The organism is Vibrio sp. 99-8-1, from assembly GCF_013114595.1.
In the GTDB taxonomy this organism is placed as follows: Bacteria; Pseudomonadota; Gammaproteobacteria; order Enterobacterales; family Vibrionaceae; genus Vibrio.
In genome coordinates this window covers 1-57,671 of sequence record NZ_VTXE01000030.1, presented here as the reverse complement: position 1 = coordinate 57,671, position 57,671 = coordinate 1, and the positions used below count along the sequence as shown (strand labels likewise).

Here is a 57,671-nt window from a genome sequence, read left to right as displayed (position 1 = left end):
CTTTCTTATGAATGTGACCCGGCATGATGCCAATTTTACATTCATCAGGAGTAATAACACCTGGGCAGTTAGGACCAATCATGACCACACCAGCTTCATCAAGACGTACTTTAACATCCAGTAAGTCTAATGTTGGAATGCCTTCGGTAATAGTTACGATAAGCTTAATGCCTGCATCGATAGCTTCAAGAATGGCATCTTTGCAGAACGGTGCTGGTACATAAATGACCGATGCTGTAGCACCTGTCTCTTCAACGGCATCACGTACCGTATTGAAAACAGGTAGTCCTAAGTGAGTTTGACCGCCTTTACCCGGAGATACACCACCCACCATTTGTGTTCCGTAGTCAATCGCTTGCTCTGAGTGGAACGTACCCTGTCCACCAGTGAAACCTTGGCAGATAACTTTAGTATTTTTATCAATTAATACAGACATTATTTGCCCTCCGCTGCAGCAACTACTTTTTCTGCGGCTTCTTTTAGGGAATTCGCAGCAATGATGTTCAATCCACTTTCGGCTAATTTCTTCGAGCCTAATGGGGCATTGTTACCTTCTAATCGAACAACAACAGGGACTTTTACACCAACCTCTTCTACTGCACCGATAATACCGTCTGCGATAAGATCACAGCGAACAATTCCGCCGAAGATATTCACTAGAACGGCTTTTACATTATCGTCAGACAGGATGATCTTAAATGCTTCGGTCACGCGCTCTTTCGTCGCGCCGCCGCCCACATCTAGGAAGTTTGCAGGCTGGCCACCATGCAAGTTAACGATATCCATCGTACCCATCGCTAGGCCGGCACCGTTAACCATACAACCAATGCTGCCATCAAGTGCAACATAGTTCAGCTCCCACTGTGCGGCATGAGCTTCACGCTCATCTTCTTGTGAAGGATCGTGCATTTCACGAAGTTTAGGCTGACGATACATAGCATTGGAATCAATGTTAATCTTGCCATCAAGACATAGTAGATTGCCTTCACCAGTGATCACCAATGGGTTGATTTCTAGCAGAGCTAAATCATATTGAGCAAACATGTTGCCCAGACCCATGAAGATCTTAGTAAACTGCTTAATTTGATCCCCTTCAAGACCCAACTTAAACGCCAACTCTCTACCTTGGTACGCTTGTGGGCCAACCAACGGATCAATTGCCGCTTTATGGATTAGCTCTGGAGTCTCTTCAGCTACTTTTTCAATCTCAACGCCACCTTCAGTCGAGGCCATAAAGACGATGCGACGGCTAGAACGATCGACTACAGCACCAAGATAGAGCTCATTGGCGATGTTAGATGCTTCTTCAACCAAAATCTTTGTAACAGGCTGTCCATTGGCATCTGTTTGATAAGTCACTAAGTTCTTACCTAGCCACTTTTGAGCAAAGGCTTTAACACCATCTTTAGTGTCGTGCAGTTCAACACCACCAGCTTTACCACGTCCACCTGCGTGCACTTGGCATTTAACGACTTTTTTCTCGGTACTTATGCGGCCAGCTGCTTCAAATGCTTCTTGTGGAGTATCACAAGCAAAGCCTTCTGGGACAGGCAAACCGAACTCAGCAAACAGCTGTTTGGCTTGATATTCATGCAAATTCATTACGCTATTCCGTATGTTTATCCCTTGGGGGAATTATTATTTCCATTAAGGTTCACCTAATTCATTTAGGGACCTTTACCTTTTGAGGTACTTTTAACTAGCCGTTATTGGATAACTAGTTAGGGTATCAGAGTGGCTCTCCCCTGATACCCAGTGAATAGGACTAAAAGCCCAACTCAATTTTTTATCTATACATTCAGCAATAGTCTTGCTGGATCTTCTAGCAGTTCTTTGATGGTCACCAAGAAACCAACCGACTCGCGTCCATCGATTAATCTGTGATCATAAGAGAGTGCCAGATACATCATTGGCAAGATTTCTACTTTTCCATCAACCGCCATTGGACGGTCTTGAATTTTATGCATACCAAGTATTGCCGCTTGAGGCGGGTTGATAATTGGTGTCGACATTAATGAACCAAATACACCACCATTGGTGATGGTGAAGTTTCCACCAATAAGTTCGTCGACAGTGAGTTTTCCATCACGACCTTTAATAGCAAGCTCTTTGATGCCTTTCTCAATATCAGCCATACCCAATGAATCACAATCTTTTAGTACAGGAGTCACCAACCCACGAGGAGTAGATACTGCCATGCTAATATCAAAGTAATTGTGATAAACAATATCAGTACCATCAATTGACGCGTTCACTTCAGGGTAGCGTTTTAGCGCTTCTGTCACTGCTTTTACATAGAAGGACATAAAGCCAAGACGCACGCCGTGGCGCTCTTCAAATTGGTCTTTATACTGCTTACGAAGATCCATAATCGGTTTCATGTTCACTTCGTTAAACGTGGTCAGCATCGCGGTGCTATTTTTCGCTTCTAGCAGTCGGTTTGCCACTGTTTTACGTAGACGAGTCATAGGAACACGTTTTTGACTACGTGCTGCCGCTGGAACCTCAACCGCTGGCTCTTGCTCTTTTTTCTCAACTTGAGCAGGCTTGTTAGCAAGGTAAGCTTCTACGTCTTCACGAGTGATACGCCCACCAACACCAGTGCCTTTTACTTGGCTAGCTTCTAGTCCATGCTCGCCAAGTAGGCGACGAACTGCTGGGCTTAACCAGTCATTACTCTCTTCATCCAGAGAGGCTTTATGGCGCTTATCTGGCGATGCCTCTGTTGATTCAGTGGTATCTGAAGTCGGTTGGCCTGCGACTGCTCCCGGCTTTAACCTAGCAATCAATTGTTTAGACAGTACTGTGGCACCCTCTTCTTCAATGATCGCTTCTAACACACCCGCTTCTGGTGCAGGAACTTCCAGCACCACTTTGTCGGTTTCTATATCAACAATAACTTCATCACGAGCTATCGCTTCTCCAGGTTGCTTATGCCATGTCGCAACAGTGGCGTCAGCAACGGATTCAGGCAAATCTGGAACCAGAATTTCAATTGTCATAATCTCTTCTTCCTTAACTTCTAGAACTTTTAAAAGTCTAGATTTAAAGCATCATCAACTAACGCTTTCTGTTGTTTCATGTGTACGGACATATATCCTACGGCAGGTGAAGCAGAGGCTGGACGACCAGCGTATTTCAATGTCGCTCCCTGTATAGCATTGAGGAAATTGTGCTGGCTACAATACCAAGCGCCTTGGTTTTGAGGCTCTTCTTGGCACCAGACAAAATCTTGCACATTTTCGTAGGCGGCAATAATGTCGCGAACTTCAAATAGTGGGAATGGATAAAGCTGTTCAATACGGACAATAGCAACATCGTCCTGCTCATTCTTACGTCTCTGCTCAAGTAAGTCGTAATAAACTTTACCGGAACAGAATACAACTCGCTTCACTTTGCTGGCGTCTAAACTATCCACCTCTGGAATTGCAGGTTGGAAAGTACCATCAGAAAGCTCTTCTAGCGTTGATGTACATAACGGGTGTCGTAGTAGCGATTTAGGCGACATCACAATAAGCGGTCGACGCATAGGTCGAACAACTTGGCGACGTAACATATGGTATACCTGCGCCGGAGTCGACGGGACAACGACCTGTATATTTTGCTCCGCACACAACTGTAGATAACGTTCAAGACGCGCAGATGAGTGCTCTGGGCCCTGACCTTCATAGCCGTGTGGCAATAGCATCGTTAGTCCACACAAGCGTCCCCATTTCTGTTCACCAGAAGAGATAAACTGGTCAATAACCACTTGGGCACCATTAGCAAAGTCACCAAACTGTGCTTCCCAAATCGTTAATCCACCAGGTTCAGCCGTTGCATAGCCATATTCAAAAGCTAACACCGCTTCTTCAGACAATACCGAATCAAAGACTTCAAATGGCCCCTGCTTATTGTGTACATTTTGTAGAGGTACAAAGGTACTCGCGTCATCCTGATTATGTAGAACAGAGTGACGATGGAAGAAGGTGCCACGGCCAGAGTCCTGACCAGATAGTCGAATACGTCGGCTATCATCAACAAGCGTACCGTATGCCAAGATTTCAGCCATACCCCAATCTAATGGTTTTTCACCATTAAGCATGGAACGTCTATCGTTATAAATCTTGTTCACACGACTTTGCAGTTTATGACTTTCTGGATGCTGACACAGTTTTTCACCAAGCTTTTTAAGACGCTCAAATTCAAACTTGCTGTCCCATTCAATATTCCAGTCATGACCTAAGTAAGGGTTCCAGTCTACCGAGTGCATCTCCATTGGACGCCACTCTTTAACCACAACTTCTCCATGGTCAAGCGCATCACGGTACCCATTTACCAGCTCAGTTGCCGTTTCAATATCAAACTCACCACGATCAATTAACACGTCTGCATATAGCTTACGAGGTGTTGGGTGCTTTTTGATTTTTTGATACATCAAAGGCTGAGTCGCATTTGGTTCGTCTGCTTCATTATGGCCATGTCGGCGATAACAGACTAAGTCGATAACCACGTCACGCTTAAAGGTGTTGCGGTAGTCCAATGCAATGCGTGTGATGAAAGCAACCGCTTCTGGATCATCGGCATTAACATGGAAAATAGGTGCCTGAACCATCTTAGCGATGTCAGTACAGTACATAGTTGAACGCGTATCTTGTGGGTTAGATGTAGTAAAGCCAACTTGGTTATTGACTACGATACGTACTGTACCGCCTACTTGGAAACCACGAGTTCGAGACATGTTGAAGGTTTCTTGAACCACCCCTTGTCCCGCAATAGCTGAGTCACCATGGATGGTAATAGGTAATACTTTGCTCCCATCATCATCACCAAGTCTATCTTGACGAGCTCTTACAGACCCCATCACTACTGGGTTGACTATCTCTAAGTGAGAAGGGTTAAACGCCAAAGCTAGGTGAACATCGCCACCTGGAGTCGCAAAGTCGGCTGAAAAACCTTGGTGATATTTCACGTCACCGGTTCCCCAACTTTCACCATGTTTACCTGCAAACTCATCGAATAGATCTTGTGGTTTCTTACCCAATACATTAACCAACATATTGAGACGACCACGGTGAGCCATTCCTATAACGACTTCGCGCATTTCCGATTTACCTGCATGACGAATTAACTCTTTCATCATGGGTATTAGGGCATCACCACCTTCTAAAGAAAATCGTTTTGCTCCAGGGAACTTAGCACCTAAATATCGTTCCAAACCTTCCGCTGCGGTAAGCTCTTCTAAAAACGTCTTCTTCTCGTCAGCAGTAAATGATGGCTGGCCTAATACTGATTCCAAACGTTGTTGAACCCAACGTTTCTGCTCAGTATTGATCATATGCATATATTCTGCGCCGATAGAACCACAATAGGTTTTCTTTAATGCACCATAGAGATCTTTTAGTTGCATGGTCTCTTGCGAAACCGCAAAGGAACCTACGTTAAACGTCTCTTCAAAGTCGTCTTCAGTAAGATTATGGAAGGCAGGGTCAAGATCAGGACCGGGGTCTCTTTGCCAGATTCCCAGTGGATCTAAATTGGCAGCTTGATGCCCTCGGAAACGATAGGCATTAATTAACTGCAGTACTTTTACTTGTTTTGCATCGACATCAGGATCACTAACTTGGACATTGTAATGCTTTGTCTCTTGAGCGAGTCGCCGGAAGTAATCTCGAACTCGTGAATGAGACTGCTCTGCAATCTCAGATGTCTGCATAGGCAGCTCATCAAATACACGTTTCCACTCATCACTTACTAAATCGGGGTCACTTAGATACAGTTCGTAGAGTTCCTCTACATAAGTTGCATTGGCACCAGCCAAGTGTGAAGACTCGAGCCATGCCTTCATCACGCCGTTGTGCATATTTTCCCTTAAACAGTAGGTTATATTAATCCAACATTCCGTTGGCCTGTTTTAGCCGGCTATCTAAAAAAGAAGCCGGCAATACTTATATGTTAAACCGATTTATTCACCAGCATGGTCTTAATGTGACCAATGGCTTTGGTCGGATTTAATCCTTTAGGACATACACTTACACAATTCATGATGCCATGACAACGAAAAACACTGAAAGCATCATCAAGATCGGATAGGCGTTCGTCCCTAGCTGTATCACGACTGTCTATCAACCAACGATAAGCAGCTAGTAATCCCGCAGGGCCAATAAATTTGTCCGGATTCCACCAGAAGGATGGGCAGGATGTGGTACAGCAAGCACACATAATACATTCGTAAAGACCATCAAGATGAGCACGATCTTCAGGGGCTTGAAGATGTTCTCTCGAAGGTGGTAGGGCACCATCCGATATTAAATATGGTTTTACCTTTGCATAATTATCATAAAACTGCGTCATGTCCACTATTAAATCACGAACAACAGGTAATCCTGGTAATGGCCTAATTACAATAGGATTCTTCTCCATTAAGTCGGATAATGGAGTGATACATGCTAGACCATTTTTGCCATTCATGTTTAGGCCATCAGAGCCACACACACCTTCGCGGCAAGAACGTCTAAACGAGATCGAGGAATCTTGCTCTTTTAATAGAATAAGAGCATCCAAAACCATCATATCGGAGCCCTCTTCCACTTCAAGAGTGTACTCCTTCATGTGTGGTTTGTTATCCACATCAGGATTATAACGGTAAAGAGAGAAAGTTAGTTTCATCATTGTTTTAGTCTCCCTTTAGTATGTACGTACTTTTGGAGGAAACGCTTCACGATGAACCGGCTCCATGTTTACATCACGCTTAGACATCTCTTCTGTTTCCGGATTAAAGATTGAGTGGCATAGCCATTGCTCATCATCACGGTCAGGATAATCAAAACGAGCATGCGCACCGCGACTTTCTGTGCGGTAATTTGCCGCGACTGCGGTAGCAAATGCGGTTTCCATTAAGTTGTCTAATTCCAAACATTCGATACGTTGGGTATTGAACTCTGATGACTTGTCAGAAAGGTGGGCATTTTGTAAACGCTCACGAATCACTTTCAACTCATTAAGTCCATTCGCCATAGCATCTCCTTCACGGAATACAGAGAAACTATTTTGCATACAAGATTGCAGATCTTTGCGAATCTGAACTGGATCTTCACCAGTGCTGCTATTTTCCCATCGCATTGTACGAGCCAATGACTCTTCAATGTCTGACTCAGTTGCAGGGCGAGCTTCAGCTTGCGCTTGTAATGTTTCACCAAGGTGTAAGCCTGTTGCACGACCAAATACCACCAAATCAAGCAGTGAGTTACCGCCTAATCGGTTCGCACCATGTACTGATACAGATGCAATTTCACCACAAGCAAACAGGCCTTGTACTTCTACATCATTACCGCTGCCATCAAGCTTAATGGCTTGACCAGAAACCTGAGTAGGTACACCACCCATCATGTAGTGACACGTTGGAATAACAGGGATTGGCTCTTTAACAGGATCGACGTGAGCGAATGTTCTCGACAGCTCACAAATACCCGGTAAACGAGACTCAAGAACATCTTTACCAAGATGATCAAGCTTAAGCTTAATATGAGGTCCCCATGGGCCATCGCAACCACGACCTTCACGGATTTCTATCATCATAGAACGAGCGACAACGTCACGACCTGCAAGGTCTTTCGCATTTGGAGCGTAACGCTCCATGAATCTTTCGCCATCTTTATTGAGGAGATAACCACCTTCACCACGACAACCTTCTGTTACCAATACCCCGGCACCAGCGATTCCCGTTGGGTGGAACTGCCACATTTCAATATCTTGCATTGGTACGCCAGCACGCAACGCCATACCAACACCATCACCAGTATTAATATGAGCATTAGTGGTCGAGGCGTAAATACGTCCTGCGCCACCGGTGGCTAAAATAGTTGCTTTAGATTTGAAGTAACAAATCTCACCACTTTCCATACAGATAGCAGTACAGCCCATGATTGCGCCGTCTTGGTTCTTCACTAAGTCCAACGCATACCACTCAGAGAAGATGGTGGTTTTATGCTTAATATTTTGTTGATACAGAGTATGCAGCAATGCGTGACCTGTACGGTCTGCCGCCGCCGCTGTACGTGCTGCTTGCTCGCCACCAAACTCTTTTGATTGACCACCAAACGGACGTTGATATATTGAACCATCTTCAAAACGAGAGAACGGTAAACCCATTTTCTCTAGTTCAATCACAGACTCTGGACCGTTCTTACACATATATTCAATGGCATTCTGGTCACCGATATAATCGGAACCTTTTACTGTGTCATACATATGCCACTGCCAATTGTCTTGGTGAGAGTTACCAAGCGCAACCGTAATACCGCCTTGAGCAGATACAGTGTGAGAACGGGTTGGAAATACTTTTGATAACAAGGCACAACTTAGGCCCTGCTCTGAAATTTGTAATGCGGCACGCATACCTGCGCCACCGGCACCGATTACAACGGCATCGAATTCACGAACTGGAATAGTCACTTACGCACCCCACAGAATAAATAGGCCAGAGAAGAAATAGACGAACAGTACTGCTACAAATGCGAATTGAAGCAAACCGCGTACTAAATTTGGCTTGATATAGTCAGTTAACACTTGCCAGATACCAATCCATGCATGGATCAATATAGAGGTCAGTGCCAACATGGAAAACGCTTTGGTAAAGGTTCCACCAAAAAAAGCTGTCCATGTGTGGTAAGTGATTTCGCCACCAAAAGCACAAAACCCAACAATGTATATGGTATACAAAGTCAGGATAATAGCTGTGGCACGAATCAGTAGGAAGTCGTGGATACCATTACGACCAAACGATGATACATGCTTTACCATACCAAAATTCCTCCAAGTAACGACAATACTGCAGTAGCAGCAAAAGTAACCTTGGCCGTCATTGTGCCGGATTCAAAATCTTCATAATGACCTAAGTCCATTATAAGATGACGAATACCACCAACAATATGGTAGGCAAGTGCAGTTAAGATTCCCCACAAGATAAACTTCACTAAAAAGCTATCGACTAGATCAGCGGCTTGCATAAAGCCTTGTGGTGAGGAGAGGGATAATGACAACAACCAAAGCAAAATACCGACAGCTACAAATGTAATCACACCTGACACGCGATGGACGATGGACGCGATTGCAGTAATCGGAAAATGAATGGTCTGTAAATCGAGATTAACAGGTCTTGGCTTTCTTTCTTTCACGGGCTTGCTCACTCAGCTCCTTTGAGCATTTATTGTTATGATCAATTTAAGATGTCAACCCCGCAAAACTTAACTTTAATTTAACATTTATAGCCGTTAAGCGGGACTTTAAATGTAAATTTTTTGTTAAATGACTAGTGAAATTTTAATGACGTTATTTCTTTCTAGCCTTGAATTTATAAGGAGTTAACAACAAAATTCTTGGTCACTATACGGCTGGCAACATATTAATACAATTGTCTTAACAAAAACTGCTACACAGAACATGTTTTTTCAACGAAAAATGATGAAAATCTTAACAAGTGCACACAAAAAGTTAGAAAAATTGACTTTAGTTATGATCATGAGTACAAATTGTCACACTAATAAAGTCCTGGATGGATAAAATTATAATCAAAGGAGATTGTTATGGCAGATAAGAATGCGACCCTTCATATTGAAGGTAAAGCACCAATTGAACTGCCGATTATGGATGGTACTTTAGGCCCTGAGGTAATCGATGTTCGTAAGCTAGGCTCAAATGGCTACTTTACTTTTGACCCTGGTTTTCTTGCCACTGCATCTTGTGAGTCCCAAATCACTTTTATTGATGGTGGAAAAGGTGTACTTCTACACCGAGGCTACCCAATTGATCAGCTTGCTAACAATGCAGATTACCTGGAAGTCTGCTACATACTGCTATACGGCGAAGCCCCTAATCGTAAGGAATATGAAGAGTTTAAGAAAATCGTAACCAAGCACACTATGGTTCACGAACAGATCGCAAGCTTCTTCCACGGTTTCCGACGTGATGCTCACCCAATGGCAATAATGGTAGGCGTAGTAGGTGCTCTAGCGGCCTTCTATCATGACTCATTAGATATTAATAACGACACACACCGTGAAATTGCGGCATACCGTCTACTATCTAAAATGCCGACTTTGGCGTCAATGTGTTACAAGTACTCTATTGGCCAGCCATTTATTTACCCAAGAAACGATTTAAGCTACGCAGAGAACTTCTTACATATGATGTTCGCAAACCCATGCGAAGATTATAATGTAAACCCTGTTGTTGCTCGTGCAATGGACAAAATCTTAACCTTGCATGCAGACCACGAACAGAACGCATCAACGTCAACTGTGCGTTTAGCGGGTTCTTCTGGTGCTAACCCATTTGCATGTATTGCGGCGGGTATTGCGTCATTATGGGGTCCTGCTCATGGTGGTGCTAACGAAGCATGTCTTCGTATGCTAGAAGAAATTGGTTCAGTGGATAACATCCCAACTTACGTGAAGAAAGCCAAGGATAAAGATGACCCATTCCGTCTAATGGGCTTCGGTCACCGTGTTTATAAGAACTATGACCCACGTGCAACGGTTATGCGTGAAGCATGTCACGAAGTACTAAAAGAGCTTAACATTGAAGATCCATTGTTAGATGTTGCTATGGAGCTTGAGAAAATTGCACTGTCTGATGAATACTTCGTTGAGAAGAAACTGTACCCGAACGTAGATTTCTACTCAGGTATTATCCTCAAAGCGATCGGTATTCCAGTGTCCATGTTTACTGTAATTTTTGCTATGGCTCGTACTATCGGTTGGATCGCTCACTGGAATGAGATGCACGGAGATCCGGATAACCGTATTGGTCGTCCACGTCAGCTTTACACAGGTCAAGAAATGCGTGAGTTTAACCCTCTGCATGAACGTGAGTAACGGATAACCGCAAGTAAAGAGCGTATGAGAATATGACTCCTTGCTAGATAAAAGGTTGGCTTATGCCAACCTTTTTTATTGCGTAGCCATCAGTTAATAAGAGTCACTATACTGGATTATCGATATCAATAAACTGAACATCTAAGCCATGTTCTTCCGCTAACCACTCTCCTAGCGCTTTTACACCATATCGCTCAGTAGCATGGTGCCCTGCACTAAAGTAGTGAATACCTTGCTCCCTTGCAGAGTATGTTGTTCGCTCGGAAATCTCTCCCGAAATAAATGCGTCTAACCCTCTGGCAGCCGCAAGCTCAATATAATCTTGTCCACCACCTGTACACCAACCCACTGTTTTGATTGGCTTATCCATATCCGGTGCGATATGTAATGGTTCTCGATTTAATACCGATGCAATTTTCTCAGCCAACTCAGTACCAGACATACTATGGGCTAGCTCTCCATGCAGAGCAACAGACTGAGGTGATGGCTCTAAGCCACCCGTTATTTCAATACCCAACAAACTGGCTAACTTAGCATTGTTACCCAACTCAGGGTGTACATCTAATGGTAAATGATACGCGTACAAGTTGATGTCATTGTGAATCAGTGCTTTTATTCTCGAGCCTTTCATTCCGCGAATGGCTTCTGGTTCACCTTTCCAAAAATAACCATGATGAACAAGCAAAGCATCGGCTTTTAACTCAATGGCTTTATCAATAAGTGCTTGCGATGCCGTTACTCCGGTAACCATTTTTAACACTTCTTGTCGCCCTTCTACCTGAAGTCCATTTGGGCAATAATCCTTAATTAACTCAGGAGACAATTTTTTATTTAACAGTAACTCTAATTGCAAGTGGTTCATATTGTGTTATACCGTTTATTAACAAGCGTTAATTGAGAATATTACAGGAAATCGGTCATGCAGGCATCACTAGAAAAAGCCGCTCGTTGGATTACTCAACAGCAAACTATTTTATGCCCCGATCAATTACCAATAGCAAGTAACCCTTTTAGTGACCACTCCGTTGATTTTGTCGTCAATTACTCTGGCAATAAACGCCTAGGGTTTGTCTACCAAGCCCTGTGTAAACAGTTATTCGAACAATCAGAACAGTATCAAGTTGTGGCGGAAGAGATTCAGCTAATCGCCAATAGAAGAACCTTAGGTGCCATTGATTTTATCGTACAGCACCAGAGTAACTATCAGCATTGGGAAGTTGCCATTAAATTTTATCTTCTACACGATGATCATTGGTATGGTCCAGATAGCCGTGATCGGCTAGATCTAAAACTGAACCATATGCTGAATCATCAGTTAGCGATGTCAGCAACAGACACATTTAAGCAGCGATATCCTTATATTAGCAACATCACTTCACATCTATTTATGCAAGGCCGGCTTTATATCAATCCATTTGAACAAAACAGCCTTCCTCAGCACTGCTTAGGACACCGCATCAACCACCACTCCATTACTGGCCTTTGGTGTTATCAACACCAGTGGAAACAGATAACAGAGCCCCTTTATCGATTAGATAAAATTAACTGGATTGCAGGAAACGTTGGCCAAGCCGAACGCTATATTCTGCCAAATAATCCATTGCAATATACCGTACACTGCCAAGATCAAACAGGGCAATTTTGGATGATTGTTCCGGATAACTGGCCTCAAATTAAACAACCTTAAAAGGGTTAGTCATTCCTCCCACTCTCTTTTTGAACTATACACATTGCTATCGTTTTAAGTTCTGCATTTTGAAATAGTTTGATTTTAATTAAAAAAGAAGTGGCATAACATATAAAATGCTCAATAGTAATTTAACAGCCAGCTTGCACCTTATAAAAACATTTAGAAACAAAAAAAAGAATGACATTCCATCTTAAATTATATTCAAACATAAACACAATTACTTCAAAGAAGAAAATTTAAAAAAAACTAGAAAAAAGAAAACGTTAGAACACACAACCTTCAGTACAACCACCATTAATATCATATTTAACCTAATAAACACCCCTTGCCCAACATCTCTAAAATTCCTCACAAATCAATAAGTTAAAACATTTTCGTTTGAAAAAATGGTAGATAGCTAAATTTAGACTCAGAAAATAAATAAGAAAAATCTTATTACTTACACAAACAAAGAAGACATATCCTCCCATAAAAATAACACAACCAATTAATCCAAGAAATTTAAGTAGATAAAATATTTACATTTAATCCCAGAAAACAAAAGAATTTAAGGTTGATTCTTCTATGACAGCTACGAAGTATATAAATTGCCTTCGAAATATGCTCTTTATGGTTATAACGCTAGCCTACAACAGCACTGCGAACTCAGAACCGTATATCGGCGCAGGTATCGGAGTTTCGACATACAGCAGCACTTGCAGCAACACCTCGACAAGTTGTAAAGAAAGTACCGCCGTTTACAAGCTGTTGGCTGGCTACACATTACCTTACAACTTTGCCATAGAAAGTGCCTATCACGATTTAGGTTCTCCTACAGCAACGTTCACCGATCGCACCATTGATGTTGCTATCAATGGTGTAGAAATTTCGATACGTAAGAAGCTTCCGCTTACAGAACAAGAACAAGCATTTGTTTATGGCAAGGCAGGCGGTTTGCTTTGGAAAGCACAAAATACCGATGAAAAATCAGGAGCCTCTCCGCTTCTTTCATTAGGAGGAGAATATTTTTTTACCCCTTCGTTATCAATCAATGCTGAATATCAATGGGCAGATGATATCAAGTATGTGGGCGAATCCGATATGCACTTATTCACACTTGGCCTCAATTACTTCTTTAATCAGTCAGAAAGTATTCCAGCCATTTCACAACCTAACCTCTTAGTTGAACCTGAACATGAACGCATTTTTATAAAAGAATACAAAGAGATCATTAGTTCGGAAACAAATGATCTTGTCATGTTTAAGAGCGGAAGCCATCAACTAACAGATTTTATGAAGTCTCGGTTACAAAACATTTTACTAAGACTCAAAAAATATCCGCAATCTACTCTGGAAATTATTGGTCACACTGACAACATCGGTACTGCCGAATCCAATATGACACTGTCTATATCGCGAGCAAGAAGTGTTGCTAACTATCTAAAATATCAAGGAATAAACAAGGATCGTCTCACCATCACAGGTAAAGGTGAGCATTGGCCAAAAGCCAGTAATCGTACCGCTGAAGGACGCATGTTAAATCGACGAGTAGAGCTGATATCTCCTTCGTTTAGCCTTTAATGTAAGAGGTATTCATTATGATTATAAGAACAATTCTACTTGTATTGTGTATGTTCAGCATCGTTGGTTGTAAAAATGACTCTACCAATCCGCTAATATCTGTTTCAAGTGATAAATCTGGCAGAGTCCCCAACACTGATAGTGACGGTGATGGTATTAACGATGGTGACGAAGTGACCAATGGCACCGATCCGAAAGATCCCAATGACCCCATCATTAACGGCGACAAGGACACCGATGGCGATGGCATCACCAATGGTAAAGAGCATATTGATGGCACTGACCCCAATGATCCCAACGACCCCGTCATTAACGGTGACAAGGACAACGATGGCGATGGTATCCCAAATGGCAAAGAGCACATTGATGGCACTGACCCTAACAATCCTGACACCGATGGCGACGGTATTAGCGATGGCGATGAAGCCACCAATGGCACCGACCGGCACCGACCCGAAAGATCCCAATGACCCTATCATTAACGGCAACAAGGACACCGATGGCGACGGCATCACCAATGGTAAAGAAAGCGTGATCGGCACCGACCCGAAAGATCCCAATGACCCTATCACTGACGGCAACAAGGACACCGATGGCGACGGTATCACCAATGGCAAAGAGACCGTGATCGGCACCGACCCCAAAGATCCCAACGACCCCGTCATTAACGGCGACAAGGACGACGATGGCGACGGCATCTCAAATGGCAAAGAGCACATTGATGGCACTGACCCTAACAACCCCGATACCGATGGTGATGGCATTAACGATGGTGACGAAGTGACCAATGGCACCGATCCGAAAAAAACCAATAGCCCATTTGTGGATACTGACGGCGATGGTATTTCAGACAGTCAAGAAATTGCTGATGGTACAGATCCAAAAAAACCAACGCCAAAACCAGAGCATGTAGTCTTTGTTAGAGATATACCAATGTGGTTTTCATTCCCACAAACACTGGATGAATATAATGAAGGGATAAATCAAGCAAAAAGCCCACGATATAATAGTGGCTCATATGACGAGAATGACAAAAAATGGCCACTCTTTATGAGACATGATGGCAGTGCGTATTTGTCATCAGCATATTCAGGACCAGCGGCATGGTATTGTCAAACGAATTTAGAGGACATGAAATACAATGGCAATAATCTAGGCTGGCAAATACCGGTTAATGAAGTGTTTGAAGCGATTTTTGATAAGTATGGAGATGTTTCTAATTTAGGCTGGCCAACCGATAAACCATATTGGTCAGCAGCTGTACGTTGGGATGGGGGTGGTACTACCAATGGAACATTTACATATTACAATATGGCTACAGGTAAACAAAGCACCACAAGGAACCAAACACAAAAGTTCTATGCGATATGTTTCGTACACTGCACAGCAAGTAAGTGCGACACCGATCATATTGCGAGACCTTAGTTAGGTTATCGAAGTAAATAAGAGGGTTTACTACTAAACCCTCTTATTTTTTCAACACCGTAATATTATAAACCCGCGTCAGCAAACACTTGATTTACGATTTCTTGTGCTTCTTTTTCTATCGCTTTTAGATGTTCTTCACCTTTAAAGCTCTCACAATAAATCTTATAAATATCTTCAGTACCTGATGGACGAGCAGCAAACCAACCATTTTCAGTGGTTACCTTCAAACCACCAATTGCTGCACCGTTTCCTGGAGCATTAGTTAAGCGAGCCGTAATTGGCTCCCCTGCGAGTAACTCAGCAGAAACCATGTCTGGTGACATTTTCGCTAGCACCGCCTTTTGTTCAGGATTTGCTACCGCTTGTATACGGTTATAGGCGGACTCGCCATGTTTCGCGGCCAGCTCTTCATAGTACTGTTGAGGATTCTTCCCTGTTACTGCCGTTATTTCCGCAGCAAGTAAACACAAAAGAATACCATCTTTATCGGTCGCCCATGAGGTGCCATCTTTACGTAAGAACGAAGCGCCGGCACTCTCTTCACCACCAAAACCGAATGAACCGTCATACAATCCATCAACAAACCATTTAAAACCAACAGGTACTTCGCACAGTTCACGGCCAAGATCAGCTACCACACGGTCAATCAGTGCGCTAGACACCAAAGTTTTACCAACAGCGACCTCTTTACCCCAACCTTCACGGTGACGGTATAAATAATCAATACAAACCGCCAGATAATGGTTTGGATTCATTAGGCCTTTAGGTGTGACAATGCCATGGCGATCATAATCAGGGTCATTACCAAAAGCCAAATCATAATCGTCTTTTAGAGCCAATAGCCCCGCCATCGCATAAGGTGATGAGCAGTCCATTCGAACCACACCATCTTTATCCAATGACATAAATTGGAAAGAAGGATCAATCGCTTCATTCACCAAAGTAAGATCCAACTGATATGTTTCCGCTATCTGACGCCAGTAGTCGATACCAGATCCGCCAAGTGGATCGACACCTATTTTTAAATTCGCTTTCTGGATCGCTTCCATATCAATGACATTGACCAAATCATCAATGTATGGCTTAACCAAATCCACTTGCAGCAACAGCTCACTTGCTTGTGCTTCTGCTAGCGGCATACGTTTAACACCTTCTAAACCAGCGGCAATCAGTTGATTAGCACGATCTTCAATCGCTTTCGTTAACTCACCTTCTGCTGGGCCACCATGAGGCGGATTGTACTTAATGCCACCGTCTTGAGGTGGGTTATGAGAAGGCGTAATGACAATACCGTCCGCTTTTTCTTGTTGCTTAAGGTTATGCGTCAAAATAGCGTGAGAAATACCTGGTGTCGGAGTATAGCCATTATCTTGCTGGACAATCACTTGTACTCCGTTGGCAATTAACACCTCAATGGCGGTAAAAATAGCAGCTTCAGAAAGTGCATGGGTATCTTTACCTACAAACAGCGGACCTGTCGTACCTTTACTTTGTCGTACCTCAGCAACGGCTTGGGCAATGGCCAAAATATGGTTCTCATTAAATGTCGACTTATCTGCTGTTCCTCTATGACCAGAAGTTCCAAATTGAACCTTATGAGCAGTGTTACTCGGATCAGGTTGCAATAAAAAATAATTTGCCACTAATGCGGGAATATTATGTAAATCTTCTTGCTGAGCTTTTTGCCCTGCGCGAGCGTGTATTGCCATACGAATAATCCTTTAAAACAAAAAAATAAAAACTAAAAAAGCCTCATAACGACGTTTGAGGAACTACATCATTATGAGGCTTAAATCTCATATAAAACTACACTGCCGTCTAAAAACTATATGGAACTGCACACTTTTTCGATCAAATCAGCTTGGAACCCCATTCTTGTCATTAGTTGGTCAACCATTTGACGTTTACGATTGGTGTTGTTATTGGTAATTACCCAAAATGGGGTTGCTGGTATCGCTCGTGGTTTGGTGGTTTTACCGCTAGCAAGTAGGACATTTTCATTGTCTGCAAAATAGACTCGTGTTCTACCTTTTACCTGAGTAGCTTCGGCAAAGCTCGGCTTATCAATTTGATACAGCGACGATAGAACAAGCATAAAACGGTCGATCGCTTTATTGCTTGCAGCAAATTCATCAGAGATAAGGAGTGAGCGCATCACTTTAATGCCATCTACTTTCTCTTCATTTCCTGCATCTTTGCTGACCACGATTCCTACAGGTTGGCTCTCAATCGCCGTTGTTGTTTGTTCTTCAACTTCCGGTTCAGTGATTTGGGCAGCAGGCTCTGTACCATCTACATGCAATAGACGTCGAAGGATATCCGACGCACTTTCACCAATATGTTCGGTTTGGCCCGCTATATAACGGTAAAGATCTTCATCAACTTCAATCGTTTTCATTCGCTTTTCACAATCTCACTGTTTTAATATCTTGATAATTATACCCAAGTAACTTCAAGATGCTATATTCAATTTGCTTGAGTACTAAGCCGACACTATACTCAAGTGACCTCAAGGGTCGAGTTTTATTGGCTTCTGCTCTGTGCGACTGATCCTTGCCGTAGAATGACTATGCCTTCAAATCAGTGCCTTGATCAAAAGCCAATTAATGCTCGCTGAACAGGCTCCTTGAGTATAACATTCTTTTAAAACTTCAATAAAATACCTATTATGCATAATCAGTTTAACCATATTCAGCCAGACAATAACCAACCTGACAGCCAGCAACTTAACTACAAACTGCAAGGTAGCGGCGATAGCATCGTCTTATTACACGGACTGTTTGGAAACCTAGATAATTTAGGTCTGCTTGCTCGAGATCTTGTCGACGATCACCAAGTTTTAAGTATTGACCTCCGAAATCACGGCCAATCCTTCCATAGCGAAAGTCACAGCTACGCAGAAATGGCCAATGATGTCTATAGGCTGCTTGTATCGTTGAACTTGAGTAAGGTAACGTTAATTGGTCACTCTATGGGCGGAAAGGTTGCTATGAAATTGGCCGCTGACCATTGTGAACTGATCAATAAGCTCATTGTTATGGATATGGCTCCGGTGGCCTATACACGCCGAAAACATGATAACGTCTTTGATGGTTTACAAGCGGTTATTAATACGCCGCCAGCGGATCGTAGCTCAGCTTTAGCGCTACTAGCCCAGCATATCGAAATGGAAGGTGTTAGACAGTTTCTTAGCAAATCTTTGTTCAAAAAAGAAGGCAAGCTAGTATGGCGTTTTAATGTCGACTCTATTCTAGAAAACTATTGGAATATTCTTGGCTGGACAGAAAACCCACCTTGTGATGTTAATACTTTGTTCTTAAAAGGAGCAGACTCTGATTACATTACCACACAGTACCAGAAAGACATTCAAAGCCAATTTCCCAATGCTAAAGCTCATGTTATCGCCAATACTGGACACTGGTTACACGCAGAGAAACCTCAAGAAGTATTACGCGCTATAAGGCGCTTTATTAAGAAACAGTGATGAAAAGGGCTATATAATCTTGCCGTAGAATGACTATGCCTTCAAATCACAGCCTTGATCAGCTGCCAATAAATTCTCGCTGAACAAGCAACTTGAGGTTACTTGAGTATACATCCGACAGTTATATAATCATCGTTTACTATGCCAAAATGCCCAAAGAGACTGCCTTAACGAGATCCACAGCCCAAGGTAATAGATCATTAACTTTACATGTTAAGAATGATATAGTGCGTGCACGAAAATGGCATTAGGAAGTGACATGCTCTACGACTACATCGATATACTGGAATCTATCGGATTAGATCTATTATTTGCCGCCATCTTTTTTCTCATTGGTATGGCAATAAAAGACGTTCTAAAGCAAGGTAATGTTCCTATATTTGGTCAGCGTGTTGTTTGGTCTGTTCTATTTTTGGGGTGTGCAGGCTTTATCGCCAAAGGCATTATTCAACTTAGCTGGGAAGGCACAGGGCTAGGTTAAAACCTCAATGCTTCCGCCAACATCAACAATAAATTATAGGTATTCATTTATGGCAAGTGTAGGTCTCTTCTTTGGTAGCGATACTGGTAATACAGAAGCCGTAGCAAAGATGATTCAAAAACAGCTTAGTAAAAAGCTCGTTCATGTTCAGGATATTGCAAAAAGCAGCAAGCAAGATATTGATAACTTTGACCTGCTTATTTTAGGTATCCCAACTTGGTATTACGGTGAAGCACAATGTGACTGGGATGACTTCTTCCCAGAGCTTGAAGATATTGATTTTTCTACCAAGCTTGTTGCGATCTTTGGCTGTGGTGATCAAGAAGACTATGCAGAGTATTTTTGTGACGCAATGGGTAACATTCGCGACATCGTTGAAACAAAAGGTGGCACAGTACTTGGACACTGGCCAACCGAAGGCTATGAGTTTGAAGCGTCAAAAGCGCTAGTCGACGAAAACACATTCGTTGGGCTGTGTATCGATGAAGACCGTCAACCAGAGCTCACCAATGAGCGCGTCACTACATGGGTTAACCAAATCCATGAAGAAATGTGCTTGGCAGAGCTAGAAGACTAACGTCTGCCAACTCAGCTGTTCAAATTCTTACTGGTTATTTTGTACAAGTAACGGCAAAAGCGTTTCATTAAACTGAAACGCTTTTTTCTTCCATTTCTCTATATTTTGGCTTTTTTCTCACATACAGTTTTCGCTGTACCTCTGAAATAACATTGTCATCCTGATCTTTTACATAGATCACAAATTCGGGAAAACACTTTTCACCAGTAGCGGTTTTGGTCAAGATATCATCCAGTACATTCTGACTTATTTGAAATTCGGCATAAAGATCACTCGACCCCGGCTTAATAAAGTTGATGCTCGCCTCTTTATCCCAAACAAAGTACTTCTCACCTAAAATACCCATTAGCATCAATGCGTATATGGGATCCGTTAAAGAGAAAATACTACCGCCAAACTGAGTTCGATTCGCATTTTTGTTCCACCAGCGTAGTTTCAACCGTACTCTTACGTTCCTAAAATCCTCACTAATGCTTTCAATTTTAATCCCTGCTCCCCAAAAAGGTGGCCAAGCATTAAGCGCAAACCGCACAATTCCCGGTCGATAAATACGCGCTAGTCCCTTATTCATAACTATCCCTGTTAACAAAATGTTATTACCAGAGTACAATATCCGAAATTTCGAGCAAATATTCAAATGTTAATTATTAACCCTTTGAAGTTTGAGGTTTAATGTTATTGCACGCTGACCTATAATGGGGACAATTGTAACTGTCGCATTAACTATGCAGTTCATCTACAGGAAGAGATATGACAGATAATAATAAAGCGCTTAAAGACGCTGGACTTAAAGTGACCTTACCACGTCTTAAAATTCTTGAAGTACTTCAAGAGCCAGCATGTCAGCACATCAGCGCCGAAGAGCTGTATAAAAAACTAATAGACCTTGGTGAAGAGATTGGTTTAGCGACGGTTTACCGTGTTCTGAATCAGTTCGACGATGCAGGTATCGTAACCCGTCACCATTTTGAAGGCGGTAAATCAGTATTTGAATTGTCCACTCAGCATCATCATGATCATTTAGTATGTCTAGATTGTGGCGAAGTTATTGAGTTTTCAGACGATGTCATTGAGCAACGTCAAAAAGAGATTGCTCTCTCTTACAATATTGAACTGACCAATCATAGTTTATACCTTTACGGCAAATGTCTTGAAGGAAACTGTAAAGATGATAAGTCTGCGCACATCAAGAAGTAGAGAGTTCAGTTTACTGAGTTGCTAATCACTAGATAAGCAAAAAAACCAGCTGGCTAACCAGCTGGTTTTTTACTATTCATATTCGGTTTACACCAGCCACATTGCGATAACTACAATTTCCTACCTAACTTTTTTTCTATTTGTCGTTTCTCCCATTTGGGACCAAACATAGTAAACACCTCAAATGCATTTAAACCATGGTTAATAATGCCTATCCGTCAGCCTAATATAGAAGAGCGATAACCGTAACGCCAGTCACCCGACAAAGAGGCAACGCTTGTTATTTTTCAAGTAGTTACAGGCTAGTTTACTTTCAACTTATCCCTTTAAATAAATACGGTCATCATACCGTTTACCCGCAATACTGTATGCTTGCGGTATAACCTGACTCAGGGTAAAGCCACATTTTTGCAGTACTCGTTCTGAAGCGATATTGCCTTCGGTCACAACCGCTCGAAAACTCACAATGTCATCTAGCGCTAAAGCCCTGTCAATCAGCGCTGACAATGATTCTGTGCCATATTGCCTTCCATGAAACTCAGGTAATAAGAGATAGCCAACCTCGGCTACTGAGTTATCAATGAAAAAGCCTGTAATACCAACGGCCATTGCTGAGTTTTTTTCCCGAATCACTAAACAGAGCCATTCGTTGGACAGCGAGTTCCATAGAGGCAGACGTGATTGAAACTTTGCTCTGATTTCACTTTCACTCGGAATATCGAAACAGAGTGAAATAATACTTGGGTCTGTGTTTAGACGAAGAAAAAGAGGCCAGTCATCGTTAGTTATCTGCGCCATTGTTAGTCGTTCAGTTTCAATCAGCATTCTAATTTAAAACCCCTTCAATTATTCGGCATAAAAAAACACCCAAGAGATAAGACTAGTGGGTGTTTAACTCTGGCGCTATAACGGTAGCGTCAGCTGAATTATTCGCTACTTCTCACCACCTAACGCGCGATTAATTTTTTGATCTGTCTTGTATTGGCTTAATGCATAAACAGACCAAATAGCAGCAGGTATCCAGCCAATTAACGTAATTTGTAGCACTAAGCAGATGATGCCAGCGAAAGGTCGGCCTATGGTAAAAAACTGAAACCACGGCAAAAGAATGGCCAATATAAGTCTCATTATTGTATCCCTTGTAATGTAAATTAGTACTGTTCTAAATTATCTAAAATCGAGGTTAAATTAGTATAATTCTGAGCTTAAAAAACAAGCTACTACATTTTAAAAATTATCGCGAGTAAAAAAAATGCCCAAGCTTATACAGCTTGAGCACTCTTCAACAGATTGTCACGTCTACTGGTCTTTTTTAGCCCATGTATCACGTAAACCAACGGTACGGTTAAAAACCAAGGCATCAGGCTTAGAATCTTTAACATCGCTACAGAAATAGCCTGTACGCTCAAACTGATAACCATCTTCAGGTTTCGCGACAGCTAAACTCGGCTCTACCACACCATTAAGTACCACTAAGGACTCAGGATTAATAGTCGCGGCAAAATCATCGGCGGCAGCTGGATTTTCAACCGTGAATAGACGGTCATACAGACGTATTTCTGCTGGTAAGCCTAAATTAGCAGAGACCCAATGGATCACCCCTTTCACTTTCCGACCATCCGCAGGATTCTTACCAAGGGTATCAGCATCATAACTGCAGTAAATAGTTGTAATGTTACCTTGTGCATCTTTCTCAATACGCTCTGCTTTAATCACATAAGCTCCGCGTAAACGAACTTCTTTACCTAAAACTAGTCGTTTGTATTTCTTGTTTGCTTCTTCGCGGAAGTCGTCTCTCTCAATCAACACTTCTCGAGTAAAAGGAACGTCACGGCTACCCATCTCTGGCTTATTTGGGTGATTCGCCAACGATAACGTTTCGGTTTTCTCTGCATCAAAGTTTTCAATCACAACTTTAATCGGATCCAACACAGCCATCGCACGAGGAGCATTTTCATTTAAGTCATCACGAATACAAGATTCTAGCGAGCTAAACTCAATCATGTTTTCTTGTTTTGTCACACCAATACGTTGGCAAAATTCACGAATTGAAGCTGGTGTAAAACCGCGACGACGTAAACCAGAAATGGTCGGCATACGAGGATCATCCCAACCATTAACTAACTGGTCGGTTACCAAAGTATTAAGTTTACGTTTAGACATCACCGTATATTCTAAATTTAGTCGGCTAAATTCATACTGGCGAGGCTGACACTCAATATCAATGTGATCCAATATCCAATCGTAAATACGTCGATTGTCTTGAAACTCAAGAGTACATATTGAGTGCGTTATTCCTTCAATAGCATCCGAAATACAATGAGTAAAATCGTACATAGGATAGATGCACCATTTATCACCGGTCTGATGGTGATGAGCAAAACGCACGCGGTAAATTACCGGATCACGCATGACCATAAATGGTGAAGCCATATCGACTTTCGCTCGAAGGCATATGGTACCTTCTGCAAACTCCCCTAAACGCATTTTTTCAAATAACGCTAGGTTCTCTTCTACACTACGATCGCGATAAGGGCTGTTTTTACCAGGCTCTTTAAGAGTACCGCGATACTCACGGATCTGCTCTGGACTTAGCTCATCAACATACGCTAAGCCTTTAGTAATTAATTCAACAGCATATCCATGAAGCGTATCAAAATAGTCCGATGAATAACGAATATCATCTGACCATTCAAAACCCAACCAATGCACATCATTTTTAATCGACTCAACGTATTCGATGTCTTCTTTCTCAGGGTTTGTATCATCAAATCGAAGATTACACTGTCCCTGATAGTCCTGAGCAATACCAAAGTTCAAACAGATAGATTTTGCGTGCCCGATATGCAGGTAACCATTTGGTTCCGGCGGAAATCGAGTATGCACACTTGTGTGTTTGCCATCCGCTAAATCTTTATCAATAATTTGGCGAATGAAATTCGATGGACGAGCCTCAGCTTCACTCATCTAAGCACCTCTAGTTGTTGGGGGCGAGTTATTCACCCGCCTCAGTATTGTCAAAAATAGTGACCAAAATAGACGACAGTTAAGATTTTCGCCTTTTTTAGTTTGAACTGCTAATGATCCACATTTCTCACTATAGACACAACTAAAACTACGCATTAATTAACGATTTTCGCTAGATATTAACGAAAAATGCCTCCCAATCGGGAGGCATTGTCAAAAACCGTCTATTCCAGTTACAAAACTTGGAATAACAGAGTTAGCTTGCGTGATTCTTCATCTCGCCTGCAATGATTTCTGCTAGCGGCCCAAGGATAACTTGAAGGTTGTTATTACCTAGTTTAACAACACCCATAGCACCCAGTGCTTTAAGCTTACTTTCATCGATAATATCCATGTCGTTTACTGTTAAACGTAGACGAGTAATACATGCATCGATATTTTGTAGGTTAGCGTGACCGCCTAGTACTTCTAGATACTGTTTTGCTAGCTCTGCAGAGTTTTCGCTGCCGTGAGATTTGCTTGTATCTTCCACATCATCATCTTCACGTCCTGGTGTTTTCAACTTGAAGGTTGTAATCGCCCAGCGGAACACAAAGTAGTAGATTGCGAAGAAAACAAAACCTTGAACAATCAGCATGTACCACTTGTTTGCTAGTGGGTTTTGTGCAGAAAGCACCATATCCACTAAACCTGCTGAGAATCCAAAACCAGCCGTCCAGTTCATCATGTCAGCAATAAATAGAGATACACCCGTTAATACGGCGTGTAACACATACAGCATAGGAGCAAGGAACATGAACGAGAATTCTAGAGGCTCTGTAACACCAGTAAAGAATGATGCAAAACCTGCCGCAATCATGATTGAAGCTACGCGTGTTTTGTTCTCAGGACGAGCTGTGTGGTAGATAGCCAAAGCTGCACCCGGTAGACCAAACATCATGATTGGGAAGAAACCAGCCATATAACGACCTGTTTCACCAACAACACCTACACCCGCTTCTACAGCGTTTGGTGTCCACCAGTTACCCAAATCATTAATACCAGCCATATCAAACCAGAACACAGAGTTTAGTGCATGGTGAAGACCAACAGGAATCAATAAACGGTTAAAGAAGCCATAGATACCAGACCCCACTTCTCCAAGTCCAACAATACCTTCACCCAAAGAAATAAGACCATTGAAAATAATAGGCCATACAAACATTAGTACAAATGAAATGACGATAGCCGCAAATGAGGTCAAAATGGGTACTAAACGTTTACCGCTAAAGAAGGCTAGTGCTTTGTGTAACTCTACTTGGTAATAACGGTTGTACAGTTCTGCCGCAACAATACCAGATAGAATACCAACAAATTGGTTACCAATTTTGTTGAAAGCAAGTGTAGAACCTTCATTTAATTCAACAAGACCAATAGCGCCGACTGAACCTGCACTACATAATGTTGTAATTACCATGTAGCCAACAAAGCCAGCAAGTGCTGCTGCACCATCTTTATCTTTAGACATACCGTATGCAACACCAATTGCAAACAGTACAGACATATTGTCTATAATTGCCGCGCCCGCTTTAATTAAAAACGCAGCCAACGCATTGTTACCACCCCAACCGGTTGGATCGATCCAGTAACCGATACCCATTAATATTGCTGCTGCTGGTAATGTAGCAACAGGCACCATTAATGCCTTACCTACTTTTTGAAAATATCCGAGAACATTCACCGTAAAATTCCCCCTATAGAATTTTAATTTTGTTTGGCCGACTTATTTTAGCCTTCCAATTTAGTCATATTCAGTTTAAGTAATTAATTTCGTCCCGCAAATTAAAAGCTCATATAGTGTGATCAATATCGCTCATTTTGGCCATAAAAGCGATATTTTGCTAGCGAGATCATAAAACTTATTTTATGATTCGAATTAACAACCCTTCGGGATTAAACTTTAACCGTATTATCGAACTATTGAGGTGCCACCGTGAGACTCATTCCATTACTTACTGATTATGATGTTAGCCTTTGGTCAGCAAGACATATTATTAATCGTATCAATGCATTCAAGCCAACTGAAGAGCGTCCATTTGTACTCGGATTGCCAACGGGTGGCACTCCACTGAAGACATATGAACGTCTTATTGAACTTTATAAGCTAGGCGAAGTAAGCTTCAAACATGTGGTGACTTTTAACATGGATGAGTATGTAGGGCTTGCATCAGATCACCCTGAATCATATCGCACTTTTATGTATTCAAACTTCTTTGATCATGTTGATATACAAGACAAAAACATCAACTTGCTTAACGGTAACACTGACGACCACGAACTCGAGTGCCAACGTTACGAAGAAAAAATTAAATCTTACGGCCAAATTCATCTCTTTATGGGAGGTGTGGGTAACGATGGTCACATCGCATTTAACGAGCCAGCTTCGTCCCTCTCTTCACGAACTCGTATCAAAACACTGACTGAAGACACACGCATAGCAAATTCACGCTTTTTCGATGGTGATACAAGCCAAGTTCCTAAATACGCATTAACTATCGGTGTCGGTACGCTACTTGAAGCAAAAGAAGTGATGATCTTGATTACTGGCCACAATAAAGCACAAGCACTGCAAGCAGCCGTCGAAGGTTCTGTTAATCATCTTTGGACTGTGTCAGCATTGCAGCTTCATGCAAAATCGGTGATTGTCTGCAATGAACCTGCAACGCAGGAACTAAAAGTGAAAACCGTTAAGTACTTCAGCGAACTTGAAGCTGAAAATATCCGTAATCTTAAGTAATTAGATGGGGCTCCCTGCTATGTATGCGCTAACCAACTGTACCATTTATACCGGTAGTGACGTGCTTGATCGACACGCTGTCATTATTGAGGGTGATACGATTCATTCCATCATTGCTAATGATCAATTGCCAAATGATATTAAGAGCGTCGATCTCAAGGGAGCTAACTTAAGCCCCGGTTTTATAGACTTACAGCTCAATGGATGTGGTGGTGTGATGTTTAACGATGACATTACTCCTGAGACACTGCAAATCATGCATGAAACCAATATAAAATCGGGTTGCACTAGCTTTTTGCCGACACTCATTACGTCATCTGATGACAACATGCGTCAGGCCATTGAAACAGAACGTCAATACCAAGAAAAATATCAACATCAATCTCTTGGTTTACACCTTGAAGGGCCATATTTGAATGTCATGAAAAAAGGCATTCATAACCCTGACTTTATTCGCGCCTCTGAACAAGAGATGATTGATTACATTTGTGATAATAATCAATACGTTAAAAAAGTCACACTGGCACCAGAGCAGAATAATCCAGCTCATATCAAGCAACTTAAAGAAGCAGGAATTATTGTCTCTATTGGACATACCAATGCCACCTACGCAGAAGCACGCAAGGGATTTGAAGCTGGCATCAGTTTCGCAACCCACTTATTCAATGCAATGACACCAATGGTTGGACGGGAGCCCGGAGTGATTGGCGCCATTTATGACACCCCTGATGTATATGCGGGTGTTATCGCAGATGGTTTCCACGTTCATTACGCTAATATTCGAATCGCACATAAAGTAAAAGGTGATAAGTTGGTATTAGTGACCGATGCCACAGCTCCAGCGGGCGCAGAGATGGATCACTTTATTTTTGTTGGGAAGAAAGTATATTACCGAGATGGTATGTGCATTGATGAAAACGGCACACTTGGAGGCTCAGCCCTTACCATGATAGAAGCGGTAGAAAATACCGTACAACAAGTTGGCATCGCACTAGATGAAGCTCTAAGAATGGCGACATTATATCCAGCTCGCGCAATTGGCTTGGACAATAAACTCGGCAGGATAAAACAAGGTATGGTTGCAAACTTGACCATATTTGATAGAGATTTCAACGTCTGTGCGACAATAGTAAACGGACAATACGAGCAAACATAAATATGAATGGCGGACAAATAGGTAACGTAGATCTTGTAAAGCAACTTAACAGCGCAGCTGTTTACCGCTTAATTGACCAACAAGGGCCAATTTCTCGAATACAAGTTGCAGACGTTAGCCAATTGGCTCCCGCCAGTGTCACAAAAATAACCCGACAGTTAATAAAGCGCGGCCTAATTAAAGAGGTGGCGCAGCAAGCTTCCACTGGTGGCCGTCGGGCAATTTCACTGACGACAGAGGTTGAAACCTTTCACTCTATCGCGATCCGCTTGGGTCGCGATTATATCCAGTTCAGTTTATTCAATCTAGGTGGTGTTGAACTGGCAAGCGACTCCAATGCCTTTAAATACACCAATCAGGTAGAGCTTCAACAAGGCTTACTCCTTCACATCCGGCATTTTATTGATAGCCAACAGAGCAAAATAAAACAACTTATTGCTATTGGCGTTGTATTACCCGGCTTAGTGAACCCAGAAACCGGTGTCGTAGACTACATTCCCAATACTGACATTGATAATTTTGCCTTAACTGATCTGATTACCGATAATTTTAACGTCAGTTGTTTCATTGGTAATGACATTCGCGGTAAAGCACTTGCAGAGCATTACTTTGGAGCTAGCCGTGATTGCAACGATTCAATACTGGTCAGCGTTCACCGAGGAACGGGAGCAGGAATAATTGTACATGGGCAAGTGTTCTTAGGAGCTAACCGCAATGTTGGGGAAATTGGCCATATCCAAATTGATCCACTCGGTACACAGTGCCAATGTGGTAACTTTGGATGCTTGGAAACCGTCGCATCAAATCCAGCGATTCTAGAGCGAATAAAACTTTTGCTCGCTCAAGGTTATGATTCCTCATTAGCTGATATTGAAGAACTTACGATGCAGCATGTCTGCCAACACGCTTTAAATGGCGATGAGTTAGCCAAACAGAGCTTGGTTCGTGTAGGTAATAAGTTGGGTAAGGCTATAGCGATTACTATCAACTTATTCAATCCTCAGAAAATCATCATTGCTGGTGATATCACTGCCGCACAAGAACTGATTTTTCCTGCCATTAGACGTAATATCGAAACGCAATCTTTAACGACCTTTCATACTGACTTGCCTATCGTTGCCTCCGAACTTGAAGGAAAACCAACCATCGGCGCATTTGCCATGATCAAACGTTCAATGTTAAATGGTGTTTTGTTACAAAAACTTCTTGAAGAATAAGAGTTTTCCAATAGTCTAGTACTGTTAGTTTTGCATGAATACAGGCTCACTGTAAGCTCAGTTAACTAACACCTCTTATTTTAAGGAGAAGTATGGACATCATTTTATTATCAGCCGCTTTCATTTCAGGATTTATCGCATTAAAGTGCCAACTACCTCCATTAGTTGGTTTTCTTGTGGCTGGTTTTGCTCTCAATTTTCTTGGTTTTGAATCTAATAGCACCATTGAGCTACTCGCCGATCTGGGTGTCACACTGCTTCTATTTACCATCGGCTTAAAGTTAGATATCAAAACGCTTCTGTCAAAAGAGATATGGGCAGGGGCAAGCATACATAACCTACTTTCCACACTTCTATTTACGGCCTGCCTTATGGCATTAAAGGTCGTTGGAGTATCCAGCTTCGCGGCGCTTGCCTTTGACCAATTACTACTTTTAGCGTTTGCCTTATCTTTCTCCAGTACTGTCTTTGCCATAAAAACCATACAAGAAAAAGGTGAAATGAATGCCATTTACGGCAATATTGCCATCGGCTTTCTTGTCATGCAGGACATTTTTGCGGTGGTCTTTTTAACCATTTCCACAGGAAAAATGCCTGAATGGTACGCTATTTTTCTGTTCCTCTTACCACTATTACGTCCGCTATTTTATCGGTTTCTCACTTGGGTTGGCCATGGCGAAATGCTGGTTATATTTGGTATATTTTTCGCACTGGTTATGGGGGCAGGTTTATTTGAACTTGTCGGTGTCAAAGCGGACTTAGGTGCCCTTATTCTTGGAATGATTCTAGCTGGACATAAAAAATCGTCTGAGCTATCTAAAGCTCTTTTCAACCTTAAAGAGCTATTTCTGGTCTGTTTTTTCCTTAATATTGGTCTTTCGGAACACCCTACTCTGTCGGGATTTATAACCGCTCTGCTCTTTTTGCTGTTATTACCTATCAAAGGCGCTCTCTACTATCTGGTGTTTAATGGTTTTAAATTTCGAGTACGGACCTCTTTTCTTGCCAGTCTATCATTGTTCAACTACAGCGAATTCGGCCTTATTGTTGGCGGTCTAGCGTTTAAGATGGGTTGGTTACCGGGCGATCTATTGGTCTCTATAGCCATTGCGGTTTCCTTATCATTTATTCTAGCGGCACCTTTAAATAGATTTGGTCATGGACTTTATCAGCGCTCATCCAATTGGCTAAAAGAGCAGTCAGCAGAAAAACTGAACGCCTTAGATAAGCGAATCAATCCGGGTCAAGCTCAAGTACTGATTTTGGGAATGGGACGAATTGGCAGTGGTGCATATGATGAGCTGACTCATCGACATGGTCCGATTAACCTTGGTATTGAAGTTCGTCAAGATGCCGTTCAAAGCCACATACAAAATGGTCGTTCTGTTATTCAAGGTGATGCCACTGACCCCGATTTCTGGGAAAGAATATTAGATACAGGAAAAGTAGAGCTGATACTGTTGGCTATGCCCCACCATTTAGGAAACCAGCTAGCGCTGCAACAACTTAAGAAAAAAGGCTATAAAGGGAAGATTGCCGCCATTGCAGAGTACCAAGATCAACTCGACTCGCTGTTAATTGAGGGAGTAGATGCGGCATTTAACATATATAACGAAGCAGGAAGCGGATTTGCTCGACACGTCTGTGATCAATTGCAACCTCAATTTGAGATAACAGAAAAACAGCAACATTAAAAAGTCGTCTAAAAAAGCAGCGGATTATGGATTTTATTCATTATTCAGCCGATTTATTAAATGAAATCTTTTTAATTGGCATTTTAATTACTTTTTTTATCGTAAAAGGTTGCTTTTTTTAATGACGATGGCAAATTTGTTCTATTGCTACAACGGAATTTAATTAGGGAATAAAAACATATGTGTTCAATATTTGGTATTTTAGACATAAAACATGACGATGCAGCGCTACGACCTATTGCGCTAGAAATGTCTAAAAAACTACGTCATCGCGGACCAGACTGGTCAGGTATCTACGCTTCTAAAAGAGCAATCTTAGCTCATGAACGTTTAGCCATTGTTGGATTGAATAGCGGTGCGCAACCTCTGTATAGCCCTGATAAAAAGTTAGTTTTAGCGGTAAATGGCGAAATTTATAACCATAAAGAGATCCGTGAAAGATACCAAGACAGCTACGATTTCCAAACGGACTCTGACTGTGAAGTTATTTTAGCCCTCTATCAAGATATGGGTGAAAAATTACTCGAAGAACTTAATGGCATTTTCGCCTTTGTTCTGTATGACGAAGAAAAAGATCAATATTTAGTTGGCCGCGACCACATCGGAATCATGCCTCTTTATCAAGGACGCGATAGCCAAGGCAATTACTATGTTGCTTCGGAAATGAAAGCGCTGGTCTCTGTGTGTAAAACCATCAGCGAGTTTCCTCCTGGTAGCTTCTATTCATCAACCAATGAAGAACCTACGCGTTACTATACCCGCGACTGGATGGAATTTGATGCCGTTAAAGATAACGAAGCATCTAAAGAGGAACTTACAGAAGCTCTAGAAGCGGCCGTTAAGCGCCAGCTTATGACCGACGTTCCATACGGTGTATTGCTTTCAGGTGGGTTAGACTCATCCATCACATCCGCAGTTGCTAAGCGATTTGCCGCAATGCGAATTGAAGACGATGAAAAATCCACCGCTTGGTGGCCTCAATTGCACTCATTTGCCATTGGGTTAGAAGGCGCTCCAGACCTTATTGCTGCACGAGATGTTGCCGATAAACTTGGAACGGTTCACCACGAAATGACCTATACCGTTCAAGAAGGTTTAGACGCCATTCGCGATGTCATTTATCACATTGAAACTTATGACGTGACCACCATTCGTGCATCAACTCCGATGTTCTTAATGGGCAGAAAAATTAAAGCCATGGGCATCAAAATGGTTCTTTCTGGTGAAGGTGCCGATGAGATATTTGGTGGTTACTTGTATTTCCACAAAGCACCAAATGCTAAAGAGATGCATGAAGAGCTGGTACGTAAGCTACTAGCACTTAACATGTTCGACTGCGCTCGCGCGAATAAATCACTTGCAGCTTGGGGCGTAGAAGGTCGTGTTCCATTCTTAGACAAAGAGTTTATCGATGTCGCGATGCGCATTAACCCTCAAGCAAAAATGTGTGGCAATGGCAAAATGGAAAAACACATATTAAGAGAGTGTTTTGAGCATTATCTACCAGAATCTATCGCATGGCGTCAAAAAGAGCAGTTTTCTGATGGTGTAGGCTACAGCTGGATTGATTCACTTAAAGAGTTAGCTGAAGAGAAAGTGTCTGATCAACAACTCAGCACGGCAGAATACCGTTTCCCATACAATACCCCAACCACAAAAGAGGGTTATATGTATCGTGAAATTTTTGAAGAGCTATTCCCACTTCCATCAGCCGCAGAGTGTGTTCCAGGTGGCCCTTCTATCGCCTGCTCATCAGCTAAAGCGATTGAATGGGATGAGACCTTTAAAAACATGGCGGATCCATCAGGTAGAGCAGTACAGACCGTTCACAACGACTCTTACTAAGACCTATTAGTCACTCCATACTAAAAAGGAGCCGCATCGAAAGACGCGGCTCCTTTTTTATTTATTCGATAAATGGTAATTACTACTCAAAATCCATATTAAGTACGTTCACCGTAATCTTACGAACCGATTAAACCCAACCTAATAACAAAAAGACTAACGCAACTCTACAAACAGTTGCTCCATCATGCTTATATGAGCATCATCATCATTTAAACAAGGGATGTAATGATAATTCTCTCCACCCGCTTCAATAAAAATCTCTTTACACTCTTGGGCTATCTCTTCCAACGTTTCTAAGCAATCGGATGAAAATGCCGGCGTCATGATATCGACTCTTTTAGTGCCATTTCCGGCCAACTTTTGTAACGTTTTGTCAGTATAGGGTTTCAGCCACTCTTCTTTACCAAAACGAGATTGATAACTCATTCCCATCTGCTGCTCTGTTAAACCAAGCTCAGCCGCAAGAAGTTCCGTTGTCCGTTGACAATGTAGCGGGTAAATATCCCCATTATCAGCAAAACGCTGCGGTATACCATGAAATGAACACAACAGGTAATCCCCTTGCCCATTTTGTTGCCAATACTCTTTTACTTTACCGGCAAGGGCCTTAATGTAGAGTGGATGATCATGGTAGTTATTGACCAAACAACATTCAGGTCGCACTGCGAGTTGCTTCACCGCTCTCTCTAATGCATCTTCAACAGCGCCTGTGGTCGTTCCTGAATATTGAGGGTACAGAGGAATCACCGTGATCTTTTCTACCCCTTGCTCCACAAGTTGAGTCAGACCCGAAAGCAAACTTGGCGTGCCATAAGTCATTCCTAGCGCAACTGGAACATCTACCAAATCCGTCAGTTTCTTAGCTTGTCTTTGGCTGTACACGAGTAGCGGAGAGCCACCTTCGAACCAGATACTTTGATAAAGTTTGGCCACCTTGGGAGCGCGCACTGGCAAAATGACACCATGTAATAATGGACACCAGATCCAGCGAGACATATCTACTACCCGATGGTCGTGTAAAAACTCACTAAGAAACGCTTTAACTGCTTTCGCACTTGGTTGCTCTGGTGTCCCCAAATTAACCAGCAAAATTCCATCTTTCATATTACTTGAACGCCATTATCAATGTTATTAACCTCTACTGAGACTGCTTAGCTTAATCTTTCTAAAAACCGCTGACAAAATAATTGTTTAGTTACTGTTATTACAGTTACAAATATTGAAGTTACTTGGTTAAATTTATAGCTGTTCTTCTATAGGAAGTATTCCGCTAAACCATGCCCCAAACCTTCGCCATAGACTCGCATCCGGCTCACTAGAGAGTATTTCATCGGCGGCATTATCAATCCAAACAATATCACCATCTTTAACGGCGACTTTGTAAGCCATTGTCGTTATCTCATGCATCAGTTCGCGATAAACTTGCTGCGCATATTCAGGTTGCTCAATGATGATACCCATCTCAGTATTCAAATGAACAGAACGAGGATCTAAGTTCATAGAGCCAACAAAAATCTTCTTTTTATCTATAATGATGGCTTTGGTATGTAGGCTTGAGCGACGACTTCCTGTCAAACTCCAATTTTTTTTCAACTCAGCATTTGGTTTCATTTCCCAAAGTTGCACGCCACCTTCCACCAGATCTTTGCGGTACTTTGCGTACCAGCCATGAACAGCAAAAACATCATTAGACGCTAACGAATTGGTAATAACGGTCACCTCGAACCCCTGTTTTACCGCATCAACCAGTTCTTGAGTACCTCGCTCCGTTGGTACGAAGTAAGGAGAGATGAACACTAGAGAGGTCTCAACCTGTTCTAACACTGAGCCTAAGCTATCGATTAATGTACTCTGTTTACTTTCAGGTTTATTGGGAAGGTCATATAAAAGCTCACTCTCTCCCCAATAGAGTGGCAACGTTCCACTAACCAGATCGGTGTAAAATGGCAGCTTTGTAAAATCGTAAATATCTTCAGAGAAGGTAGATTCTAGCCCTTGTTGCTCGATCCAAGTGTCAACGTCAACACTGGTGTAATGTTGTTGATTATCAGAAACCCATTCAACAGGAATGCTGTAGTCACTGTTCCAATATAGGTCAAACTGGCGATTAACTTCCGGTACAGATTTACCCACCATGAGTAAATCAAGATCAGCAAACTCAACATCAGAATTGATAGAATAATATTCATTGCCGACATTTCGCCCACCAATAATGGTCACTACGCCATCGACACTCAATGATTTATTGTGCATTCGATGATTTAGTCGGTCGAAATCACTCATCATAGCAACCCCTCGGGCCGATCTTAAATGGTGAGGATTAAACAGTCGCACTTCAATATTTGGATGGCTACTATAACGTACGAGAGCACTGTCATCATACTTCTGCATATCATCCAAAAGCAGTCTGACTCTGACACCTCTCTCGGCGGCTTCAAACAATCGCCAGCCAATCAAGTTGCCCGCATCATCATCGCGAAAAATATAGTATTGCGCATCAATACTGTACTGAGCACTGCCAATAATAGCGAGTCGGGCAAGTAAAGCATCATGCCCCTTTTCTAATGGATAAAAACCCGTTTCTGCTGCTGATGAATGAGTGGCAATCTCTTGAGAAAAGTAATGTTCTAAACGAGTAGGCTGAGCATTGGTGATAGTGAACGATGGCGATTTTTCATAACGTGCAGGATCAATATTCGATGAGACACAACCTGTTAGAGCGGCAACGAGAAGAGTAGCGAATAGATTCTTGATAGACAAAAAATTGAACATAGTTAATGGGTTACTCTAGTGTGTATTCTTTGAAAATACGAAGAGAAGTTTGCAATACTCGCTCGCTAATAGTGACTTATCCTCAATGTTAGTCGTTATTTCTCATACTTGCTAATCTAAGGCGAATAAATCCTTCAAAGAGCCTAGAGTCTGCTGTTACCTGACGTTCTATGGCCAATTAAACAAAAAATCTGCCTCAGAAGTCATCTGAAACAGATTTTTAAATAACCAACAAGTGTTCAGAAATTTAAATAAACGATACCGCTCATTCAATCACTGAAGCAAGTAAGATTAAGACAACGCTTTTTCTAACTCAGCGCTAACTTCAGCAACTTTCTTTGTTCCATCAAACTTAAGGTACTTACCGTTACCTTGCTCTGCTTCCTTACCATAGTATGAGATAAGTGGTGCAGTTTGATCATGGTACACACCTAAACGCGCACGTACGGTCTCTTCTTTGTCATCATCGCGAACAACAAGTGCTTCACCAGTGATGTCATCTTTACCTTCTTCTTTCGGCGGATTGAAAGTAACGTGGTAAGTACGACCAGAAGGAAGGTGTGCACGACGGCCAGCCATACGTTCTACAATAACGCTATCAGCGACGTCAATTTCAATAACGTAATCTACCGCAACACCCATCTCTTTAAGACCATCAGCTTGTGGAATAGTGCGAGGGAAACCATCTAATAAGAAGCCTTTCTCACAATCATCTTCAGCAATTCGCTCTTTGATCAAGCCTAGGATAATGTCATCAGAGACAAGTTGCCCAGCGTCGATTACTGACTTAGCTTTTTTACCTAACTCAGTTCCGGCTTTGATAGCAGCGCGAAGCATGTCACCAGTAGAAATTTGCGGAATACCGTATTTTTCCATGATAAATTGAGCTTGCGTTCCTTTACCTGCACCTGGAGCACCCAGAAGAATGATGCGCATGATATGTCCTCTTAATTATTTGTTTATACCAAAGCTCACTGAATAGTCGGACTTCTGACTGAATACGGTAAGTTTAGGTATAAGATTAGTTTAATTATTTAAATAAATTTTATACTCACACTTCGGGTTGCGAGTTTATCATATTTTTTTGGCTTTATGTGTAGATTAAGACTAAAGAAGCACCAATCATCAAGCTAAAACCAATAAACTTAAATTTACCTAAATTTATTGCATTTTATCGACAATATGGTGCTTTTTCGTGACTTTTCTCTATTAAACCTTAGTCAAAAGAGAGTTGATTGCGCCAAGGAACTGACTAGGATCTTCCATTGCTCCACGCTCAGCAAGCATCGCTTGACCAAGTAACAGCTCAACCCAACGGCCAAACGCTTCTTCATCAGCTTCATCTGCCATACGCTTAACTAACTCGTGCTCTGGGTTGATTTCAAAGATGTACTTCACTTCAGGAACATCTTGGCCAGCCGCTTCTAACAGCTTCGCCATTTGCGTACCCATTTCGAAATCGTCAGTAACCACAACAGCAGGAGTATTGGCTAGTTTAAAGGTAGTACGAACTTCTTTTACTCGTTCACCTAGGTAGGTTTTAGTTCGCTCAACAACAGACTTAAACTCTTCTTCCGTCTCTTTCTGTTTCTCTTTATCTGACTCATCTTCAAACTTGCTAAGATCCAGACCAGCTTTAGTTATAGACTGGAACTGCTTACCATCAAATTCTGTCAGGTAGTTCATTAGCCACTCATCCATACGATCGTACATCAGAATGACCTCGATACCTTTGGCTTTAAATTGCTCTAAGTGAGGGCTATTTTTTGCAGCGGCATAACTGTCTGCGGTCAAATAGAAGATTTTATCTTGCTCTTCCTTCATACGCTCAACGTATGACGCTAAAGATGTTGTCTGCTCAGAGCTATCCACTTCTGTTGAAGCAAAGCGCATCAAACCAGCAATCTTTTCTTTGTTAGCAAAATCTTCAGCAGGACCTTCTTTTAATACCTGACCGAACTCTTTCCAGAATGACAGGTATTTTTCATCATCATTTTTAGCGAGTTTTTCAAGCATAGTAAGTACACGCTTACTACAAGCATTACGTAATGACTGTGTTACTTTATTATCTTGAAGAATTTCACGAGAAACGTTCAATGGCAGGTCATTTGAATCAATTAATCCGCGTACAAATCGTAGATAGGTCGGCATGAACTGCTCAGCGTCATCCATAATAAATACACGTTGAACATACAGTTTCAAGCCGCTTTTATGGTCACGATTCATCATATCCCATGGTGCTTTAGCTGGGATATACAGCAAACTTGTGTAGTCGTTTTTACCTTCTACGCGGTTATGACTCCACAATAGTGGATCAGCAAAATCATGAGATACGTGTTTGTAAAACTCGTGATATTCCTCTGTAGAGATATCTGATTTATTACGAGTCCAAAGCGCTTGAGCTTTGTTGATCTGCTCCCACTTGCCTTCTTCTTTCTCGTTTCCTTCTTCATCTTTCTCTTTTGTCCAGATAGAGACCGGAATACCAATATGATCAGAGTACTTACTAATTACATCACGCAAACGCCACTCAGAAAGGAACTCTTCCCCTTCATCACGCATATGAAGAATGATATCTGTACCACGAGACTCTTTGCTGATGGATTCAATGGTGTACTCACCTTCACCAGATGAGTGCCACTGTACCGCCTCTTCAGCGCTTGTTCCTGCTGCACGAGTACGAACAGTTACTGCATCGGCAACAATAAACGCCGAATAGAATCCAACACCAAATTGACCAATTAACTGAGAGTCTTTGCTTTGATCATCAGAGAGTTTAGAGAAAAACTCCGCAGTACCCGACTTGGCAATCGTGCCAAGATGCTCGATAACATCTTCTCGGCTCATGCCAATACCATTGTCAGAGACTGTCAATGTCTTCGCGTCTGCATCAAAGGTCAGCTTAACGCCTAAATCAGCGTCGCCTTGGTATAGTTCTGCATTTGATAATGCTTGAAAACGTAACTTATCAGACGCGTCAGATGCGTTTGAGATAAGTTCACGAAGGAAGATTTCTTTGTTTGAGTAAAGTGAGTGGATCATCAAATGAAGCAGTTGTTTAACTTCAGATTGAAAACCACGAGTTTCTTTATTAGGTGTTGCTGTCTCGCTCATTTTAACTCCATGAGAATGTCGTTCTAAGCAGGGTTTCTCTGCTACTGTTTTGGGTGAGATAAATAACCTCTCTCTATGTGGCTATACATCGGGGTTGCGAATGTAAATTCAAGGTCAAGATTTATAAAAACAGTGTTTTTTTAGCTTTTTTTTGATTATCCTGCGTTATATTCTCTCAAACAATATAAAAACACATAAACTATTATCTAGGTAACTAGTTTCATTTAATCTCGTTTTCAGTTACGACTAATACAAAAAAGGCAGCTAAAATCAAATGAGTAGCATAGGTACTAAGTTTGTAATCGCACAACGTTATATATTTAACCCTAATAACAACTCACTGGTTGATCAGAAGGAAAATAATAACGTGACTCGGCTAGGCAGTAATGAAAGCCGTATACTGCTTATGTTGTCAGAACGTCCTAATCAGGTTATTTCTCGAGATGAACTTCATGAGTTTGTATGGCGAGATCAAGGCTTTCAAGTGGATGATTCCAGCTTAACACAAGCAATTTCTACCTTGCGTAAACTTCTAAATGACTCCACTAAAGCTCCTCAGTACGTAAAAACGGTTCCCAAGCGCGGGTATCAATTTATTGCCAGTGTAGAACGAAGTGTCCCTCTCTCTTCTGGAGAGGAGAATGTTAATGACACCGAGACGTCAGATAACAGTCAGACAGAAAAGCCTCATGTAGGCGACCATAAAAACGACACAACCCAAGACAGTTCTCTGCTGGAAAAACCGAGTTCGCAAGTTGAAAGCCATCCTACGGCACAAATTGAAGATAAAAGACCGCCTGTCAATGTGGCAAAGAACCCGAAAAGTAAGATGCCCATAATGATCCTACTTGTTGCCTTGATGCTACCAATAACGATGCTATTGGCGCTTGATCCTAGTCCGTCCAGCTTCAGGCTCGTTGAAACAGTAAAAGGGATTCCAGTGAAGACAACTGAGAATCACCCTCCTCTTGATGATTGGCAACCTCTAATTCATGACTGCGTTCAAGCTTACATTAGCAGTAATAAAGCAAAGCCGGTCGAAGTTATTGCCACAACTGGCCCAAGAAGTAACTTCATTCTCAATTATGTATATAGTGAAGAACATTCAATTGAAAATGAAACTATTCAGCTCGTTGCTAACCAAAAAGAGATTGCTAAATTATGCCAATAAAAGGAACCGCCGTGATAAGTCAAAAAGTAGCGCTATTTATTCTGGCTATTTCTGTTGCTGTATCTAGCTGGATTTACTGGAAGTCCGACGTAAAAATTGAGCAAGTGCTGGTTTCCAAAGAGTGGCAATCCAGTACCAGCGCTTACTTATCACCTAAATCCAGTCAAACTGTCGTCAACGACCGTCGTCTACTGCGAAAAATAAGCGCTAAAAGTAGCGTGAAATATTTGCCTAATGGTACTTACTTAAGAGAATCTATCATTGAAATATTTGGCGATGACAACGACATCAGCTCTGAACTGAGTGTGTCAGAAATGGGGCAATGGGAGATAAGTGCTGACTATCTGTTAATTAGTCCAACTGAATTTAAAGATATGGCAACCAACAAAAGTATTGGTGCAGAAGTGGACCTAATTAAACAGCTCTTTATAATGGATGCTCAACAGAGCCGTCGTATCGATATTATAAATAATAAGGCCATTTTGTTAACCAGCCTAAATCATGGCTCACGGATTTTATGGTCAAACTAGAAATCAATAAAACAAGGTGAGAATTAGCCATATTCTCACCTTTAATCCGCTTGTTTCAGCTAGTGCCCATAATTTTATAAAGTCAGCGCTGAAAGTATCTCACCTTCAAAGCTTAAAACCTCAAATTTACCCTTGCTATATAAGCCATAGCTTGGCACAAAACCACCTTTTGGAAAGGTGACAGAGCCTGGATTGAAGAATATAAAGTCGTTGATGCGCTCGGCGCAAGGCAAGTGGCTATGACCGTGAGCAATAATATCCCCATTCGCTAATGGTGGAACATTATCTTTATTGTACTTATGCCCATGAGTTAAAAAGATTCGGCGACCATTTTCTACCAATACCCAAGCATTACTTTCCATCATAGGGAAAGCCAACAGCATTTGATCCACTTCACTGTCACAGTTACCGCGTACAGCCATTATCTTGTTGCTATATTGATTCAGTAATTCCGCAACTTTTGCTGGCTGATAACCTTCTGGAATAGGGTTTCTAGGGCCGTGATTTAAAATGTCTCCTAGCAGCAACAGCTGGTCGGCATCACTCTTTACAAACTTCTCTATGGTCTTTTCTGTAGCAGGTAAGCTTCCGTGCAAATCGGACGCAAAAAACAGTTTCATACTATCTCTCTTTTTTCGCTTTTCCGAATTGTATACCTAACCTCTGTGTAAGCACCAGCTCAGCACAGCTACGACAATAAAGAAAACCGCAAATAGAGGCTACATATCTTGCTCTAACGCCATACCGTTAACCACGATATTGTTATAACTCACCATGCCAATTATTTTTCCATTTTCAACAACCGGGGCTCGGCTGACACCAAAGCGCTCAAATAACCTAGCACAGTACTTAACATTCATATCAGGGCTAACAGACAGAGCGGGTTTCGTCATAATCTCGTAGATATTTGTTCGATCACTAGAACGGTTTTGAGCAAGCACTTTTTTGGCAATATCGTTCATTAAAACAATGCCATACTCATCATCGTCATTACGCTTATTAACCACTAAAGCTTTTACCACATGCTCTTTGGCTAGCTTAATGCCTTCACGTACCGTTGTTAACCCATCCACCATCACATAAGAGTTAGCCATAACATCACGAACTCTAATTAATTTATGCTGGTTCATAGTTCTTCCTCTACCACTTTGGTCAATGTTTCTACTTGATGCGCAACACCAACAGCATCTTCAATATCAATTTGAATCGCAATACCTTGTCCAGGCTGATCTTCAAATTCACCTACATCATTAATTTTTTCTAAAATTTGTCGGGTTAAATGCTCTTCCACCACAAACAATAATACGTCCCGCTGAACTTCTAGAGTTAACCCGAAGAACGTTGTTTTCTGGTTTAGCCCTTCACCTCTGGCATTATTGATGACTGTAGCACCAGTAGCGCCGGCAGAGCGTGCGGCATTTAATACAGCATCTGTCTTTGTGTCTTCTACAAAGGCTATGATTAATTTAAAGCGCATCCTCACTCTCCTTCGAGTTTGATTTTGAATTTATCCATTGAGTTATCTGGGCATAAGCCATCACTGAAATAATGGGAAACAGACTAGCAAATGCAATTAAACCAAAGCCATCTATCATTGGATTCCGCCCCGGAACCGTAGACGCGAGTCCTAAACCCAGTGCCGTTACCAGTGGCACTGTCACCGTTGACGTGGTTACCCCACCAGAGTCATACGCCAGTGGAATGATCATTTTAGGTGCAAAATAGGTCTGTATAACCACCACAATGTACCCAAAAATAATGTAATAGTGTATCGGATCTCCCACCACAATTCGGTAACTACCTAATGAAATCCCAACCGCGACACCAAGCGCAACCGCAATTCTCAAGCCATTAACACTGATTGCCCCACCCGATACCTGATTAGCTTTTATTGCCACCGCAATAAGGGAAGGTTCAGCAATGGTGGTGCTAAACCCAATCGTGAAGGCAAAAATATAAACCCAATAATAATCAATCCAAGTGAGAGATTCTGTGAGGCTATCTTTAAAAGAGTAGAGAAATTCAGGTGCAGTTAACTGTTCAGCCATGGTTTCCCCTAATGGGAAAAGCGCGAGATCTAAACCAAGTAAAAAGAGCGACAAGCCTAGAATGACATAGAAAAAACCAAGTAGAACCTTACCTAAATTAGCGACAGGTTTTCTCAATATAGCAATTTGAAAGCCAAAAATAATCGTCGCAATGGGTACCACATCGGTTACTGTAGATAAGAAGGTATCAACAAAATGCTCAATACTAATCATGCCAATACCATCCCATAAATCATCACAAACATCATAGGTAGCAAAGAAGCAAACGCTATCAAACCAAAGCCATCCAACATAGGATTTCGGCCTTTTATGACCGACGCTAAGCCAACCCCGAGGGCGGTAACTAAGGGCACGGTGATAGTGGAAGTGGTCACCCCGCCGGAGTCATAAGCAATGCCAATAATGTTTTCTGGCGCAAAGCCGGTTAATACCACGACACCAATATAACCAGAGATGATCATGATATGAATAGGCCAGCCTTTTATAATACGTACCACCCCAAGAACAATAGCAATACCCACAGACAAGGCCACCGTTAGTCGCAGGCCATTCGCGTAGTCATCCATTTCCGCTTCCGTTGCAGGTATCATTCCTCCTTCCGCTGCGACTTCGGCTGCCTCCGCAGCAACTGCGGTGAGCGCAGGTTCCGCAATGGTAGTGCCAAACCCTAAACAAAATGCAAATATTACTAGCCAAAAGACACTGCCTTTATGGGCAAACGCTCTGGCCATAGATTCACCGATAGGAAATAACCCCATCTCTAAACCAAAGATAAAAAAAGTCAGCCCTAGCACCACCAACAGTAGGCCAAATAAAATAGGAAGGATGTTTGGAAGTGGCTCTTGAAGTACCACTAATTGAAAAAAACCGATAACAAAAACGATAGGCAGCAGATCACGCAAACTTCCTAGCATGGCCTTGAACAACGCAACCACCGCTTTCATATATATCTCCCTTAACTAAAATCCCTTTCTTCTATAACTATATGAAATACCTTCTTTAAAGACATGGCTTTTTTACAAAAATGAGAGATTTACCGTTTTTTCTTAACATATCAAGGCTAATGGTTAGAGATCGCTCTTTGGCAGAAGAAAAACCTATCAAACAAAATGATCATCCACCATTATCGAGTTTTGACATTATCCCAATAGTTACTCAAACTACTCACTACCTTGCAAAGTTTATCAATAGAGTCAACGACAGGAGGTTGTATGCAAATTCTGCTAACCGGAGGAACCGGTTTTATTGGCAGTGAGCTAGTAAAATATTTAGCCACCCATCAGATAGTTCTGCTCACTAGAAATATAGAACACGCTAAAACAAAACTGTATCACGCTGATTTAAGAAACATTACCTACATAGACTCTCTCGATAACTATCAAGACTTTAACCAGTTTGACGCCATTATTAACTTAGCTGGTGAACCAATTGCAGGCAAACGCTGGGGAAAAAAGCAAAAAAAAATCATCTGTCAAAGCCGCTGGCAAGTTACCGAGAAATTAGTGGAGTTGGTCCATGCCAGTACTGAACCTCCAGAAGTATTTATTAGCGGCTCAGCCGTCGGTTATTACGGTGATCAACAACAACACCCTTTTGATGAATCATTACATGTTTACCATGAAGGTTTTACCCATCATGTCTGCTCATCATGGGAAGCAATTGCCAACAAAGCGGAGTCTGAACAGACCCGCGTATGCATATTGAGAACAGGTCTAGTACTTGGTCAGCAAGGAGGAGCACTTAAAATGATGGCGCCTTCATTTAAATTAGGCTTTGGCTCTACCCTAGGAAACGGCCAACAATATATGCCATGGATTCACATACAAGATATGGTTAGAGCTATCGTCTATTTACTAGAGACAAAACATGCAAAAGGCTGTTTCAATTTTAATGCCCCTCACCCAGTGACCAACAAACACTTTAGTAAAACATTGGCCAATTCCCTTCACCGTCCACTCTTTTTATCGACACCTAAATGGCTATTGAATGCCATTATGGGCGAGTCCAGTTGCTTGCTATTTGACAGCATACGCTCCAAACCAAAACGGTTAACCGAGCTGGGATTTAGATTCAACTACTCACGTATTGAACCTGCTCTGGGAAATATATTTAACCTCAAGTCAGAATAGGTAAGAAAAACCTTTATTTTCAATTGGTAAGGTATATATTGCTTATTATGGCCAGTTAAGGGAAAAGCAGAGCGAAATCAAATGATGCTGCTTTCAAAGCCTTGGTTATGAACCATTACACTCATGCAATACAGGCATCTTGAGGTTATTTAGGTAAACAGATTATGACGTCTAAAACGATACTTATTACTGGTTGTTCCACTGGCATCGGTTATACCTGTGCTCATGCTCTGCAGAGCAAAGGCTACAATGTCATTGCATCATGCCGCACTCTCAAAGATGTGAAGCGATTACAAAATGAAGGGTTAACCTGTATTCAGCTCGATTTAGCCTGCAGTAGAAGTATCTCTGACGCTGTCGATAAAACGATGACTCTATGTGATGGAAAGCTATACGCACTATTTAACAATGGTGCCTATGGTCAAGCTGGCGCCTTAGAAGATCTCCCGACTAAAGCTTTAAGAGAACAGTTCGAAAGCAACTTCTTTGGCTGGCATCAGTTGGTGTGTGAAATATTACCTTACATGCGGATACAAAAAGAGGGGCGAATCATCCAAAACAGTTCTGTACTGGGATTCGCGGCAATGAAATACAGAGGTGCATACAACGCGTCTAAATTTGCACTTGAAGGCTGGACGGATACTCTTCGATTAGAGCTTCATGATACTAATATCAAAATTTCCCTTATCCAGCCGGGGCCGATAGAAACCCAATTCCGCGCCAATGCCCTGAAAAAATTTAATCAATGGATCACCATCGAAGGAAGCCCTCATCAAAATCAGTATCAGCAGCAAATTACTCGCTTAGCAAAAGAGAGTTCTAACAACCAATTTGTGCTGCCAGCTGACGCCATTGTTGCACCACTGCTCGATGCTTTAGAGTCAAAAAATCCCAAAATACGCTACCCAGTGACCACCCCAACCAAACTTTTTGCCATTTTACGCCGTATACTGCCAACACGTTGGCTCGATGCAATTTTACGCAAAGCTGCGTAAAACTTTATGCCATGAATTAGCACGGTAAAGATTATTTATCGTTCATCCTATTTGAGGCAGCTCTGTTTATAAGCTTCAGCTCAATATGAATAACTCTAAACTCGCTTATTCTTCCGGGCTGAGGTTTATTACACATTGTCATAAAATCGTCATACATTGTATATACAATTACAAAACTATCATTAGCGTAGTGTTTTTTAGTATTTTTGGCGAGCGGAAGATCACATGACATTAAATCAACTTAACTGGATTGGCGTAGGCTTAGCGCTATTATTTATCTTATCTCTATAATCATAGTTGCAAGCCAAAGCCCCTCAACCTCCACGACTTACCTCTAATAAATCACACCTCATAACGCTGTTATTGTGTCAAACCTTGATTCTTGGCCTATTCACCCATATCTATACTTACGTAATCTCAAGAAGCTTGTTCAACGAGAATTTATTGGCTTCTGATCAAGACACTGATTTGAAGGTCACTTGAGTATAATAAAAAACCAATTTAGTTAAGGATTAAACAATGCAGTCTGAGCTTATTGTGGAGCTAAATGAACAAAACTTCCGTCAAACGTTAGAGCAGTCCGTCCAGAAACCAGTATTAATTCATTTTTGGGCACCTATGAGTCCAGAAAGTGCAGAGATTATTCCTCAGCTACAAAACCTAACCCAGCAATACAAAGGTGCTTTTACCCTAGCGCTTCTAAACTGTGAACAGCAACAAGCCATTGCTGGGCAATTTGGTGTTCAAGCTCTGCCTACCATCGCTCTATTTGTTAATGGTCAACCCGTTGATGGCCTTGGTGGACCTCAATCTATTGAAGCAATCACTGCAATGTTGTCAAAACACTTGCCAAGTCAAGATGAGTTAGCCGTACAAGAAGCACAAGAGCTGATTCAAGCAGGTCAACATAAAGAAGCACTCGATATATTGGCGGCATTGCCTGACGAGCTAAAAGGTAAAGGCGACATCAAACTGTTCATGAGTGACTGTTTATTAGCGACGCAACAATTCGAACAAGCGAAAGAGATACTGCAACATATACCGTTAGAGTATCAAGACAACTATTACAAAAGTCTTATCGCTAAACTGGACCTTCATGAACAAGCAGCTGATAGCCCGGAAATTCAGGCACTAGAGGCACGATTACAAAAAAATGTACACGACGTTGCTACCGCATTGGAACTAGCGCTTCAATACCATCAAGTGAATCGTAGCGAAGAAGCACTTCGCTTGATATGGGCTTACTTAAGCAAAGATCTAAATGCCTTAGATGGTGAAGTCAAAAAGTCCTTTATGGATATTCTTTCTGCTTTGGGCCAAGGTAACCCGGTCGCATCTAAATTTCGTCGACAACTGTACTCCCTTCTCTACTAAGCAAAACTGTAGTACCGATCGAAAATTTTATAGTGGGCGGCTATCTGCTCACTAATTCTCTGCCTATAATAGCCAATAACATATCCTACTTAACTTCAGACTCAAAAGCTGTCACTCTCTATAGAACTACCTATTCGCGTATTTTTAACGATTATTACAAGGACACAGTATGGCTATCGACATTCTAATTACTATTGGTATTTTAATATTTGTTGTGGTGGCATTTATTGCCGCTGGTGTAAAAACAGTTCCGCAAGGTAACAACTGGACAATCGAACGCTTCGGTCGATACACCCACACATTAAAGCCAGGTTTAAATCTAATTATTCCTTTTATTGATAGAGTCGGCTCCAAGATCAGTATGATGGAGCGAGTGTTAGATATTCCGGCACAAGAAGTGATTTCTAAAGATAATGCTAACGTCACCATTGATGCGGTCTGTTTTGTGCAGGTTGTTGATGCCGCGAAAGCCGCCTATGAAGTGAATGATCTTGAACACGCTATTCGCAACCTAACCTTAACCAACATTCGTACTGTATTAGGCTCTATGGAGCTAGATGAGATGCTCAGTCAACGTGACATGATAAATATAAAGCTCCTATCTATTGTGGACGAAGCGACTAATCCTTGGGGAGTTAAGGTCACCCGTATCGAAATTAAAGATGTACAACCACCCGCAGATTTAACCGCAGCAATGAACGCTCAAATGAAAGCAGAGCGTAATAAACGTGCAGATGTTCTTGAAGCTGAAGGGGTTAGACAAGCAGAAATCCTCAAGGCAGAAGGACATAAGCAGTCTGAAATCCTTAGAGCCGAAGGTGAAAAGCAAGCGGCAATATTACAAGCAGAAGCGCGTGAACGTGCAGCAGAAGCCGAAGCAAAAGCGACAGAAATGGTGTCTAATGCCATTGCTCAAGGTGATATGCAAGCGGTAAACTACTTTATCGCCCAAGGCTATACCGACGCAATTAAGTCTATTGGTCAGGCTGAAAATGGTAAAATTATTATGCTGCCACTAGAAGCCACCGGACTGATGGGATCAGTCGCTGGAATTGCCGAAATGTTTAAGCAAAGCTCAGATAAAAAGGATAACTCTTGATTGAATTATTAGAACAAGTAAATCATTGGCACTGGATAGCCTTTGGTCTAATTCTACTGCTTGGTGAACTGCTTGGTACCGCAGGTTATTTCTTATGGCTAGGTATCTCAGCCATACTGGTTGGTCTATTGGTGATGGCGTTACCTTTAAGCTGGCAGATGCAATGGGTATCATTTGCCTCCTTTTCTCTTGTTTCTACCTGGGGTTGGTGGCGCTATCAATTTAGCAAGGACAAGAGTTCAGATAATCAGCGAACGCTAAACCAGAAACAGCATCAACTCATTGGTCAAACTACTCGTTTAGATGAAGCCGTATTGCGGGGAAACTGCCGCATTCGGTTAGGTGATACAACATGGTCAGCCAGATGCCACCAAGATATTCCCGCGGGTACAATGGTGGTCATCACTGCTGTTGATGGCATTATTGTTACGATTGAGCCAGAAAGCACAAATTAACCACCGTTCTACAAAAACTCTTTAATGAGAGAGGCACAAAGTCGTTATTTGTGCCTCTTTTATTTCTGTTCAGAGACAAGAGCATCAATGATTGGACAATCGGCATTATCATTGCCAGGACAGGTATCAACCCATTGCTCCAACTGCTGCTTAATCTCTGTTAATTCAGCCAGTTTTTTATTCACTTCGACTAGCTTTTGCTGCGCCTTTCGCTTCACCTCGGCACTGGTTCTCATTGGGTTGTTGGCTAAGCCAACCAGAGCTTTGCACTCATCCAAAGTAAAACCAACGCGTTTTGCTCTTGCGATAATAAGCAGTTCCTCAATATGCTTCTCAGTATAAGTACGATAACCATTGCTTGACCTTAACGGAGAAGAAATAAGCCCCTTATCTTCATAAAGACGAATAGATTTCGCTGACAGTTGAGTCAAAGCGGAGACTTGGCTTATATTCATAGTCGTATTTACCTCCAACCGAATAAAAATAAAGCACCTAGTCAGGTGCTTTACTCAATATACTAAAAACTGCTCTCTTTTTGCTAATTAATTAAGTCCACCAGATCCTGCTCATTTCTAATCTCTATGCCTAATTCCTGCGCCTTCGCCAGCTTTGACCCTGCTGCTTCTCCGGCAAAAAGAATGTCTGTTTTTTTAGAAACACTGCCCGTTACTTTAGCACCCAATGCTTGTAACGCTGCTTTAGCATCATTACGGTTTAGCTGAGATAAGCTTCCCGTTAATACCACCACTTTACCCGCTAAAGGTTGCGGTGCATCCTCTGCCAGCGTCGCGACTTCCGGCCAATGAACCCCTTTTTCCAATAGTTGTTCAATAACCGTTCTATTAGTCGACTGTTCAAAGAAGTGAACAATATGATTTGCCACAATTTCTCCCACATCACTCACCTTAAGCAAGGCGTCATGAGATGCCGACTGCACCGCGGGTAACGATTTAAAATGCATGGCTAAGTTAAGCGCAGTCGCCTCACCCACCTCACGAATACCGAGGGAGTACAAAAACTTGGCCAGTGTTGTTTGCTTTGATTTCTCCAGCGCATCAACCACATTCTGTGCCGACTTAGGCCCCATTCTCTCCAGCACTGTTAACACTCCAGCGGATAATGAAAACAGATCTGCCGGGGTTTCTACCATTTCACGATCAACAAGCTGTTCTATTACTTTGTCACCCAACCCATCAACATCCAGTGCCTTTCTAGAGACAAAGTGCTTCAATGCCTCTTTACGCTGTGCTTGGCATACCAAGCCTCCTGTACACCTTGCCACTGCCTCTCCGGTAATTCGTTCGACACTAGATTGACATACCGGGCACTGTTCAGGAAAAACAATCTCTTCGGCCTCTTCAGGACGTCTCTCGTTAACAACAGAGACGATCTGAGGAATAACGTCACCAGCACGGCGAATAATCACAGTGTCACCAATCATTACCCCCAATCGCGCTATCTCGTCGGCGTTATGTAAGGTTGCATTGCTTACCGTTACCCCACCAACAAATACCGGTTCCAACTTCGCGACAGGAGTGATCGCACCGGTACGACCAACTTGGAACTCAACATCATTTAATTTGGTTAGCTCTTCTTGAGCTGGAAATTTATAAGCAATAGCCCAACGAGGTGCTCTGGCAACAAAACCTAACTGCTGTTGAAGAGCGATATCATCCACTTTTATCACTACACCATCAATTTCGTACTGCAACTGCTCTCTACGCTGCATAATGTCTTGATAGTACTCCTTCACTTGTTCAAGGCTCTCAAGGCGACGCGTTTCACCACACATAGGAAGCCCCCAACCTTTAAGCTGGACAAAACGTTGATAATGGCTGCTATCTAACTCTCCTCCCTGCACAATGCCAACACTGTAAGCATAAAAATCTAAAGGACGCTTAGCGGTAATTTTAGAATCTAATTGGCGTAAACTTCCTGCCGCGGCATTACGAGGGTTTACAAATACTTTCTCGCCCTTTTTTAATGCCTGTTCATTGAGAGCGTCGAAACCTGCCGATGGCATAAACACTTCGCCACGCACTTCAATTCTCGTCGGCCATCCAGTACCTTGCAGCTTTAGTGGAATCGATTTTATGGTTCTCACATTTTCAGTGATATTTTCACCTGTGGTTCCATCGCCGCGTGTCGCAGCCTGAACAAGTACTCCATCAACATAAAGTAAACTTACGGCTAAACCATCTAATTTAGGCTCACAGCAATACGCCATGACCTTTTGTCCCAACAGCCTGTCGTGAATTCTTTTCTCAAACGAATCCAGATCATCATCACTGAATGCGTTATCAAGAGAGAGCATTGGCAGTTCGTGAGTGACCTGACTAAAGCCATCAAGAGGAACGCCACCGACTCGTTGACTTGGAGAATCAACAGAGATGAGCTGCGGATGTTGCGCTTCAATGCTCAACAACTCTTTCATCAATCGGTCGTATTCTGCATCCGGAATAGTAGGATTATCTTCTACGTAATATTTAACGCCATGTTCATGTAGAGTTTGCTTAAGTTGCTCGAGTCTTTTTTCTATCGGCTGAGACATAATGGTTGTTACTTCCTAATCATTAAAAAAGGGCTCCGATGGGAACCCTTTAGAATTTAACTATTGTGGGCATTTTTATTAGCATCAAAATCTCTAACTTGGCTACGATATGTCGCGAGCCTATCAGGCGTTAATAGATTTCGTTGGTCATCCAATACATTAGCACCGAGATCGTCGGCAATTTGCTGAGCCGTTTTTAGCATCAGTTTGAAGTTTTGATCCGCTTCACCAAAGCACGGCAAAGTCATAAAGAATGAGATCCCTTTAGTGGTAAAGGTGGCAGGATCGTCGTGCTGAAGCGTACCCGGTTGCATCATATTTGCAACGCTAAACAGCACTTTTCCATTACCCGACAAATCCGCATGGCGATGATATATATCCATCTCACCATAAATCAAACCATTTTGCTGCATGCTGTCGAATAATTTACTGCCGACAAATGGCGCTTCTCCAGAACAATGAACATGCAATACAATAACTTGCATTTCTGGCTCTGCTTCTACTTCATCTTCTACTTGAACATCACTCTCAGAGCCCGTGACTTCTTCTTCACCATTATCAGCGGTTAATGTCACTTTTGGCGTTGGAGTCAAAGATACCTTCCGAGGTTTAGAAATAAACTCTACATCACCATCCGAGAATATAATGTCATCTTCCTTGATAGCGTCATCAACATCTCCAAGCGTCACCGAAGGTAATGGAGCATCATCTTCAAAGTGAGTCTTCTTGGTAGAAAGCGGCTCTATAACATCTGATTCAATACTGGCCGACAAAGGATCAAGCGGGTCATGTTCAAATGACCTTTCAACACCAAACGCAGAATCTTTACTGGTTTTCTTAATCACTACAAAATCATCATTCGCTGTTAAGCTATTTTCCGTCATATCATCGTCTTTAAGCGACTCAGCTGAAAACTTACTGCTTTTCTCTTTCTTACTGGTCCATAAACCATGAAATAACAGTGCCGCAATGGCTAACGCCCCAACAACAATGAGTACTAATCGCAATTCCTGCATTCTTCACTCTCGACTTAACATGGTGATATTGCTACACCAGTTTTATAAATAATGGGTTATTGTGGATACTTTACCAAAAGTCAGCAAAGTTTTTGAACTAATTAATTAAAGATGTTGCTACTAGCTTGTGACAATTACCACGGTTTTTCTCTTTTTCTTTGGATTTACAAAGCATTTATACTCAAGTAACCTCAAAATGCACCTTAAAGTCACTTGAGTATTCTCACTTCTTGTGACCGATAGCTGTCTATATAGATAGAAAAAATTAATTTCATAAGAGAGTTTACTATGACGCAATCTGGCTTTGGCTACTTCTTTCAAGGATTTAAATTAGCGACGACGCCTGGAATACGTCGATTTGTTCTTTTTCCTCTATTAGCCAATATTGTTCTGGTAGGCAGCGCGCTGTTTTATCTTTTCTCCAATATGAATGAGTGGATTACCAACTGGATGAGTTATGTTCCAACTTGGTTAGATTGGCTCTCATACCTCATTTGGCCAATTGTAACCATTACCATACTAGGCACCTTTTCCTACTTTTTTAGCACCATTGCTAACTTTATTGCTGCACCGTTTAACGGCCTGCTAGCGGAAAAGGTAGAAGAAAAACTGTGTGGCAAACCAGACTCAAACCAAAATCTCCTCAGCGTACTAAAAGACACACCAAGAATTTTGCTAAGGGAATTACAAAAAATTAAATATTTTCTTCCCAAGGCCATTGGCCTGTTTCTGCTGTTACTCATTCCCGCATTAGGCCAAACAGTCGCGCCTATACTTTGGTTTATTTTTTCGGCATGGGTATTAGCCATACAGTACTGCGACTATCCTTTTGATAATCATAAAGTACCCTTTCAATCCATGCGAAATGATTTAAAACAAAATCAGAGTAAAGCATACGGGTTTGGTATGTTGGTTGCCTTCTTTACCGCGATCCCGATTATAAATCTATTTATTATGCCGGTCGCTGTATGCGGCGCGACCGCGATGTGGGTAGGCGAGTTTAAAGACAAACATTAATAGAAGTCGGGGTATCAAAACAGTCCGTTTGATACCCCAATCTTAATGACCTGTAATCACTTGTTAGTGATACAAATTAATATCATATAACTTTTTCATCTTTCTCATTTTTTCAAAGCAGCATATTCTTCTAAACATATCCCGTGTAATGAATGAAGGAACATAGTCATGAGTAAAATATTCGAAGATAACACCCTAACGATTGGTCAAACTCCTCTCGTTCGTTTAAATCGCGTTAGCAATGGCAACGTATTGGCCAAAATTGAGTCTCGTAACCCGAGCTTTAGTGTAAAAGACCGTATCGGTGCCAATATGGTTTGGGAAGCGGAAAAATCAGGCAAACTAAAAGCCGGTGTAGAAATAGTTGAACCAACAAGTGGTAATACTGGTATTGCACTCGCGTTTGTTGCTGCTGCTCGCGGTTACAAACTAACACTAACCATGCCTGAGTCGATGAGCCTTGAGCGCCGTAAGTTACTTAAAGCCCTTGGCGCAAACCTAGAGCTAACTGAAGCTGCAAAAGGCATGAAAGGAGCCATTGCAAAAGCAGAAGAAATTGTTGCTAGCAATCCTGAAAAATACCTATTACTTCAGCAATTTAATAACCCTGCTAACCCTGCTGTTCACGAACAGACAACGGGACCTGAGATCTGGGATGCGACCGATGGCGAAGTCGATGTCATTATTGCCGGCGTCGGTACAGGCGGAACAATCACGGGGACCAGCCGATTCATTAAAGGAGAAAAAGGCAAAGCCATTACTTCTGTAGCGGTTGAACCTGCTGAGTCTCCGGTTATTGCACAAGTACTGGCTGGTGATGACATTCAACCTGCTCCACACAAAATTCAAGGCATCGGTGCTGGCTTCATTCCTGAGAACCTTGATCTTGAATTACTAGACCGAGTTGAGTCTGTTACTTCAGATGAAGCCATCGAAATGGCGCGTCGATTAATGGAAGAAGAAGGCATTTTAGCCGGAATTTCCTCTGGAGCAGCGGTTGTGGCGGCAAATCGTATTGCTGAGTTGCCCGAGTTCAAAGGTAAAACAATTGTTACAATTTTACCTAGTTCAGGTGAGCGATATCTAAGTACAGCACTATTCTCCGGCTTATTTACAGAAAAAGAGAATCAGCAATAATTCTTTAACATTAATGTGTTCAAATCAAAATTTGACCAAAAAAAGCCCCATTAAGGGGCTTTTTTTATTGATCCTTGCCCAGCCTTTGGTAATATCACCTTAGTTTTATTTCTAGCATCAAAATAAAACATATGAGCTAGTTTAGAATTCTGCCATTTGTTCATTCATGGGACGAGTGGTTAAAAATAAATCAGTCATGTTTGCTTGGTTAAAGCGGTAGGGAAACACCACCAAATAACCGTTGTTATTCAATACTGACTAAAATACATACAAAATATAAATCAATTGGGGTATATCACATGTATCAGAAGCAAGTAGAAATCACTGCAGAAAATGGTCTTCACACTCGTCCAGCAGCTCAGTTTGTTAAAGAAGCTAAGTCATTCGACGCAGACATCACTGTAACGTCAAATGGCAAAAGCGCTAGCGCTAAAAGCCTTTTCAAATTGCAAACGCTTGGCCTAGTTAAAGGCACAGTTGTTACTATTTCAGCAGAAGGCGCTCAAGCTCAAAAAGCTGTTGATCACTTAGTTGCTCTAATGGACACATTAGACTAAGTCATCAGAAATTAATTCACATAGGCCATTTTTCTCCTTGATTAAATGGCCTATGTTGGATATTTCGCACCATCTCAGCTAATACTTAGTTAGCAACCATCTCTTTTATTTCTCAGAAACACTTGACCAATTTAAGGTAAAGCTATGATTTCAGGCATTCTAGCATCTCCAGGTATTGCATTCGGCAAGGCACTACTACTTCAGGAAGATGAAATCGTCCTCAACACACATTCAATCTCAGACGACCAAATTGATACAGAAGTACAGCGATTTTACGACGCTCGTGATAAATCGGCTCGTCAACTGGAAGTCATTAAACAAAAAGCTCTTGAAACCTTTGGCGAAGAAAAAGAAGCCATTTTCGAAGGGCATATAATGTTGCTGGAAGACGAAGAGCTAGAAGAAGAGATTTTAGCCCTAGTCAAAAATGATAAAATGCATGTCGATAACGCAATTCATACCGTTATTGAAGAGCAAGCAACCGCATTAGAATCATTGGATGATGAATACTTAAAAGAACGCGCTACCGATATTCGTGATATTGGTACTCGTTTTGTAAAGAATGCTCTAGGAATCAACATTGTCTCTTTAAGCGATATTGACGAGGAAGTGATACTTGTTGCTTACGATTTAACGCCATCAGAAACAGCGCAAATCAACCTAGACTACGTTTTAGGCTTTGCATGTGATATTGGTGGACGTACGTCTCATACCTCGATTATGGCTCGTTCTTTGGAACTTCCCGCAATCGTTGGCACAAACGATATCACTAAACAAGTTAAGAACGGTGACACCATTATTCTTGACGCAATGAACAACAAAATCATTGTGTCACCAACAGATGCTCAATTGGCCGAAGCACAGCAAGTGCGCGATCAATTTATTGCAGATAAGTTAGAGCTCGCCAAATTAAAAGATTTACCGGCTATCACTCTTGATGAACATAGAGTGGAAGTGTGTGGCAATATTGGTACCGTTAAAGATTGTGACGGAATCTTGCGTAATGGTGGAGAAGGCGTTGGCCTTTATCGTACCGAGTTCCTATTTATGGACCGCACGTCACTACCAACTGAAGAAGAACAGTACCAAGCCTATAAAGAAGTTGCGGAAGCAATGAGTGGCGAAGCCGTTATCATCCGAACAATGGATATTGGTGGTGATAAAGACTTACCTTACTTAGATTTACCAAAAGAGATGAACCCATTCCTAGGATGGCGTGCGGTTCGCATTAGCTTAGATCGTCGTGAAATTTTACGTGACCAACTTCGTGGAATCTTACGTGCATCTGCCCATGGTAAGTTACGCATTATGTTCCCAATGATTATTTCAGTCGAAGAGATTCGCGAACTGAAAGGAGCAATTGAAGAGTATAAAGCTGAGTTACGTGCTGAAAACCTTGATTTTGATGAGGAAATTGAGATTGGTGTAATGGTAGAAACACCAGCAGCTGCGGCAATTGCACACCATCTAGCAAAAGAAGTTTCCTTCTTTAGTATTGGTACTAACGATTTAACCCAGTATACTCTAGCAGTTGACCGAGGAAATGAGCTGATTTCTCATCTGTACAACCCGTTATCACCTGCGGTACTAACCGTGATCAAGCAAGTGATAGATGCCTCTCACAAAGAAGGTAAATGGACTGGAATGTGTGGTGAGTTAGCAGGTGATGAACGTGCAACACTTCTTCTTCTAGGCATGGGCCTAGATGAGTTTAGTATGAGTGGCATTTCTATACCGAGTATTAAAAAGGTAATTAGGAACGCTAACTTCGCAGAAGTCAAAGTAATGGCGGATGAAGCCCTTGCAATGGCAACGGCTGCAGAAATTGAAGCTCATGTAGAAAAATTTATCGCAGAAAAATCAAACTGCTAATATAATTAACAGAATTATTAAATGTTTAGGAGCACGACATGGGTCTGTTTGACAAACTTAAGAAACTAGTATCAGACGACGGCGCTGACGCAGGGGCTATTGAAATTATCGCACCACTTTCCGGTGAGATTGTTAACATTGAAGATGTGCCAGATGTTGTCTTCGCAGAAAAAATCGTTGGTGACGGCATTGCGATCAAACCCTCTGGTGACAAAATGGTCGCTCCAGTTAACGGTACTATCGGCAAAATCTTTGAAACCAACCACGCTTTCTCTATCGAATCTGAAGATGGCGTAGAGTTGTTCGTTCACTTTGGTATCGACACTGTTGAGTTAAAAGGTGAAGGTTTCACTCGTATTGCTGAAGAAGGTCAAGCAGTAAAAGTAGGTGATACTGTTATTGAATTTGATCTTGCTTTCCTTCAAGAGAATGCAAAGTCAACGCTAACTCCTGTTGTTATCTCTAATATGGACGAAATCAAAGAGCTTAATAAGCTTGCTGGTTCTGTTACCGTTAGCGAAACTCCGGTACTACGCGTAACTAAATAACATTAGTTTAAGCTATATAAAAGCCCGCTAAGAGCACACTTAGCGGGCTTTTTCATATCTACACAGTCCGTTGCCTATCAAGTTCGTAATAATGGCTGCAATGTTTAATCACAGGCTGAATACGATAGCTATAGCAACATTACCGAGACAAAAAATAAAACCCCAACATCTCTGTCAGGGTTTATCATTCTCTTCGCGACTCTATCTAGCGAATAACCAAATTCAGTTAGCCTAGTAAGCTTAGTGCTGTATTGGGTGCTTGTTTTGCTTGAGCAAGTACAGAAGTAGATGCTTGTTGCAAAATTTGTGACTTAGTCATAGACGTTGTTTCTTTCGCAAAGTCAGTATCTTTGATTCG

The 57,671-nt window shown here is 41.9% G+C and carries 56 protein-coding genes (1 of these 56 running past the window's edge); 26 read left to right on the top strand and 30 right to left on the bottom strand.

The annotated features are described in order from the left end of the window. The 8 genes from sucD to sdhC all read right to left on the bottom strand — a co-directional run. Nucleotides 1-436, bottom strand: partial view of a succinate--CoA ligase subunit alpha gene (gene sucD / locus F0227_RS16225; RefSeq protein ID WP_171754287.1) — the 5' end (the start) only. Its footprint begins 437 nt before the window's first position; 436 of the gene's 873 nt are visible here — the first part of the coding sequence; its start codon is at nt 434-436; its stop codon lies off the left edge, out of view. After that, on the bottom strand, nt 436-1,602 hold the full coding sequence (gene sucC / locus F0227_RS16220; protein ID WP_171754286.1) for an ADP-forming succinate--CoA ligase subunit beta: 1,167 nt from the start codon (nt 1,600-1,602) through the stop codon (nt 436-438). The genes sucD and sucC overlap by 1 nt, the downstream gene beginning before the upstream one ends. A gap of 188 nt (nt 1,603-1,790) precedes the next feature. Continuing rightward, nucleotides 1,791-3,002 carry a 2-oxoglutarate dehydrogenase complex dihydrolipoyllysine-residue succinyltransferase gene (odhB, locus tag F0227_RS16215; RefSeq protein WP_171754285.1) on the bottom strand — a complete coding sequence of 404 codons (1,212 nt, stop codon included), beginning with the start codon at nt 3,000-3,002 and terminating at the stop codon, nt 1,791-1,793. A 29-nt stretch (nt 3,003-3,031) separates the two neighbouring features. After that, the gene (gene sucA, locus F0227_RS16210) at nt 3,032-5,842 is read right to left on the bottom strand and encodes a 2-oxoglutarate dehydrogenase E1 component (RefSeq protein ID WP_171754284.1); all 2,811 of its coding nucleotides are present in this window, start codon (nt 5,840-5,842) and stop codon (nt 3,032-3,034) included. Between the two features lie 92 nt (nt 5,843-5,934). Then, nucleotides 5,935-6,648 (bottom strand): succinate dehydrogenase iron-sulfur subunit, encoded by a 714-nt coding sequence (locus tag F0227_RS16205; protein WP_171754333.1) that lies wholly within the window; start codon nt 6,646-6,648, stop codon nt 5,935-5,937. Between the two features lie 18 nt (nt 6,649-6,666). Then, nucleotides 6,667-8,433: a succinate dehydrogenase flavoprotein subunit gene (gene sdhA, locus F0227_RS16200; RefSeq protein WP_171754283.1), complete on the bottom strand. Its 1,767-nt coding sequence runs from the start codon at nt 8,431-8,433 to the stop codon at nt 6,667-6,669. Then, complete coding sequence (sdhD, locus tag F0227_RS16195) at nt 8,434-8,781, bottom strand: succinate dehydrogenase, hydrophobic membrane anchor protein (RefSeq protein ID WP_171754282.1); 348 nt, start codon at nt 8,779-8,781, stop codon at nt 8,434-8,436. It abuts the gene before it with no gap. Then, a complete protein-coding gene (sdhC, locus tag F0227_RS16190; RefSeq protein ID WP_171754281.1) occupies nt 8,775-9,167 on the bottom strand; it encodes a succinate dehydrogenase cytochrome b556 subunit in 393 nt (130 codons plus the stop codon). The genes sdhD and sdhC overlap by 7 nt, the downstream gene beginning before the upstream one ends. Nucleotides 9,168-9,563: 396 nt before the next feature. Between sdhC and F0227_RS16185 the strand changes: the two genes are divergently transcribed. Further along, complete coding sequence (locus F0227_RS16185; RefSeq protein WP_171754280.1) at nt 9,564-10,853, top strand: citrate synthase; 1,290 nt, start codon at nt 9,564-9,566, stop codon at nt 10,851-10,853. Nucleotides 10,854-10,959: 106 nt separating this feature from the next. On the opposite strand, the gene F0227_RS16180 is transcribed toward F0227_RS16185, so the two are convergent. Next, nucleotides 10,960-11,715, bottom strand: coding sequence for a Nif3-like dinuclear metal center hexameric protein (locus F0227_RS16180; protein ID WP_171754279.1), 756 nt, complete (start codon nt 11,713-11,715; stop codon nt 10,960-10,962). Nucleotides 11,716-11,772: 57 nt separating this feature from the next. Here F0227_RS16180 and F0227_RS16175 point away from each other — a divergent pair, with 57 nt between their 5' ends. The 4 genes from F0227_RS16175 (at nt 11,773) to F0227_RS16160 (ending at nt 15,528) form a co-directional block, all read left to right on the top strand. Then, nucleotides 11,773-12,540: a DUF1853 family protein gene (locus F0227_RS16175; RefSeq protein ID WP_171754278.1), complete on the top strand. Its 768-nt coding sequence runs from the start codon at nt 11,773-11,775 to the stop codon at nt 12,538-12,540. Between the two features lie 612 nt (nt 12,541-13,152). Continuing rightward, nucleotides 13,153-14,103, top strand: coding sequence for an OmpA family protein (locus F0227_RS16170; protein WP_171754277.1), 951 nt, complete (start codon nt 13,153-13,155; stop codon nt 14,101-14,103). Between the two features lie 17 nt (nt 14,104-14,120). Beyond that, complete coding sequence (locus F0227_RS16165; protein ID WP_171754276.1) at nt 14,121-14,573, top strand: hypothetical protein; 453 nt, start codon at nt 14,121-14,123, stop codon at nt 14,571-14,573. Continuing rightward, nucleotides 14,470-15,528 (top strand): hypothetical protein, encoded by a 1,059-nt coding sequence (locus tag F0227_RS16160; protein ID WP_171754275.1) that lies wholly within the window; start codon nt 14,470-14,472, stop codon nt 15,526-15,528. The genes F0227_RS16165 and F0227_RS16160 overlap by 104 nt, the downstream gene beginning before the upstream one ends. Before the next feature lie 65 nt (nt 15,529-15,593). Here the strand turns inward: F0227_RS16160 and pgm are convergent, their stop codons facing one another. Together pgm and seqA are read right to left on the bottom strand one after the other, a co-directional pair. After that, a complete protein-coding gene (pgm, locus tag F0227_RS16155; protein ID WP_171754274.1) occupies nt 15,594-17,240 on the bottom strand; it encodes a phosphoglucomutase (alpha-D-glucose-1,6-bisphosphate-dependent) in 1,647 nt (548 codons plus the stop codon). Between the two features lie 116 nt (nt 17,241-17,356). After that, the gene (gene seqA / locus F0227_RS16150; RefSeq protein ID WP_171754273.1) at nt 17,357-17,929 is read right to left on the bottom strand and encodes a replication initiation negative regulator SeqA; all 573 of its coding nucleotides are present in this window, start codon (nt 17,927-17,929) and stop codon (nt 17,357-17,359) included. A 270-nt stretch (nt 17,930-18,199) separates the two neighbouring features. Here seqA and F0227_RS16145 point away from each other — a divergent pair, with 270 nt between their 5' ends. The 3 genes from F0227_RS16145 (at nt 18,200) to fldA (ending at nt 20,073) form a co-directional block, all read left to right on the top strand. Further along, a complete protein-coding gene (locus F0227_RS16145; RefSeq protein ID WP_171754272.1) occupies nt 18,200-19,015 on the top strand; it encodes an alpha/beta fold hydrolase in 816 nt (271 codons plus the stop codon). Nucleotides 19,016-19,274: 259 nt separating this feature from the next. Beyond that, nucleotides 19,275-19,496, top strand: a complete 222-nt coding sequence (locus F0227_RS16140; protein ID WP_171754332.1) for a DUF2788 domain-containing protein — start codon at nt 19,275-19,277, stop codon at nt 19,494-19,496. Nucleotides 19,497-19,545: 49 nt separating this feature from the next. Continuing rightward, on the top strand, nt 19,546-20,073 hold the full coding sequence (gene fldA / locus F0227_RS16135; protein ID WP_171754271.1) for a flavodoxin FldA: 528 nt from the start codon (nt 19,546-19,548) through the stop codon (nt 20,071-20,073). 67 nt (nt 20,074-20,140) lie between these two features. On the opposite strand, the gene F0227_RS16130 is transcribed toward fldA, so the two are convergent. Further along, on the bottom strand, nt 20,141-20,644 hold the full coding sequence (locus tag F0227_RS16130; protein WP_171754270.1) for a DUF4442 domain-containing protein: 504 nt from the start codon (nt 20,642-20,644) through the stop codon (nt 20,141-20,143). Nucleotides 20,645-20,823: 179 nt separating this feature from the next. Between F0227_RS16130 and fur the strand changes: the two genes are divergently transcribed. Then, entirely contained in the window at nt 20,824-21,270 is a 447-nt protein-coding gene (fur, locus tag F0227_RS16125) for a ferric iron uptake transcriptional regulator (RefSeq protein WP_171754269.1), read from the top strand. A 110-nt stretch (nt 21,271-21,380) separates the two neighbouring features. On the opposite strand, the gene F0227_RS21985 is transcribed toward fur, so the two are convergent. From F0227_RS21985 to nagE, 5 genes are all read right to left on the bottom strand, one after another. Then, a complete protein-coding gene (locus F0227_RS21985) occupies nt 21,381-21,476 on the bottom strand; it encodes a hypothetical protein (RefSeq protein ID WP_345775811.1) in 96 nt (31 codons plus the stop codon). A 112-nt stretch (nt 21,477-21,588) separates the two neighbouring features. Next, nucleotides 21,589-22,095: a GNAT family N-acetyltransferase gene (locus tag F0227_RS16115; RefSeq protein WP_171754268.1), complete on the bottom strand. Its 507-nt coding sequence runs from the start codon at nt 22,093-22,095 to the stop codon at nt 21,589-21,591. 108 nt (nt 22,096-22,203) lie between these two features. Beyond that, nucleotides 22,204-22,398 carry a YqaE/Pmp3 family membrane protein gene (locus F0227_RS16110; protein WP_171754267.1) on the bottom strand — a complete coding sequence of 65 codons (195 nt, stop codon included), beginning with the start codon at nt 22,396-22,398 and terminating at the stop codon, nt 22,204-22,206. 171 nt (nt 22,399-22,569) lie between these two features. Further along, the gene (gene glnS / locus F0227_RS16105) at nt 22,570-24,237 is read right to left on the bottom strand and encodes a glutamine--tRNA ligase (protein WP_171754266.1); all 1,668 of its coding nucleotides are present in this window, start codon (nt 24,235-24,237) and stop codon (nt 22,570-22,572) included. A 256-nt stretch (nt 24,238-24,493) separates the two neighbouring features. Beyond that, a complete protein-coding gene (gene nagE, locus F0227_RS16100; protein WP_171754265.1) occupies nt 24,494-25,957 on the bottom strand; it encodes an N-acetylglucosamine-specific PTS transporter subunit IIBC in 1,464 nt (487 codons plus the stop codon). 252 nt (nt 25,958-26,209) lie between these two features. Here nagE and nagB point away from each other — a divergent pair, with 252 nt between their 5' ends. From nagB to asnB, 5 genes are all read left to right on the top strand, one after another. Beyond that, nucleotides 26,210-27,013: a glucosamine-6-phosphate deaminase gene (gene nagB, locus F0227_RS16095; RefSeq protein WP_171754264.1), complete on the top strand. Its 804-nt coding sequence runs from the start codon at nt 26,210-26,212 to the stop codon at nt 27,011-27,013. Between the two features lie 19 nt (nt 27,014-27,032). After that, nucleotides 27,033-28,169, top strand: coding sequence for an N-acetylglucosamine-6-phosphate deacetylase (gene nagA / locus F0227_RS16090; RefSeq protein WP_171754331.1), 1,137 nt, complete (start codon nt 27,033-27,035; stop codon nt 28,167-28,169). A 2-nt stretch (nt 28,170-28,171) separates the two neighbouring features. Next, nucleotides 28,172-29,386 carry an ROK family protein gene (locus F0227_RS16085; RefSeq protein WP_171754263.1) on the top strand — a complete coding sequence of 405 codons (1,215 nt, stop codon included), beginning with the start codon at nt 28,172-28,174 and terminating at the stop codon, nt 29,384-29,386. Nucleotides 29,387-29,478: 92 nt separating this feature from the next. Next, a complete protein-coding gene (locus F0227_RS16080; protein ID WP_171754262.1) occupies nt 29,479-31,080 on the top strand; it encodes a cation:proton antiporter family protein in 1,602 nt (533 codons plus the stop codon). Between the two features lie 180 nt (nt 31,081-31,260). Then, nucleotides 31,261-32,925 carry an asparagine synthase B gene (asnB, locus tag F0227_RS16075; protein WP_171754261.1) on the top strand — a complete coding sequence of 555 codons (1,665 nt, stop codon included), beginning with the start codon at nt 31,261-31,263 and terminating at the stop codon, nt 32,923-32,925. 156 nt (nt 32,926-33,081) lie between these two features. Here asnB and hemH read toward each other — a convergent pair whose 3' ends face one another. The 4 genes from hemH to htpG all read right to left on the bottom strand — a co-directional run bounded on the left by hemH (nt 33,082) and on the right by htpG (nt 38,814). Continuing rightward, entirely contained in the window at nt 33,082-34,032 is a 951-nt protein-coding gene (gene hemH / locus F0227_RS16070) for a ferrochelatase (protein WP_171754260.1), read from the bottom strand. Nucleotides 34,033-34,167: 135 nt separating this feature from the next. Then, on the bottom strand, nt 34,168-35,688 hold the full coding sequence (locus F0227_RS16065) for a phospholipase D family protein (protein WP_253822121.1): 1,521 nt from the start codon (nt 35,686-35,688) through the stop codon (nt 34,168-34,170). A 303-nt stretch (nt 35,689-35,991) separates the two neighbouring features. After that, entirely contained in the window at nt 35,992-36,636 is a 645-nt protein-coding gene (adk, locus tag F0227_RS16060) for an adenylate kinase (protein ID WP_171754258.1), read from the bottom strand. 273 nt (nt 36,637-36,909) lie between these two features. Then, on the bottom strand, nt 36,910-38,814 hold the full coding sequence (gene htpG, locus F0227_RS16055; protein WP_171754257.1) for a molecular chaperone HtpG: 1,905 nt from the start codon (nt 38,812-38,814) through the stop codon (nt 36,910-36,912). A gap of 274 nt (nt 38,815-39,088) precedes the next feature. Here htpG and F0227_RS16050 point away from each other — a divergent pair, with 274 nt between their 5' ends. Both F0227_RS16050 and F0227_RS16045 read left to right on the top strand, forming a co-directional pair. Further along, a complete protein-coding gene (locus F0227_RS16050; RefSeq protein ID WP_171754256.1) occupies nt 39,089-39,985 on the top strand; it encodes a transcriptional regulator in 897 nt (298 codons plus the stop codon). 11 nt (nt 39,986-39,996) lie between these two features. Next, the gene (locus tag F0227_RS16045; protein ID WP_171754255.1) at nt 39,997-40,515 is read left to right on the top strand and encodes a regulatory protein ToxS; all 519 of its coding nucleotides are present in this window, start codon (nt 39,997-39,999) and stop codon (nt 40,513-40,515) included. A 74-nt stretch (nt 40,516-40,589) separates the two neighbouring features. Here F0227_RS16045 and yfcE read toward each other — a convergent pair whose 3' ends face one another. The 5 genes from yfcE to F0227_RS16020 form a co-directional block, all read right to left on the bottom strand. Then, the gene (gene yfcE, locus F0227_RS16040) at nt 40,590-41,135 is read right to left on the bottom strand and encodes a phosphodiesterase (RefSeq protein WP_171754254.1); all 546 of its coding nucleotides are present in this window, start codon (nt 41,133-41,135) and stop codon (nt 40,590-40,592) included. A 99-nt stretch (nt 41,136-41,234) separates the two neighbouring features. Next, nucleotides 41,235-41,645: a CBS domain-containing protein gene (locus F0227_RS16035; RefSeq protein ID WP_171754253.1), complete on the bottom strand. Its 411-nt coding sequence runs from the start codon at nt 41,643-41,645 to the stop codon at nt 41,235-41,237. Beyond that, a complete protein-coding gene (locus F0227_RS16030; protein ID WP_171754252.1) occupies nt 41,642-41,992 on the bottom strand; it encodes a P-II family nitrogen regulator in 351 nt (116 codons plus the stop codon). The genes F0227_RS16035 and F0227_RS16030 overlap by 4 nt, the downstream gene beginning before the upstream one ends. Then, nucleotides 41,982-42,776 carry a DUF1538 domain-containing protein gene (locus tag F0227_RS16025; protein ID WP_171754251.1) on the bottom strand — a complete coding sequence of 265 codons (795 nt, stop codon included), beginning with the start codon at nt 42,774-42,776 and terminating at the stop codon, nt 41,982-41,984. Before F0227_RS16025 ends, F0227_RS16030 begins: the two co-directional genes overlap by 11 nt. Continuing rightward, complete coding sequence (locus F0227_RS16020) at nt 42,773-43,507, bottom strand: DUF1538 domain-containing protein (RefSeq protein WP_171754250.1); 735 nt, start codon at nt 43,505-43,507, stop codon at nt 42,773-42,775. The genes F0227_RS16025 and F0227_RS16020 overlap by 4 nt, the downstream gene beginning before the upstream one ends. Nucleotides 43,508-43,774: 267 nt before the next feature. Here F0227_RS16020 and F0227_RS16015 point away from each other — a divergent pair, with 267 nt between their 5' ends. From F0227_RS16015 to F0227_RS15995, 5 genes are all read left to right on the top strand, one after another. Further along, nucleotides 43,775-44,692: a TIGR01777 family oxidoreductase gene (locus F0227_RS16015; RefSeq protein ID WP_171754249.1), complete on the top strand. Its 918-nt coding sequence runs from the start codon at nt 43,775-43,777 to the stop codon at nt 44,690-44,692. A 164-nt stretch (nt 44,693-44,856) separates the two neighbouring features. Then, on the top strand, nt 44,857-45,687 hold the full coding sequence (locus F0227_RS16010) for an SDR family oxidoreductase (RefSeq protein ID WP_171754248.1): 831 nt from the start codon (nt 44,857-44,859) through the stop codon (nt 45,685-45,687). A gap of 519 nt (nt 45,688-46,206) precedes the next feature. After that, entirely contained in the window at nt 46,207-47,061 is an 855-nt protein-coding gene (locus tag F0227_RS16005) for a co-chaperone YbbN (protein WP_171754247.1), read from the top strand. Nucleotides 47,062-47,230: 169 nt separating this feature from the next. After that, nucleotides 47,231-48,160 (top strand): SPFH domain-containing protein, encoded by a 930-nt coding sequence (locus F0227_RS16000; protein WP_171754246.1) that lies wholly within the window; start codon nt 47,231-47,233, stop codon nt 48,158-48,160. Further along, nucleotides 48,157-48,615: an NfeD family protein gene (locus F0227_RS15995; RefSeq protein ID WP_171754245.1), complete on the top strand. Its 459-nt coding sequence runs from the start codon at nt 48,157-48,159 to the stop codon at nt 48,613-48,615. The genes F0227_RS16000 and F0227_RS15995 overlap by 4 nt, the downstream gene beginning before the upstream one ends. A 59-nt stretch (nt 48,616-48,674) precedes the next feature. Here the strand turns inward: F0227_RS15995 and cueR are convergent, their stop codons facing one another. The 3 genes from cueR to zipA all read right to left on the bottom strand — a co-directional run bounded on the left by cueR (nt 48,675) and on the right by zipA (nt 52,182). After that, nucleotides 48,675-49,070: a Cu(I)-responsive transcriptional regulator gene (gene cueR / locus F0227_RS15990; protein WP_171754244.1), complete on the bottom strand. Its 396-nt coding sequence runs from the start codon at nt 49,068-49,070 to the stop codon at nt 48,675-48,677. An 83-nt stretch (nt 49,071-49,153) separates the two neighbouring features. Continuing rightward, nucleotides 49,154-51,166: an NAD-dependent DNA ligase LigA gene (gene ligA / locus F0227_RS15985; RefSeq protein ID WP_171754243.1), complete on the bottom strand. Its 2,013-nt coding sequence runs from the start codon at nt 51,164-51,166 to the stop codon at nt 49,154-49,156. Nucleotides 51,167-51,222: 56 nt separating this feature from the next. Next, on the bottom strand, nt 51,223-52,182 hold the full coding sequence (zipA, locus tag F0227_RS15980) for a cell division protein ZipA (protein ID WP_171754242.1): 960 nt from the start codon (nt 52,180-52,182) through the stop codon (nt 51,223-51,225). Between the two features lie 288 nt (nt 52,183-52,470). On the opposite strand from zipA, the gene cysZ reads away from it, so the two are divergent. The 5 genes from cysZ (at nt 52,471) to crr (ending at nt 57,313) form a co-directional block, all read left to right on the top strand. Then, entirely contained in the window at nt 52,471-53,199 is a 729-nt protein-coding gene (cysZ, locus tag F0227_RS15975) for a sulfate transporter CysZ (protein ID WP_171754241.1), read from the top strand. A gap of 168 nt (nt 53,200-53,367) precedes the next feature. Continuing rightward, a complete protein-coding gene (cysK, locus tag F0227_RS15970; RefSeq protein WP_171754240.1) occupies nt 53,368-54,336 on the top strand; it encodes a cysteine synthase A in 969 nt (322 codons plus the stop codon). A 299-nt stretch (nt 54,337-54,635) separates the two neighbouring features. Then, complete coding sequence (locus F0227_RS15965; RefSeq protein WP_171754239.1) at nt 54,636-54,893, top strand: HPr family phosphocarrier protein; 258 nt, start codon at nt 54,636-54,638, stop codon at nt 54,891-54,893. 144 nt (nt 54,894-55,037) lie between these two features. Continuing rightward, nucleotides 55,038-56,765 carry a phosphoenolpyruvate-protein phosphotransferase PtsI gene (gene ptsI, locus F0227_RS15960; RefSeq protein ID WP_171754238.1) on the top strand — a complete coding sequence of 576 codons (1,728 nt, stop codon included), beginning with the start codon at nt 55,038-55,040 and terminating at the stop codon, nt 56,763-56,765. Between the two features lie 38 nt (nt 56,766-56,803). Beyond that, nucleotides 56,804-57,313, top strand: coding sequence for a PTS glucose transporter subunit IIA (gene crr, locus F0227_RS15955; RefSeq protein WP_171754237.1), 510 nt, complete (start codon nt 56,804-56,806; stop codon nt 57,311-57,313). A 226-nt stretch (nt 57,314-57,539) separates the two neighbouring features. On the opposite strand, the gene F0227_RS15950 is transcribed toward crr, so the two are convergent. Further along, nucleotides 57,540-57,671: flagellin (locus tag F0227_RS15950; protein WP_253822041.1), on the bottom strand; the 132-nt coding region annotated here is incomplete at its 5' end.

Bases quoted from the DNA above. Each gene is read 5' to 3' on its own strand.
- F0227_RS16005 (WP_171754247.1), top strand. From the start codon at position 46,207: ATGCAGTCTGAGCTTATTGTGGAGCTAAATGAACAAAACTTCCGTCAA.
- pgm (WP_171754274.1), bottom strand. From the start codon at position 17,240: ATGGCAATACACGCTCGCGCAGGGCAAAAAGCTCAGCAAGAAGATTTA.
- F0227_RS16145 (WP_171754272.1), top strand. From the start codon at position 18,200: ATGCATAATCAGTTTAACCATATTCAGCCAGACAATAACCAACCTGAC.
- F0227_RS16165 (WP_171754276.1), top strand. From the start codon at position 14,121: ATGATTATAAGAACAATTCTACTTGTATTGTGTATGTTCAGCATCGTT.
- F0227_RS16180 (WP_171754279.1), bottom strand. From the start codon at position 11,715: ATGAACCACTTGCAATTAGAGTTACTGTTAAATAAAAAATTGTCTCCT.
- F0227_RS15965 (WP_171754239.1), top strand. From the start codon at position 54,636: ATGTATCAGAAGCAAGTAGAAATCACTGCAGAAAATGGTCTTCACACT.
- cueR (WP_171754244.1), bottom strand. From the start codon at position 49,070: ATGAATATAAGCCAAGTCTCCGCTTTGACTCAACTGTCAGCGAAATCT.
- crr (WP_171754237.1), top strand. From the start codon at position 56,804: ATGGGTCTGTTTGACAAACTTAAGAAACTAGTATCAGACGACGGCGCT.
- asnB (WP_171754261.1), top strand. From the start codon at position 31,261: ATGTGTTCAATATTTGGTATTTTAGACATAAAACATGACGATGCAGCG.
- F0227_RS16025 (WP_171754251.1), bottom strand. From the start codon at position 42,776: ATGATTAGTATTGAGCATTTTGTTGATACCTTCTTATCTACAGTAACC.
- F0227_RS16015 (WP_171754249.1), top strand. From the start codon at position 43,775: ATGCAAATTCTGCTAACCGGAGGAACCGGTTTTATTGGCAGTGAGCTA.
- F0227_RS16170 (WP_171754277.1), top strand. From the start codon at position 13,153: ATGGTTATAACGCTAGCCTACAACAGCACTGCGAACTCAGAACCGTAT.
- F0227_RS16115 (WP_171754268.1), bottom strand. From the start codon at position 22,095: ATGCTGATTGAAACTGAACGACTAACAATGGCGCAGATAACTAACGAT.
- nagA (WP_171754331.1), top strand. From the start codon at position 27,033: ATGTATGCGCTAACCAACTGTACCATTTATACCGGTAGTGACGTGCTT.
- seqA (WP_171754273.1), bottom strand. From the start codon at position 17,929: ATGAAAACGATTGAAGTTGATGAAGATCTTTACCGTTATATAGCGGGC.
- sdhD (WP_171754282.1), bottom strand. From the start codon at position 8,781: ATGGTAAAGCATGTATCATCGTTTGGTCGTAATGGTATCCACGACTTC.
- F0227_RS16175 (WP_171754278.1), top strand. From the start codon at position 11,773: ATGCAGGCATCACTAGAAAAAGCCGCTCGTTGGATTACTCAACAGCAA.
- yfcE (WP_171754254.1), bottom strand. From the start codon at position 41,135: ATGAAACTGTTTTTTGCGTCCGATTTGCACGGAAGCTTACCTGCTACA.
- cysK (WP_171754240.1), top strand. From the start codon at position 53,368: ATGAGTAAAATATTCGAAGATAACACCCTAACGATTGGTCAAACTCCT.
- sucC (WP_171754286.1), bottom strand. From the start codon at position 1,602: ATGAATTTGCATGAATATCAAGCCAAACAGCTGTTTGCTGAGTTCGGT.
- F0227_RS16030 (WP_171754252.1), bottom strand. From the start codon at position 41,992: ATGCGCTTTAAATTAATCATAGCCTTTGTAGAAGACACAAAGACAGAT.
- sucA (WP_171754284.1), bottom strand. From the start codon at position 5,842: ATGCACAACGGCGTGATGAAGGCATGGCTCGAGTCTTCACACTTGGCT.
- fur (WP_171754269.1), top strand. From the start codon at position 20,824: ATGACAGATAATAATAAAGCGCTTAAAGACGCTGGACTTAAAGTGACC.
- adk (WP_171754258.1), bottom strand. From the start codon at position 36,636: ATGCGCATCATTCTTCTGGGTGCTCCAGGTGCAGGTAAAGGAACGCAA.
- zipA (WP_171754242.1), bottom strand. From the start codon at position 52,182: ATGCAGGAATTGCGATTAGTACTCATTGTTGTTGGGGCGTTAGCCATT.
- F0227_RS16080 (WP_171754262.1), top strand. From the start codon at position 29,479: ATGGACATCATTTTATTATCAGCCGCTTTCATTTCAGGATTTATCGCA.
- ptsI (WP_171754238.1), top strand. From the start codon at position 55,038: ATGATTTCAGGCATTCTAGCATCTCCAGGTATTGCATTCGGCAAGGCA.
- F0227_RS16110 (WP_171754267.1), bottom strand. From the start codon at position 22,398: ATGAGACTTATATTGGCCATTCTTTTGCCGTGGTTTCAGTTTTTTACC.
- F0227_RS16085 (WP_171754263.1), top strand. From the start codon at position 28,172: ATGAATGGCGGACAAATAGGTAACGTAGATCTTGTAAAGCAACTTAAC.
- F0227_RS16140 (WP_171754332.1), top strand. From the start codon at position 19,275: ATGCTCTACGACTACATCGATATACTGGAATCTATCGGATTAGATCTA.
- glnS (WP_171754266.1), bottom strand. From the start codon at position 24,237: ATGAGTGAAGCTGAGGCTCGTCCATCGAATTTCATTCGCCAAATTATT.
- F0227_RS16020 (WP_171754250.1), bottom strand. From the start codon at position 43,507: ATGAAAGCGGTGGTTGCGTTGTTCAAGGCCATGCTAGGAAGTTTGCGT.
- F0227_RS16205 (WP_171754333.1), bottom strand. From the start codon at position 6,648: ATGAAACTAACTTTCTCTCTTTACCGTTATAATCCTGATGTGGATAAC.
- htpG (WP_171754257.1), bottom strand. From the start codon at position 38,814: ATGAGCGAGACAGCAACACCTAATAAAGAAACTCGTGGTTTTCAATCT.
- F0227_RS16130 (WP_171754270.1), bottom strand. From the start codon at position 20,644: ATGAATAAGGGACTAGCGCGTATTTATCGACCGGGAATTGTGCGGTTT.
- F0227_RS16050 (WP_171754256.1), top strand. From the start codon at position 39,089: ATGAGTAGCATAGGTACTAAGTTTGTAATCGCACAACGTTATATATTT.
- F0227_RS16000 (WP_171754246.1), top strand. From the start codon at position 47,231: ATGGCTATCGACATTCTAATTACTATTGGTATTTTAATATTTGTTGTG.
- hemH (WP_171754260.1), bottom strand. From the start codon at position 34,032: ATGAAAGATGGAATTTTGCTGGTTAATTTGGGGACACCAGAGCAACCA.
- odhB (WP_171754285.1), bottom strand. From the start codon at position 3,002: ATGACAATTGAAATTCTGGTTCCAGATTTGCCTGAATCCGTTGCTGAC.
- F0227_RS16160 (WP_171754275.1), top strand. From the start codon at position 14,470: ATGGCACTGACCCTAACAATCCTGACACCGATGGCGACGGTATTAGCG.
- F0227_RS16010 (WP_171754248.1), top strand. From the start codon at position 44,857: ATGACGTCTAAAACGATACTTATTACTGGTTGTTCCACTGGCATCGGT.
- F0227_RS16185 (WP_171754280.1), top strand. From the start codon at position 9,564: ATGGCAGATAAGAATGCGACCCTTCATATTGAAGGTAAAGCACCAATT.
- cysZ (WP_171754241.1), top strand. From the start codon at position 52,471: ATGACGCAATCTGGCTTTGGCTACTTCTTTCAAGGATTTAAATTAGCG.
- fldA (WP_171754271.1), top strand. From the start codon at position 19,546: ATGGCAAGTGTAGGTCTCTTCTTTGGTAGCGATACTGGTAATACAGAA.
- ligA (WP_171754243.1), bottom strand. From the start codon at position 51,166: ATGTCTCAGCCGATAGAAAAAAGACTCGAGCAACTTAAGCAAACTCTA.
- F0227_RS16035 (WP_171754253.1), bottom strand. From the start codon at position 41,645: ATGAACCAGCATAAATTAATTAGAGTTCGTGATGTTATGGCTAACTCT.